Annotated in this window: 58 protein-coding genes and 2 pseudogenes; 25 read left to right on the top strand and 35 right to left on the bottom strand. The window is 68.0% G+C overall.

The features are described from left to right. From NS1_RS29590 to NS1_RS29605, 4 genes are all read right to left on the bottom strand, one after another. The coding region (locus tag NS1_RS29590; RefSeq protein ID WP_303753129.1) for an ATP-dependent DNA ligase at window positions 1-614 on the bottom strand (614 nt) is incomplete at its 3' end. Between the two features lie 316 nt (window positions 615-930). Further along, window positions 931-1713, bottom strand: a complete 783-nt coding sequence (locus tag NS1_RS29595; protein WP_062989754.1) for an SDR family NAD(P)-dependent oxidoreductase — start codon at window positions 1711-1713, stop codon at window positions 931-933. Then, window positions 1710-2366, bottom strand: a complete 657-nt coding sequence (locus tag NS1_RS29600; protein ID WP_084504632.1) for an SgcJ/EcaC family oxidoreductase — start codon at window positions 2364-2366, stop codon at window positions 1710-1712. Before NS1_RS29600 ends, NS1_RS29595 begins: the two co-directional genes overlap by 4 nt. Before the next feature lie 52 nt (window positions 2367-2418). Further along, the gene (locus tag NS1_RS29605) at window positions 2419-2877 is read right to left on the bottom strand and encodes an SgcJ/EcaC family oxidoreductase (RefSeq protein WP_062989856.1); all 459 of its coding nucleotides are present in this window, start codon (window positions 2875-2877) and stop codon (window positions 2419-2421) included. A gap of 91 nt (window positions 2878-2968) precedes the next feature. Here NS1_RS29605 and NS1_RS29610 point away from each other — a divergent pair, with 91 nt between their 5' ends. Beyond that, window positions 2969-3493, top strand: coding sequence for a MarR family winged helix-turn-helix transcriptional regulator (locus NS1_RS29610; protein ID WP_062989756.1), 525 nt, complete (start codon window positions 2969-2971; stop codon window positions 3491-3493). Between the two features lie 408 nt (window positions 3494-3901). Here NS1_RS29610 and NS1_RS29615 read toward each other — a convergent pair whose 3' ends face one another. After that, window positions 3902-6229, bottom strand: coding sequence for a tyrosine-type recombinase/integrase (locus NS1_RS29615; RefSeq protein WP_255284747.1), 2328 nt, complete (start codon window positions 6227-6229; stop codon window positions 3902-3904). A gap of 167 nt (window positions 6230-6396) precedes the next feature. Beyond that, window positions 6397-7560, bottom strand: coding sequence for a tyrosine-type recombinase/integrase (locus NS1_RS29620; protein WP_255284748.1), 1164 nt, complete (start codon window positions 7558-7560; stop codon window positions 6397-6399). 327 nt (window positions 7561-7887) lie between these two features. Here NS1_RS29620 and NS1_RS29625 point away from each other — a divergent pair, with 327 nt between their 5' ends. Together NS1_RS29625 and NS1_RS40385 are read left to right on the top strand one after the other, a co-directional pair. Next, window positions 7888-8340 (top strand): hypothetical protein, encoded by a 453-nt coding sequence (locus NS1_RS29625; RefSeq protein ID WP_255284749.1) that lies wholly within the window; start codon window positions 7888-7890, stop codon window positions 8338-8340. 154 nt (window positions 8341-8494) lie between these two features. Beyond that, on the top strand, window positions 8495-8917 hold the full coding sequence (locus tag NS1_RS40385; RefSeq protein ID WP_157125450.1) for a hypothetical protein: 423 nt from the start codon (window positions 8495-8497) through the stop codon (window positions 8915-8917). A 122-nt stretch (window positions 8918-9039) separates the two neighbouring features. Here the strand turns inward: NS1_RS40385 and NS1_RS29630 are convergent, their stop codons facing one another. The 6 genes from NS1_RS29630 to NS1_RS29655 all read right to left on the bottom strand — a co-directional run bounded on the left by NS1_RS29630 (window position 9040) and on the right by NS1_RS29655 (window position 11627). Further along, window positions 9040-9360 (bottom strand): DUF6372 family protein, encoded by a 321-nt coding sequence (locus tag NS1_RS29630; protein ID WP_062989762.1) that lies wholly within the window; start codon window positions 9358-9360, stop codon window positions 9040-9042. A 132-nt stretch (window positions 9361-9492) separates the two neighbouring features. After that, window positions 9493-9819: a hypothetical protein gene (locus tag NS1_RS29635; protein WP_062989764.1), complete on the bottom strand. Its 327-nt coding sequence runs from the start codon at window positions 9817-9819 to the stop codon at window positions 9493-9495. A gap of 17 nt (window positions 9820-9836) precedes the next feature. After that, complete coding sequence (locus NS1_RS29640) at window positions 9837-10085, bottom strand: hypothetical protein (RefSeq protein ID WP_062989766.1); 249 nt, start codon at window positions 10083-10085, stop codon at window positions 9837-9839. Continuing rightward, the gene (locus NS1_RS29645) at window positions 10082-10567 is read right to left on the bottom strand and encodes a hypothetical protein (RefSeq protein ID WP_062989768.1); all 486 of its coding nucleotides are present in this window, start codon (window positions 10565-10567) and stop codon (window positions 10082-10084) included. Before NS1_RS29645 ends, NS1_RS29640 begins: the two co-directional genes overlap by 4 nt. 9 nt (window positions 10568-10576) lie before the next feature. Then, on the bottom strand, window positions 10577-11047 hold the full coding sequence (locus NS1_RS29650) for a hypothetical protein (RefSeq protein ID WP_062989770.1): 471 nt from the start codon (window positions 11045-11047) through the stop codon (window positions 10577-10579). A 52-nt stretch (window positions 11048-11099) separates the two neighbouring features. After that, entirely contained in the window at window positions 11100-11627 is a 528-nt protein-coding gene (locus NS1_RS29655) for a hypothetical protein (RefSeq protein ID WP_062989772.1), read from the bottom strand. Between the two features lie 109 nt (window positions 11628-11736). Between NS1_RS29655 and NS1_RS29660 the strand changes: the two genes are divergently transcribed. Then, window positions 11737-12165, top strand: coding sequence for a GNAT family N-acetyltransferase (locus tag NS1_RS29660; protein ID WP_062989774.1), 429 nt, complete (start codon window positions 11737-11739; stop codon window positions 12163-12165). 36 nt (window positions 12166-12201) lie between these two features. Here NS1_RS29660 and NS1_RS29665 read toward each other — a convergent pair whose 3' ends face one another. Further along, window positions 12202-13500 (bottom strand): hypothetical protein, encoded by a 1299-nt coding sequence (locus tag NS1_RS29665; protein WP_062989776.1) that lies wholly within the window; start codon window positions 13498-13500, stop codon window positions 12202-12204. A gap of 230 nt (window positions 13501-13730) precedes the next feature. Beyond that, a complete protein-coding gene (locus NS1_RS29670) occupies window positions 13731-13982 on the bottom strand; it encodes a hypothetical protein (protein ID WP_062989778.1) in 252 nt (83 codons plus the stop codon). 455 nt (window positions 13983-14437) lie between these two features. Here NS1_RS29670 and NS1_RS29675 point away from each other — a divergent pair, with 455 nt between their 5' ends. Then, window positions 14438-14743, top strand: a complete 306-nt coding sequence (locus NS1_RS29675; protein WP_157125451.1) for a hypothetical protein — start codon at window positions 14438-14440, stop codon at window positions 14741-14743. A gap of 157 nt (window positions 14744-14900) precedes the next feature. On the opposite strand, the gene NS1_RS29680 is transcribed toward NS1_RS29675, so the two are convergent. The 3 genes from NS1_RS29680 to NS1_RS41020 are packed head-to-tail and all read right to left on the bottom strand — an operon-like array spanning window position 14901 to window position 17879. After that, window positions 14901-16118, bottom strand: a complete 1218-nt coding sequence (locus NS1_RS29680; protein ID WP_157125452.1) for a cation:proton antiporter — start codon at window positions 16116-16118, stop codon at window positions 14901-14903. A 50-nt stretch (window positions 16119-16168) separates the two neighbouring features. After that, complete coding sequence (locus NS1_RS41015) at window positions 16169-16570, bottom strand: VOC family protein (RefSeq protein WP_062989784.1); 402 nt, start codon at window positions 16568-16570, stop codon at window positions 16169-16171. A gap of 10 nt (window positions 16571-16580) precedes the next feature. After that, window positions 16581-17879, bottom strand: coding sequence for an ATP-grasp domain-containing protein (locus NS1_RS41020; protein WP_062989786.1), 1299 nt, complete (start codon window positions 17877-17879; stop codon window positions 16581-16583). A 47-nt stretch (window positions 17880-17926) separates the two neighbouring features. On the opposite strand from NS1_RS41020, the gene NS1_RS29695 reads away from it, so the two are divergent. Then, complete coding sequence (locus NS1_RS29695; protein WP_062989788.1) at window positions 17927-18625, top strand: DNA alkylation repair protein; 699 nt, start codon at window positions 17927-17929, stop codon at window positions 18623-18625. Window positions 18626-18651: 26 nt separating this feature from the next. On the opposite strand, the gene NS1_RS29700 is transcribed toward NS1_RS29695, so the two are convergent. The 8 genes from NS1_RS29700 to NS1_RS40395 all read right to left on the bottom strand — a co-directional run bounded on the left by NS1_RS29700 (window position 18652) and on the right by NS1_RS40395 (window position 25331). After that, entirely contained in the window at window positions 18652-19686 is a 1035-nt protein-coding gene (locus tag NS1_RS29700; RefSeq protein ID WP_062989790.1) for a pyridoxal phosphate-dependent aminotransferase, read from the bottom strand. Continuing rightward, window positions 19683-20732, bottom strand: coding sequence for a hydroxymethylglutaryl-CoA lyase-like TIM-barrel protein (locus NS1_RS29705; protein WP_062989792.1), 1050 nt, complete (start codon window positions 20730-20732; stop codon window positions 19683-19685). The genes NS1_RS29700 and NS1_RS29705 overlap by 4 nt, the downstream gene beginning before the upstream one ends. Then, window positions 20732-21874 (bottom strand): aminotransferase class I/II-fold pyridoxal phosphate-dependent enzyme, encoded by a 1143-nt coding sequence (locus NS1_RS29710; RefSeq protein ID WP_062989794.1) that lies wholly within the window; start codon window positions 21872-21874, stop codon window positions 20732-20734. The genes NS1_RS29705 and NS1_RS29710 overlap by 1 nt, the downstream gene beginning before the upstream one ends. Beyond that, window positions 21874-23406: a coproporphyrinogen-III oxidase family protein gene (locus NS1_RS29715; protein WP_084504636.1), complete on the bottom strand. Its 1533-nt coding sequence runs from the start codon at window positions 23404-23406 to the stop codon at window positions 21874-21876. The genes NS1_RS29710 and NS1_RS29715 overlap by 1 nt, the downstream gene beginning before the upstream one ends. Before the next feature lie 410 nt (window positions 23407-23816). After that, window positions 23817-23960 (bottom strand): hypothetical protein, encoded by a 144-nt coding sequence (locus NS1_RS40390; protein WP_157125453.1) that lies wholly within the window; start codon window positions 23958-23960, stop codon window positions 23817-23819. Window positions 23961-23965: 5 nt separating this feature from the next. Then, entirely contained in the window at window positions 23966-24151 is a 186-nt protein-coding gene (locus NS1_RS29720) for a hypothetical protein (RefSeq protein WP_157125454.1), read from the bottom strand. Between the two features lie 5 nt (window positions 24152-24156). Continuing rightward, window positions 24157-25059: a hypothetical protein gene (locus tag NS1_RS29725; protein WP_062989800.1), complete on the bottom strand. Its 903-nt coding sequence runs from the start codon at window positions 25057-25059 to the stop codon at window positions 24157-24159. Between the two features lie 95 nt (window positions 25060-25154). Next, window positions 25155-25331 (bottom strand): hypothetical protein, encoded by a 177-nt coding sequence (locus NS1_RS40395; RefSeq protein WP_157125455.1) that lies wholly within the window; start codon window positions 25329-25331, stop codon window positions 25155-25157. 226 nt (window positions 25332-25557) lie between these two features. Here NS1_RS40395 and NS1_RS29730 point away from each other — a divergent pair, with 226 nt between their 5' ends. Together NS1_RS29730 and NS1_RS41930 are read left to right on the top strand one after the other, a co-directional pair. Continuing rightward, on the top strand, window positions 25558-26772 hold the full coding sequence (locus NS1_RS29730) for a helix-turn-helix domain-containing protein (protein WP_062989802.1): 1215 nt from the start codon (window positions 25558-25560) through the stop codon (window positions 26770-26772). 320 nt (window positions 26773-27092) lie between these two features. After that, window positions 27093-27215, top strand: a complete 123-nt coding sequence (locus NS1_RS41930; RefSeq protein WP_255284751.1) for a hypothetical protein — start codon at window positions 27093-27095, stop codon at window positions 27213-27215. 175 nt (window positions 27216-27390) lie between these two features. On the opposite strand, the gene NS1_RS29735 is transcribed toward NS1_RS41930, so the two are convergent. Together NS1_RS29735 and imuA' are read right to left on the bottom strand one after the other, a co-directional pair. After that, window positions 27391-28524, bottom strand: a complete 1134-nt coding sequence (locus tag NS1_RS29735; protein WP_062989804.1) for an IS701 family transposase — start codon at window positions 28522-28524, stop codon at window positions 27391-27393. 76 nt (window positions 28525-28600) lie between these two features. Further along, a pseudogene (imuA', locus tag NS1_RS42725) lies at window positions 28601-29164 on the bottom strand (DnaE2-dependent mutagenesis accessory factor ImuA'); the annotation flags it as partial. A 104-nt stretch (window positions 29165-29268) separates the two neighbouring features. Here imuA' and NS1_RS29740 point away from each other — a divergent pair. Then, window positions 29269-30123, top strand: coding sequence for a hypothetical protein (locus NS1_RS29740; protein ID WP_157125456.1), 855 nt, complete (start codon window positions 29269-29271; stop codon window positions 30121-30123). 6 nt (window positions 30124-30129) lie between these two features. Here NS1_RS29740 and NS1_RS40400 read toward each other — a convergent pair whose 3' ends face one another. The 5 genes from NS1_RS40400 to NS1_RS29765 form a co-directional block, all read right to left on the bottom strand. Beyond that, on the bottom strand, window positions 30130-30621 hold the full coding sequence (locus NS1_RS40400; RefSeq protein ID WP_062989809.1) for a hypothetical protein: 492 nt from the start codon (window positions 30619-30621) through the stop codon (window positions 30130-30132). A gap of 378 nt (window positions 30622-30999) precedes the next feature. Beyond that, window positions 31000-31296, bottom strand: a complete 297-nt coding sequence (locus tag NS1_RS29750; protein ID WP_062989811.1) for a hypothetical protein — start codon at window positions 31294-31296, stop codon at window positions 31000-31002. A gap of 29 nt (window positions 31297-31325) precedes the next feature. Next, window positions 31326-31619: a hypothetical protein gene (locus tag NS1_RS29755; protein ID WP_062989813.1), complete on the bottom strand. Its 294-nt coding sequence runs from the start codon at window positions 31617-31619 to the stop codon at window positions 31326-31328. Next, window positions 31616-31936: a hypothetical protein gene (locus NS1_RS29760; protein ID WP_062989815.1), complete on the bottom strand. Its 321-nt coding sequence runs from the start codon at window positions 31934-31936 to the stop codon at window positions 31616-31618. The genes NS1_RS29755 and NS1_RS29760 overlap by 4 nt, the downstream gene beginning before the upstream one ends. A 227-nt stretch (window positions 31937-32163) precedes the next feature. Beyond that, window positions 32164-32571, bottom strand: a complete 408-nt coding sequence (locus tag NS1_RS29765; protein WP_062989817.1) for a hypothetical protein — start codon at window positions 32569-32571, stop codon at window positions 32164-32166. Window positions 32572-32779: 208 nt separating this feature from the next. Here NS1_RS29765 and NS1_RS29770 point away from each other — a divergent pair, with 208 nt between their 5' ends. The 16 genes and pseudogenes from NS1_RS29770 (at window position 32780) to NS1_RS29845 (ending at window position 42853) form a co-directional block, all read left to right on the top strand. Beyond that, a complete protein-coding gene (locus NS1_RS29770; RefSeq protein WP_062989819.1) occupies window positions 32780-33184 on the top strand; it encodes a sigma-70 family RNA polymerase sigma factor in 405 nt (134 codons plus the stop codon). A gap of 88 nt (window positions 33185-33272) precedes the next feature. Then, window positions 33273-34949 (top strand): DNA cytosine methyltransferase, encoded by a 1677-nt coding sequence (locus tag NS1_RS29775; RefSeq protein WP_062989821.1) that lies wholly within the window; start codon window positions 33273-33275, stop codon window positions 34947-34949. A gap of 78 nt (window positions 34950-35027) precedes the next feature. After that, window positions 35028-35498, top strand: a complete 471-nt coding sequence (locus tag NS1_RS29780; RefSeq protein ID WP_062989823.1) for a hypothetical protein — start codon at window positions 35028-35030, stop codon at window positions 35496-35498. Window positions 35499-35540: 42 nt separating this feature from the next. Continuing rightward, a complete protein-coding gene (locus NS1_RS29785) occupies window positions 35541-36107 on the top strand; it encodes a hypothetical protein (protein WP_062989825.1) in 567 nt (188 codons plus the stop codon). A 62-nt stretch (window positions 36108-36169) separates the two neighbouring features. After that, window positions 36170-36922: a hypothetical protein gene (locus NS1_RS29790; RefSeq protein WP_157125457.1), complete on the top strand. Its 753-nt coding sequence runs from the start codon at window positions 36170-36172 to the stop codon at window positions 36920-36922. Between the two features lie 60 nt (window positions 36923-36982). Next, window positions 36983-37630 carry a hypothetical protein gene (locus tag NS1_RS29795; RefSeq protein WP_062989829.1) on the top strand — a complete coding sequence of 216 codons (648 nt, stop codon included), beginning with the start codon at window positions 36983-36985 and terminating at the stop codon, window positions 37628-37630. A 112-nt stretch (window positions 37631-37742) separates the two neighbouring features. Continuing rightward, the gene (locus NS1_RS29800) at window positions 37743-38228 is read left to right on the top strand and encodes a hypothetical protein (protein WP_062989831.1); all 486 of its coding nucleotides are present in this window, start codon (window positions 37743-37745) and stop codon (window positions 38226-38228) included. A gap of 84 nt (window positions 38229-38312) precedes the next feature. Beyond that, the gene (locus NS1_RS29805; RefSeq protein WP_062989833.1) at window positions 38313-38747 is read left to right on the top strand and encodes a hypothetical protein; all 435 of its coding nucleotides are present in this window, start codon (window positions 38313-38315) and stop codon (window positions 38745-38747) included. A gap of 271 nt (window positions 38748-39018) precedes the next feature. Continuing rightward, window positions 39019-39243 (top strand): annotated as a pseudogene (gene nrdH, locus NS1_RS29810) (glutaredoxin-like protein NrdH); the annotation flags it as partial. A 140-nt stretch (window positions 39244-39383) separates the two neighbouring features. Continuing rightward, window positions 39384-39767 carry a hypothetical protein gene (locus NS1_RS29815; protein WP_062989835.1) on the top strand — a complete coding sequence of 128 codons (384 nt, stop codon included), beginning with the start codon at window positions 39384-39386 and terminating at the stop codon, window positions 39765-39767. A 162-nt stretch (window positions 39768-39929) separates the two neighbouring features. Beyond that, window positions 39930-40739, top strand: a complete 810-nt coding sequence (locus NS1_RS29820; RefSeq protein ID WP_062989837.1) for a hypothetical protein — start codon at window positions 39930-39932, stop codon at window positions 40737-40739. An 18-nt stretch (window positions 40740-40757) separates the two neighbouring features. Further along, the gene (locus NS1_RS29825) at window positions 40758-41009 is read left to right on the top strand and encodes a hypothetical protein (RefSeq protein WP_062989840.1); all 252 of its coding nucleotides are present in this window, start codon (window positions 40758-40760) and stop codon (window positions 41007-41009) included. 56 nt (window positions 41010-41065) lie between these two features. Continuing rightward, window positions 41066-41401: a hypothetical protein gene (locus NS1_RS29830; RefSeq protein WP_062989842.1), complete on the top strand. Its 336-nt coding sequence runs from the start codon at window positions 41066-41068 to the stop codon at window positions 41399-41401. A gap of 89 nt (window positions 41402-41490) precedes the next feature. Continuing rightward, window positions 41491-41850 carry a hypothetical protein gene (locus tag NS1_RS29835; protein ID WP_157125458.1) on the top strand — a complete coding sequence of 120 codons (360 nt, stop codon included), beginning with the start codon at window positions 41491-41493 and terminating at the stop codon, window positions 41848-41850. An 18-nt stretch (window positions 41851-41868) separates the two neighbouring features. Beyond that, a complete protein-coding gene (locus tag NS1_RS29840) occupies window positions 41869-42264 on the top strand; it encodes a hypothetical protein (protein ID WP_062989846.1) in 396 nt (131 codons plus the stop codon). Beyond that, window positions 42254-42853 carry a hypothetical protein gene (locus tag NS1_RS29845; protein WP_062989848.1) on the top strand — a complete coding sequence of 200 codons (600 nt, stop codon included), beginning with the start codon at window positions 42254-42256 and terminating at the stop codon, window positions 42851-42853. Before NS1_RS29840 ends, NS1_RS29845 begins: the two co-directional genes overlap by 11 nt. Window positions 42854-42891: 38 nt before the next feature. On the opposite strand, the gene NS1_RS29850 is transcribed toward NS1_RS29845, so the two are convergent. From NS1_RS29850 to NS1_RS29860, 3 genes are all read right to left on the bottom strand, one after another. Next, window positions 42892-43224, bottom strand: coding sequence for a hypothetical protein (locus tag NS1_RS29850; protein WP_157125459.1), 333 nt, complete (start codon window positions 43222-43224; stop codon window positions 42892-42894). Window positions 43225-43285: 61 nt separating this feature from the next. Further along, window positions 43286-43822, bottom strand: a complete 537-nt coding sequence (locus NS1_RS41225; RefSeq protein WP_174562695.1) for a hypothetical protein — start codon at window positions 43820-43822, stop codon at window positions 43286-43288. Window positions 43823-44003: 181 nt separating this feature from the next. Beyond that, entirely contained in the window at window positions 44004-44672 is a 669-nt protein-coding gene (locus NS1_RS29860; RefSeq protein WP_062989852.1) for a hypothetical protein, read from the bottom strand. Window positions 44673-44734 lie beyond the last annotated feature (62 nt).

Raw genomic sequence — 44734 nt, forward strand, 5'->3', positions numbered from 1 at the left:
TCGTACCCGGCCAGCACCAGCGAGCCGACCGTGCCGACGTTCGTGCCGGTGCCTTCGATCCAGGCGGCCACGATCGCCTCACCGCTTCGACGCAATGGCGATTTGATCCACGACCGGCTGCGCGTGCCCGGTCGGTACACCGAGTCGGTGCGCTTGGCTATGACCCCTTCGAGACCGGCCTGCTCCGCGGCGTCGAGCAGATGGGCGGGGTCGAAATCGGTCCAGTACGGCGGCACCCGGATCCGGCCGCGCTCGATCGCAAGCTGGCGGAGGAGCTCGCGGCGCGCCAGGTAGGGCTGATCCATCGTGGAGACCCCGTCCACGGCGAGGACATCGAACACGACGAACTCGACACGGATCGCATCGAGCAGCGCCGAGGTCGGGCGGGCGTGCATGCGCCGTTGCAGACGCCCGAACGACGGAGCGCCGGTAGCGGGGTCGGGGGCGACGATCTCGCCGTCGAGCAGCAGACCATCGCCGAGTGCCGCAGTGGCCTCAGCGAGCGCTGAGACGAGATCGGGGTAGGAGTCGGTGGCTTCGCGCAAGTTCCGGCTCCAGAACCGGCAACCGGTCTCGTCGCAGCGCGCGATGGCCCGCTGTCCGTCCCACTTCATCTCATACGCCCTTCTCTGAACTACTGAGCAAGCAGAAGGATCGGGCGTTCATCGCCAAGGTCGGTGCCACTGGCCACATCGGCGAATCATGACGTGGTTCATGGGTGAATCTCGACGGCGTGGCAGCGAACCGGCTGCCCTATCGGCGAAAACCTGACGTCACGATAGGGCTTGACATCCGTCGTGACCGTTTCGAACCGCGCACTATGCGGCATGTGCGTGTGTTGCGTCCTCCTGTGCTCAAGGCCATGTAGGCGGCGAGGATGTAGTTGGGGTGGCGGTCGAGGTTGATGCGGGCCCGGTCGTAACGCATCGTTCATAGGCATGTGCCTTGAACGGCGGGAGACTCTCGTCCGGTTCCGAGCAGGCGCAGGGCCGTCCGGCGCGGTAAGGCCCTGGCAGCGGTGGCGAACAGAGTGTTCACCCTGCCGGAGATGACGGTGGGCTGTCTACGCCGGTGTAGTGCCGACAAGGCTCTGACGGCGACTTGTCCGGGAGTCTGCACGAGGCTAGCGGGTACGTCGGCACCGTTGTGCGGCTGCGATTGTGTGGCAGTCATCCCAGGGCACAAGCCCATGACGTACACGCCGCGGGCTTTGTGTTCCTGCCACAAGGATTCCGAGAGCGAGGCGACAAAGGCCTTGGTGGCGCAGTAGACGCTCAGGTTCGCCATGGGGGCGAACGCGAGGGTGGACGAGACGTTGATCAGTGCGTCACCTGGACGCGCCCCGGTCAGGAAGGTGTGAGCGAGGGCGACCAACGCGTGGCAGTTGAGGTCCACCATGGCCGTCGCGCGCTCCATCGGGACCTCGATGAACGGCCCCGCGGTCGCGGTGCCCGCATTGTTGACCAGAACGTCGAACGAGGTCTGCTGCACGGCGCGCACCACGCGCCCCAGGCCGTCCTCTGTCTCCAGGTCCGCGACGAGCGCGGCATGGCCGTGGCCGAGACCGTCGATGACCGCGTGCAAGCGGTCTTCGTTGCGCGCGACGCCGGTGACTGCATACCCGGTTGCGGCGAGCGCGTGGGCCAGCGCGCGGCCGATCCCCTCGCTCGCGCCGGTCACCAGGGCCGTCCGACGGGCCGGCGGCACAGTCACTTCTCGGCCTCCGGCCGGGTGTCCGGAGAGAGGATGAACGAAATGCGCTCCATGACGGACTTTCGCTGGGTGTTCTGGAACGCCGCGACCCGCCACCGGCCGTCTGCCTCGCGTAAGAGCGTGTACGTCTGAACTTTGGACAGCTCGCCGGGTGCGTCTCCGGTGTAGTCGTCGCCGCGGCCGGTGATGACGGCGGTATCCGGCGACAGGAAGCGGATGCCGAGGTAGGAGTTGGCCAGTTTGCTGCCCTCGAGGAATCCCCCGAAGAGGGCCTTGTGGGAGTTGACGATGTCGGCGCGGCCCTCGTAGTAGGTGGCGTAGGTGGCGTCCTCGGTGAACTGCGAGCCGTAGGCGACGGCGTCGTTGCGATCCCAGGCGTCGATCAACGACTCCAGTACACCGCACACCGCGTCGCGGTCGCCGGGCGAAGCCTGGCCGGTCGGGGTGACATTCACACACTCGTCCTGACCGGCGTTGTGCACGTCGGAGGAGGCGTCGAGCCACAGATATCCGCCGCCGCCCGCGACCGCGATCGCAAGTAGGCCGACGCCGAGTATGCGAACCCATCGTCGGCGGGGGCTTGCGGGAGACTTCCCGGCAGCCTGGTCTTTCGTTCCGTCCTGGGGTGCGGGTTTCTGGTTGGTGGTGGTCATGGGTTGCGAGTCCTTCGGTGTGGAGAGGGTGTGCCGTTCTGGGACGGATGGGTCACTTCTGCGCGGCGGGGATGGTGCCGGGGGCGGTCTTGAAGGAGATGGCTTCCATCAGCGGCTTGCGCTGGGTGTTGTGGAACGCCGCCACCCGCCACTGCCCGTCCGCCTCGCGCACGAACGCGCAGGTCTGCACTTTCGACAGCTTCGAGGACTTGGGCGCGGTCGCTCCCTTATAGGTGTCGCCGCGGGCGGTGACGAAGGCAGTGTCGGGGCCGTAGAAGCGGATACCGGCGATCTCCGAGGCGAGGTTGGTGTTCTTCAAGAATTTCGCGAACAGCGTGCGATGGCACGCCACGATGTCGGCTCTGCCGCTGTAGCAGGTCCCGACGAACGTCACGTACGTGGCGTCTTGGGTGAACAGCGCCCCGTAGGCGTCGGCGTCGTTGCGGGCCCACGCGGTGTTCATCTGGGTCATTACCGCGGTGATGGCCGCCTTGTCGTCCTGGGTGGTCATGCCGTCCTCCTCGTCGTTAAGATGAAGCAGAATCTGCACTCCGACAATATCTGCATTATTGCAACTATCAGAATAGGGGGCGTCGACACCGATGGCAACCGAGACACCTCGAGATCAGCACCAGATCTTCCGTGAGTACCTCGACGCGGTGGGCCTGCACGGCATGGCCGGCGCAGAAGCCGCCGGACTCGCACCCATCGAGTGGTACGCGGTGAGCCTGATCACCTTGGCCGGGCAGATGAGCTCGGGCGACCTGGCCGCCCGCGTAGGCCTGACCACCGGTGCCACGACCCGGCTGATCGACCGCCTCGAGAAAGCGGGCTACCTGCGCCGTACCGCGGATCCAGCCGATCGTCGGCGGGTCATCGTCGAAGCCTCAGCCGAGACCTTCCCAGACATCGAGGACGTCGTCGGTCCCGCCCGCCGACTGATCGCCGAGGTTTTAGACCGCTACACGGCCGAGCAGCGCGAGGTCCTTTTCGACTACTTCGCACACGCAACCCCTGCATACCGGGCAGCCGCCGAAGAGATCCGCGCCCGCGCCGCACGAAGCCGCCGCCCCGGCCCCAAACCCAAGGAAGCCACCGCTCCTCCAACCCCTCACGCGAGCACGTGACCACTCCCCGGCCCGTTCCACATCACAATCCACGATCGAGAGCCGGGCAATGATCTGGATGGTCCGCCAGACCGTGCCTCAGTCTCGTCTTCAATAGCGCGGCGCCAATCCCTGCCGAAAGACGGGCCTCTGGCAGCTCGTGGTGCTTGATTACCAGATGTTCGCAATACCCGCTCATCGGCAGAATTAGTGCGTTCAGCAGACGGGCCGAAGTGTCAAGACACTCCAACCGGTGACATCAGTTTCACCGATACCAACGGATCTCGCCTGCGCTGTAGACGTCACAGTTGACCGATGATCGACGTCGGATTTCACCAGCACAGCCACTACCGCAGCGCGCCGCAACAGTAGGCGTACCGCGCCGGGCCACAGTCCGATCCCTCAACGCCGTGGCGGCGGGTTGGCAGTTCAATCAGGGCCGATGGGCATCTCGGCTGACCGGGCGGCGATGTCGGGGAAGCTCGGCAGGCTCAGATGCACGGTAGCGGCGCGCGCCACACGCGCGTCGATCTGGGAGAGCTTGTCCTCGGCGGCAGCCAAACTCACAGCCAACCCATCGGCCTCGCCGATCCAGCCCGCCTGCTGCGCTTCAGCGATACGAACGGTGAGATTGTCGCGGATCTCGGCGAGCCGGTGCCGCTGAGCGGGGTCGACACGCAGTACCGGACACCGGATACAACTGTGTTCGTGCTGGCAACTCGTGCCGTAAGCGCGGCCGCAATCACCCAGGGCGAGTTTGCGGCGTTCGAAATGACCGAGGAATTCGTCCCACTCGGCCTCGGTCGGAGTGCGGTACTCCTCACCGGGGCGCAGCGCGCGGCGCCGGGCGATGAAGCCACGATGGCCTTCGATCGCTTCCTGCGGATAGATCGCCTTGTAGCCCATGGTGGTGTTGATGTCCTTGTGCCCCAACAGCAGTTGCGCGATATGCGGAGGCATTCCGTTCATGATCGCTTCGGTAGTGAAGATACGGCGTAGGTCGTGCGGTTGGAAGTACAACGGCGCCCCGGCAGCATCTTTGACACCGGTCGCTTCCAGCAGTTCGCTCAGCGCTGTGCGGATCATCCCAGCCGACACGGCACGGTTCTGCGTTCCGTTGTCCCACTGGAACAACAGTGGCGCGGGCTCGCTCCAGACGCGCTCGGCCATGTCGTAGAACGGCACCAGCGGCACACGCCCATCCGTTCCGCGCACCCGGCACACGATCGCCGAAAGCACATCGGCCAGTTCCGGCCCGACGACCAAGACCCGTTCCTCGTCGGACTTCGATGGTGCGATCTGCAGCAACGGGATGATCTCGCCGGTGCTCGGCAGCGTGTACTGGGTGATGCTGTGGTGGCTGATCTCGAGCAACTCTTCAATCCGAACACCGGTATGGCGCAGCACTTCCACACTGGCCCACGCCCAGAACGCCCGATTCTCCAACTCGCGGAGCTTGATCCTGCGACCGGCCTCGTCGTAGACGATCGGGATATCGTTGACCCCTGCACGCGTCCACGGCTTGGACCGGACATACACCTGTCCGCCGACGCTGAACCCGTCGCCCGGTGCCGCCGCCAGGGCCGCCGCCACGAAGGTCTTCGCGGCAGCGGCACGCTCCTCGGCGATACGGACCAGGGTGGGCAACATCGGAAGCCGTTCGCGTGTGCGTTGATCCATACGCGCTTTTCGGCGACGTTCCAGCTTTTTGCTACTGGTTTCAGCCGGGGTGATCGGACACGGAGCCACCCAGTACGACCACCGCGCGGGATCCGCGGCCGCCCACGACGCCAGGTCGAGATAGAACGCGCGCACCGCGGTGAGCAGGTAGATGTACTGCACCCGAGGGACCTGAATTTCGGCGACCGAGCCATCGGGCTGTCGACGGCGCACGGACCTGGTCTGGAGACGCTGTTTCCACGCCGTCGCCATCTCGCGGTCGAGGCGGAACGAGTCGATGCCTGGATGATGCTTTTCCAGGTCCGCCCAGAAGTGCCCCACCAGCGTCCGCGCGAGATCTTCGATCGACGAATAGTCCAGTGCGGGTTGGCGTTCGGAGAGATAGTCGATGAACACCGCACGTACCGCCGGGTTGGCGACGCGGTGACGGTCGACCATGTCCTCCACACTGGCTTGACCCTTACGGCGAGTAACCCAATGCAGACTCGGCGGCGAATCGGCAGAAAAGCAACCGATACCACGCAGCATCAGGTAGAAGCCGTGGCGGCTCATGCCCGGTGAGCACACGATCCTTTCGGCGATGCGTAGCTCGACGCAATCGCCCACCGTGATCTTCGAGATACCACCGGCGTTGACCAGTATCAGCGCGGTGACGTGCCAACGCGCAGTGCGGCCCTGCATCGAATCCCACATCGCCGCGTCAGTGCCTGCCTGCAACCGTGCGAACCCTCGACGGTCACGACACGGGCCCGCCCACTCCCGCCAAAACGCCGTGCGACGCTGGGCCAACAAGAACTCCAAGTCCGGGCGCACCACGTCCGCACTGAACAATCCCGCCAACCCGCAGTCCAACACCATCACCGGTTCACAATCGACGCCCCGACCGAGCAGCCAACGCCGTACCGGGGTGCTCCACTCCGATCCCAAGCGCGCCGCCCCGCTCGCATCCCAACGCTGCTGCCACGTGGTCCCCGAAAACGTGGCCAGCCAGTCCAAAAGCCATCTCGCGCCCTCCACGCCGAGCGCTTGCGTCGATTCCTGGCCGGCCAGCAGAAAGCTCGGACCGCTCAGCGTCACCAGCACCTGTCCCGCACTGTGAGTGTTCCGCGGCGGTGGTGAACGACGGGCCGGGAAACGTACGAGCAGGCGCTCAGCGACCGGCCCGGTATGCCGAGGCGCCACGACCCTCTCGGGGTCGGCGCTGGCGGGCAGCTTCGACACTCCGCGACCACTAACCGCAGCCATCACGGCCGCCTGAACAGCACATCGAGCGCGGCCGGGTTGTAGCCGGGCGCCGGAGTCGCGGGCACTCCCGCCGCACGCATGTCGGCGCGGCGGGCGAAGTGGGCCAGGGCGTGCTCGATCACCTCATCCTCGCTCGGCGTGAGGTACAGCTGGGTCGTGGTCAAGGAGACGTGGCCGAGGATCGCCTGCACGTCGAACAACGGCAACTCCGGGTCGCTGGCCATCCGGTACGCCGCCGTGTGACGCAGATCGTGCAGAGTCCAATTCGACCCGAGCAACACCTGTGCCCGCATAAACATTGCTCGCGCCGCAGGGTACGACAGCCGCCGCCACGGTTGCCGCAACGTGAACCACAACGGAAACCCCCGCCCCCGCGGCGCACCGCGACGCCACAGCTCTTCTTGATAGATCCGCAACCACACGAACGCATCCGTCGAGGCCGGAACACGCTGCACCGCACCAGAACCCTTACGCGTCACCGCAATCACCTGCTGACCAACATCCGGGCCGTCTTGCCCGCACGACAACAGTTCCTCTGCACGCACACCCGTAGACACCCAGAACGCCAACAACGCACGATCACGGGACGACCGCAACCCCGCGAACACGCCGTTGAATTGCTCGTCCGGAATCCTCCGCGGAATCCGCTTAGGCACCACCGGGCGGTAGCGGCCCACGCGTTCGTTCCCGAACCCATCGGACGGATCGTGGTGCGCGTGCACGCGCCCAGCACGGCGCGCCCGATCCAGCGGAAATGGATTGACCAGCGGCCCGCACCCGATGCCCAACTGGAACTCGTAGAACGAACGCAACACGGTCTCCGCGTGAGCACGCGTGGCCGCCGAAAATTTCACGCCCTGACCAGGCTTACCAGTGACCGGATTCCGGACCGCCGACTCTGTTGTCTCCGTACCCTTCTCGCCCCGACCAGCCGCCCCCGCTCCGCCACCGCGATGCCGCCAATGTGGGCGAACCGGCTTGTCGGCGATCTTCATCCACCGCGCAAAATCGCGCCCATCCGCTGGCATCGCCCGGTCCCATTCCACCCCCAGCACAGTCAGGAAACGCCACCACCGCAACAGATCCAGCCCATAGGACCGGATCGTCGACACCGAGCGATCCGAGGCCTGCAACTCCGCGAAGAATCGTGTGGCAGAAGACACCACTTCACCATCCGCACCCACTAGGCGATACGGCTCCCATACCGAATTCGTCCGCTCCAACCGGCCGACCACAGGCAGCACCAGCACTTCGAGGTCCCTGGGCCTCTCGTCATCGCGCATGGCGGCAGAAGCTATCAGCGAATCACGCTGACCTGCAATAACTACGACGCTAGTTCAGTTAACACGCCAGATGGGGGACGCAGAAGGCAGGGTTCCCGGCGATGCCAGCATCGGCGCAGGTACGCGCACCACTCCCCGAGCGTACGTCTGGCAAACACCGCCAAGGGTTCGGCGCGGCGGAGAAAACCGTGCGGTACTATTTCGAACATGCGTTCGAGGCCGGAGGATGGCGATCCGATGGACGGACCAGCGCCGACATCCGACGGGCGTGTCCGGCGGGTCGATCCCGCCATGGCCCGGACCGAGGGCACCGAGCCGGAGCTGCGGTATCCGGACGCGACGGGGCATTTCGCCCGAACCGCGGTGCGAGCGCCGCGGCCGGTATGGGTGCGTCTGGATGCGGTGCTGATCCGGGATCCGGGCACGCCGTGCCATGTCAATGGGGCAGGGCTGGACATGCGCGGCGAGCGCCCGGGGTGGTTGAGTCATTGGGTGCCCAGCGTCGACGGCTGGTGGATGGGGCGAGTCACCTACTCGATCGCCTACGCCGACGGGCGCCGGGTGCCCCTGACTCTGACCGATCAGCTCATCCCGGCCTACGCGCTGCGACCCCGCCGCGACGTGGCCACAAACCGCGAGCATCCTCGCCGGGCGACGTAGGCCGCGGTCGGGTCGAGTTGGATGGCAACGAGTTCCGGCCGAGCCCAGGGCTTCCTCCCGACGCTTGTCCAGCCCTGCACTGGACCGAACGCATCGACGCGAACCATCCAACGGATCGCCGTCGGCCCGTGCGGCCACATGGCAGTCTTTGTCCATGGGGAAGCCAACACTGCTCGTCGATGTCATGGGGTTTCCGCACATCTGCAAAAAGTGCGGAACCGAGCAGCAGTGGGTGTGGGCGGTTGAAGCGCGCGCGCTCGGACGAAATGGCATGGTCGAAGCGATAGCGACAGATCAAGAGCTTCCGGTGCACATCGCGCGGAGCGTCCTGACGGCAGCCGGCCGACCCGACGTTGCGGCGCTGCTGGGGGATCGGTGTGAGCGTGGGAGCAGCTTCAATCCGAATATCTGTTCGCACTGCGGGCACCGGGAATCGTGGCATTCACTGGAAAGCGTTGTCGTTGCGGGCGCCCATGCCCCACGCGCACCGATCGCCAGTGCGCCCCATCCTGTCCCGGAATGGCGTCAGCTCATGGCATCGCTGCGCAACTACGAATGCTGGTACATCGGCCGGTGAAGACATCGGCTGGCCGAGCGACTCGGACTTCTGGTGGAGGGCGAGGATGGCTGTGGCGCTCTCACTGGAACAGGCCGGTCTTGTTGCGCGGCACCCTTAGTCCTGACGACGAGCTCGGCCCGTCACGGTCGGGCCGATGCCTGCTCGACGCGAGTGCGGGGGCACGCCGGGGCGACAGCTGCTCGCCGGGAGCTCGTGGTTGGGTCCATCGCCAGGTAGCAGCGGCGGCACACCGGCAGCAGCTGATCCTCGTCGGCTACTTCCAGACCGGTGCCGTCAGCAACCTCGAGTCGGATGAACAGCCCCTCGTGGGCGCGCTGATCACAGCCACCGCGGCCGCGATGGCTGTGATAGATACCGCACAGGCACCGGCATCCGCCCGCATGCTGGGTCCACAGCATCAGGGTCGGGATCCTCACCGTCAGCACGTGGTAGGCGCTCATATTGCTCCAGCGTAGCGACGAGGGGTGACCTCGTTCCGATTGTCGTTGTGGGCCTGCGCATTCACCCGCGACAGGCACGGCCTGCCGGTCAACGAGGCCCTGCGATTGCAGGGCCTGGTTGACCGGGCTTGTTCAGCTGGCGAGTTTGGCGCGCGCGTTCGCGAACCAGTCCGCGGTTCGAGCGAAGTCGGCTGCTTCGTCGGTAGAGCCGTCCTTGTGGCCGAATAGGTCGTAGGCCCAGCGGCGCAGCACGTCGCGCTGGGTCTCGCCCATCTCGGCCAGGACCGTGTGGTCGTCGAGTAGCAGGGCCACTCCGACCGTTTCGCCGGTGCTCCACACGTACTGGTAGTCGGCCCATCCCTTGCTCTTGATGGTGCGCGCCCGCGCGAGAAGATCGCGCCGCTTCTGGTCGCGCTTCTCTTCGCTCGGCGGATAGAACTGGTCCCAGTCGATCGCCATGATTCAGTGTCTCCCGTTCACCGGCGGTTGCGCAGGCTGGTGGCCCCGCCCCGCAGCTGGTGTTCCAGATCGCGGATCTCATCCGTGATGGACTCGAGCCGGGCCCGGACCGCCGTGCGGGCATCGGCGGCCTCGTCGGTCAGCGGCTTGCTGTCCGACCAGTCCGACCGCAGCCAGTCGCGGACATCGGACAGCGCGAGCGCGGCTTTGTCGGCGGCGTTTGCCGCGTTGGTGAAGATGGTCTCCTGTGTCGGCAGAGTGCTCATTCGGATCGTGCCTCTCCGGTTGTGGTGGTCTCACCGAGCAGGCCGGCGAGGAAGTCGTTGTTGCGGTGCAGCGCGGGGGATTCTGTGATGGCGTAGAACTCGTCGACTCCGGCGCAGATCGCGACGGCTTCCAGGACACGGCGGGCGTGGGCGTGGCCGAGTCCACTCAGCGTCGCGGACAGATCGACCGGCTCCCCGTGAGCCATGCTGGCGGCCAGGCGCACGAGCCGCTCCGCGCCGCCGTGCAGGTACAGGAGGTTCTGGAGCTTCCCCAGGCCGTGCCAGTCGCGGATCCACGCGGCGGGCACGGACCGTCCGTCGAGGTCGACGTCCTCGATCTCCAGGTAGGGAGCGAGATCGGCCCGGCCAGGCAGGTCGGTGAAGGTGAGGAGATGAATCGCGGCCTGCTGGAACGGCGAATCCGATGCTCGGGCACCGGTTTCCAGCAGGGCGGCGACTTCCTCGGCGGTGTGAGTGGTCACGGCGGTCTCCTAGTCTTCGTCCTGGTAGAGGGGGCTGATCTTGCTGTGGGCGGCGCGCAGTGCGGTTGTGGCCGCGTCGAGGTGCTGCGCGGCGGTGCGTAGCACCTCGCTGAGTTCGTAGGCGGTGGTGGAGGCGTGGGCGCGACTGATTTGGGCGGTGTCACCGCGGTGATCGGCGTGGCGCAGGGTGGGGTCGATGGCAAGGTCGTCTGCCCATGTCGCCAGGTTCGCCACGAGTTCCTGCTCCGACAGCGAGGCGGCAGCGAGGCCACCAATCAGGTCGTAGCCAGCACCCGCATAGGGCAGCGAATGCTCGTCGCGCGACGGGCCGACGCAGGTAGCGGTCGCCAGGCTGCGCATGATCTCGCGCACGGCGGCCGCGGCGGTGGCGAGGTCGTCGGGGTCGAGCAGAGCGTTGTAGTCGTCGTTGGGCCACATTTCGCGGACCGCGTCGACTCGGTCGATGGTCTTCTTGGGCATCGTGGTGTCCCCCTTGATAGTCAGGATGTCGGATATCGGTGGTCGAGTGTGGTCACTGCTTAGCGGGTTCCTCGACCCACAGCCAGGTTTCGGGGTCGCTGAAAGCGATCTCGGCGTCGGTGCGGGTGAGGCGGGTGGTGCCCGAGGCCAGCTCGAGTCCGGCGTCGTAGACCACCGGCACGACCTTGGCGGCTACGCGCGCGGCTGCGGCTGCGCGGCCGGGGGTGCCCGGTTCTCCGCCGTCGTCGAGGTTGTTGTCTTCGTGGTGCAGCGTGAGCCCGCGCCGTGGCTTGCTGACGGTGAGAAGCCAGACCTCTTCGGTGTCGTCGGAGGTGAGGACGGCGACCCCGGCATCGGCGAGGAGCTGGTTGAGCTTGTCCCTGCGGTCGATGAGGGCCAGCATCGACAGCACTGTCGGTCGGGAGAGCACGGTCACACGGCGCGCGACCTCGTTGCGGGAAATGTTGCACTCCAGTGCGTAGGTCATCGCGTCCACCAGCCCGCCATCGGCGGAAATCCACTGCTCCACCGCGTGGTCCAGCTGTTCCAGTGCCTTCTCGCGGTCGATATCGGTCGCCATACCGAGCACTGTACCGGTAAAAAGTTTGACCAGTAAAGAGTTTGACCGGTTAGCGCATGAAGATCCTTGGGCGTACCGGGCGGTCTGGAATACCTCGTAGGCTGACCCCGTGGATCGAATCGTCGTCGAGCAGGTCGCCGAGGCTCCCGTAGGGCTGCGGGAGTTGCTGGAGGAGCTTGACGCGCTGCATCAGCTGCGTGACAGCCGATTCTCCACGCCGGACCGGCTCACCGGCACCGATCCCCACCGCACGAGGTTCGTGGCAGTCCAAGACGGCGCGCTCGTCGGGTTCTTGTCGGGCCGACCGCGACTCGGCCACATCGCGAATATCGGTGTGCGGAATGAGGGCGTCGGCATCGGCACCGCCCTGCTCGACACATTCCTGACCCGGGCCCAAACCCTGGGCGCCACCGAGGCCACCGTGGTGATCGACAGCGAGCCGACGGGGCGGTGGCGGCGCCGGCGGTTCTTCGAGGCCCGCCAGTTCCAGCCGTCGCAGGGCAGCGCGCTGCACTACCACCGCCCGCTGGTGCCGTAGCGCCACCGACCGGCCGCCGCTACATGCCTGCGACCGTCATCGGACCTGGGCAAGCGCGCGCAGAACAGTGGCGCGGTGATGGAGCTGCTCGATGCGCTTGGCGTCGTCGTCGGTGTCGACGGCCTTGCCATAGACCCGCGATGCCATGTAATCGTCCTGGTCTGCCAGTTCCCGAAGCTGTGACCCGGTGAGGGACTCCGCCCGGATCGCGGCCTGCCGTTCGACAGCGGCGAACTCCGCTGGCGTCGACAGCGTCCGGGTGCCGTCGTGCTGGGTATGGAGTTTGGCCTCGTAGCGGGCGTTCTCGCCGCGCGCGGTGTCCCAGGCGGCGGCCAGTTCCTGCGCGCCGCGCCGCAGGGCCGCGGCCTGCAAGGCGGTGTGATCGTCGGCGAGCTCGTAGGCGTCGTAGTCGGCCCACAGCGCCTCAGCCTCTTTGCCGTAGATGTGCTCGGCGGGGTGGACCCAATAGCCGTCGGTCGCCGAGACGAATCCGTCGTCGGGTTCGACCGCGACGAGCTCACCGACACCGCGACCGGACCGGTCGACGACGGTCGCGGCCAGCTGCTCGCCGCGCCGTCGCGCCGAGGCTTCGTCGGGGCCGGCCAGGACGGTGGTGGAGCGCTGTGCGCGCCAGATCCGCAGCGGGGTGTCGGCAGGCACTACCTGCAGGGCGCCGTCCGGGCCGGTGATCGCGGACTCGAGCCGGGTCGCCGCCCGTTCGAGGGCGGCGACGTAGTTGAGGATGTGCGCGGTTTCGCGCGCACCGTAGAGCCGACTCGGTTGATCACGCAGTGCCCACGCCGCCGCTGGGTAGTCGGCGAGGAGACGTCCACGCTGCTCCGCGGTCAGGTCAGCGGTGGGGACTTCGGCGACGGTGCCGTGTTCGGCCAGCGGGGTCGGCTTGGCCAGACTCAGATCCCATGCCTGGCAGGCGATCCCGGGCGCGTAGTGGTAGAGCGCGCGCAGGTAGTAGTCGAGGCGGATACGGGCGTCGGCCGCGTCGATGGCGGCCGCCCAGATATCGACATAGACCGTCCAGAACCGCACGGGCCGGCCCGCGCGCCGCTGTTCCCACTTCTCGACCGCCTCAGCCGCCTGGCGTGCACGGCGCGCCTCGAAGCTCCAGTCGTCGGTCGCGATCGTCTGCACGCGGGCGCGGGCATCGTGGATCATCCGGCCCGCGACTTCGGGGGTTGCGCCGGTCAATCGCATCCGGTCCTGGATGGCGGGGTTACCCGCACCGCGGGGATCGGTGTAGTGCGCGGCGGTGTAGGAACCGCCCTCGTGCGCGGCGCGGGCCCGGTTGGCGCGCTTGCGTGCTCTGTTCGCTGTCATGGTCTGCTCCCACCTCACGGCGACGACCCCACACCTCGCCGCCTGGGGACCACAGGTCACAGACGGACGAACAAGGCTGTTGATCAGGCGCGAGTCCGAGACCCTTCGGTCCTCGTCGCCGGACCAGCGTGGGTGGTCAGGCTCGGAGTCAGGCCAGCGCGGCGGCCACATCCGACGATAGACGTAGGGGCCGACAACAACTCGCATCCGCCCGGCTCTCGTGCGGTGGGCTATTGGCCTTCCACGATGCTCGGCCGAGGCGCGGGCAGCGGTGCTGTGCCTACGTCGAGGCCGATCCACAGCGCGCAGACGAAGACGAGCGGCAGGATCGACGCCCCCACGACCAGCAGTTCGGTGCGGGTGAGCGGTACGTCGCGGAGGTGGTGGCGCACTATCGCGCGCAGGCAGAAATACAGGAAGAACCCCGCGGTCAGGATGAGCAGCAGCTGGAAGGTACCGGTCACGATCTCGGTGAAAGTCATGGCACGGACCGTATTCGGCGCCTTCTCCAGGTCTGCCCGATCTGGCGTGACCGCGCGGTGCGGCTCCCCTGGGATCGAGAAGCTGTCGGCGCCGTGACCGACGCGGCGAGCAATACTAGCTAATTATTGGCGAATCATCTTGTGACCGAACAGCAACCCGATTCAGGCGAGATGGTGCGGACATCCCGATACTGTCGGCTACAGCTAGCAAATCCCCCCTGCTGGCTGTAGCTCACAGTCCGATCTCCCCCCAATCGGCTCGGTGAGCCCAGATGCCGCTCCGCTCCACCCCCCCCAGAGCCGGGCGGCATCTTCATGTCGGCGAGCCCGGCGGCAATCCGCGCAACGGCAGCGCCTGTGACGGTAGGCCTGCTCAGTTCCGTGCGCGAGGTCGGGATCGCGGCCGGGCCGAATTCTCCGTCTGTGATGTCGGTGCCCGATCGTATGGTGGTCGAGTGACCGACATAGCTCCGCTCGCCGCTTCAACTCGCGCGGTGTTCGGCGCCCCAGGCGTGCACGCCGTCGTGCGGTCTGGACGGACGGTGCATGCGGTCCACCTCGGGCAATGGGTCGGGGACGAGGAAGTGCCCGAGCTGCTCTGTCACACGGGCGTCGCGGGGTGGTCGCCGACAGCGCTGGCGCCGACTCGGGCCGACGTCACCTGCGCTCGATGCCTGCGCCGACTCGGCCGGTCCACCACGGAGCCTCGGCAGCTTCAGCTGTTCGGTGACGAGGAGCGAGCCACACTCGACATCGAGTGAAACCTGATTCTCAATCGTTCGTCTCGCGCTTGTGGTCGGGCGCCCGACCGCCCTGATTAGATGATGGCCGGCATTGGCGCGGGACCGGGCCGCCCCCTTGGCACCGTGAGCCCAGATGCCGCCGCGCCTCACCCCCAGGCCCGGCGGCACTCTCCATCTATGGCTCGCTGAGCTCGGCGTGGTGGAGCGGCCGTTCGTGATTCGAAGCGCCCAGGTTGCTCCGTTGCAGGAGCGGCTCAGTCATAGCTGTTGTCACTAGGGCCATCACGACCAGCAGGCTGTACAAGCCCGTGCCGATCAGCCCGGTTGTCAGGCCGATGTGCAAGACGACTAGCTCGGTGAGGCCCCTGGTGTTCAGCAGAGCGGCGAGCGCAGCTGAGGTGCGCTTGTCGAGGCGGGTGAGTCGACCGGCGAGCATGACAGCGCCGATCTTTCCGCCGACGGCGGCGACCACGATGATCACGAGCTCGCCGATGCCTGCGATGTCGAGCATGCCGAGGTCGACCGACAGCCCCGCGACGGCGAAGAACGCGGGCAGCAGCAGCGAGCTCAGGACGGTGGCGCCGGTCTCGGCCGCGGCGCGTTGGGCGCGGGGGAAGCAGAGCCCGGCGACGAATCCGCCGAAGATGACGTGCAGGCCGATCCACTCGGTGAGGGCGCCCAGGAGCAGGGCGCTGCCGATCGCGAGCAGCAGCACTTGTTGCGGGGTGCTGGTGGCGGCGAGTTTGGCCAGCAGCGGGCGCGCGCCCCACCACACCAGCGCGGCGAGGGGGATGAGCAGGGCCCAGCGCCAGTAGCTGCCGCTGGGGGCGACGAGCATCAGGACTACGGCGAGTGCGATCCAGGCAAGCACGTCGATCACGGCCGCGCACGCCAAGCTCAGTTGCCCGATCTGGGTTCGGATGAGCTGGCGGTCGACCAGGATGCGGGCCAGGACGGGGAACGCGGTCACCGCCAAGCTGGCGCCGATGAACAACGCGAACGACACGGTGCTGCCTGTCCGGTGGCGTGAGAGCGCCAGGACCGCGACCAGGCAGCCGAGGGCGAACGGGACCGTGTAGGCCGCGGCCGAGATCGCCGGAACCACGGCCCGACGGCGGGTGAACGCGCTTCGGTCGACCTCGAGACCTGCGACGAACATGAAGCCCAGCACACCGAGATTGGCCAGCACACTGAGCACGGGCCGCGCGTCGGCCGGGAACAGCACCTGCGACAGGTGCGGCCCCAGGATGGTCGGTCCGGCGAGGACTCCGGCGGCGATCTCGCCGATGACCGCCGGTTGACCGAGCTTCTCGGCGAGCCAGCCGAAGACGCGGGCCGCGATCATGATGATCACGAGGTCGACCAGGACCATGACGAGGGTGCTACTGGGCACGATCGGCTCCGATCGGTTCGGCCGAGGCCGGGCGTGCCCAGATCGCCAGGTCAGTGCGGGGCGGTGGGGATGTGGGCGACTTCCCAGCGGATGCCATCAGGGTCCTCGACGAAGGTCGCGTAGTAGCCCTCGGCGTAGTCGGGGTACTCGCGCGGTTCGTGTACAACGGTCCAGCCGCCCTCGACGACCGCGGTGTGCACCGCGTCGACGGTGGCGCGGTCGTCGACGGAGAAGGCGCCGTGCTGCCAGCCGGGGCGGCCGTGGGTGTGTGGTGCGGTGTCCTCACCCTCGACGCTGTAGACCAGCAGCTCCGGGCCCGGTCCGCCCCAGGTGCACAGCCGGTCGGAGGTGAGGCCGCGTGTGTACCCCAGCAGCCCGAACACCGTGTCGTAGAACGGTGCGGATTTGTCCTGATCGGCGGTGGTGAGGGCGAGGTGGTTGAAGCTGAGCACAGGTGTCCTTTCATTGGGCGACAACAACTTCGGTGGTGTCGCGGGTTTGGGTGGTGAAATCGTGCGGGCCGACGAGCGACCGTAGCCGCGCCAGCGCGGTGGGCATGTCGGGCGCGCCGATCCCGACCGAGATACCGGCGTCGGGGCGCAGCAGCGCGTCGTCGGTCTCGGCGGTGTTGAGGTGCCAGCCGAGCACGTCATCGGATCCGTAGAGCTGATCGGCCAGCTCGCTGTGGCGCAGCAGGGTGATCTCGCCGCGACGGTCGGGGGCGACGTAGCAGCAGGCGATGCAGGTCGCGGTGTGCGAGCCGTGGGCTGCCCTGACCGCGGCCGGGTGCAGGGGGCGGCCGATGCTGGCGGCCAGGTGCACCATGCGCGGGTCGACGCCGGTGTGCGCGGTGGCGGCGTGGGCGACCAGACCCGAACCCGGTCGCACCCCGATGTCGAGTACGTGCCAGCGTCGTTGGTGCAGGCGCAGTTCGATGTGCAGGGCCGCATCGGCCAGGCCCAGGGTCGTGACGACCCCGGCCAGCACCGTCGGTAATTGCGGCAGTTCGGCGTCGATGCGGGGATCGGTCGGCGGGCTGATCATCAACCCGTCGACGAACGGCGCGACGGCGGTGGCGGTGCACTTTTCGTGGATGACGGCGTGGGTGACGCGGCTGTCGCACACGGTTACGTCAACGCTGATCTCCACGGCCGTGTCGTCGTCGCCGAGGTACTGCGCCACGATGATCGGGGTCGCGGTATCGATGTGGCCCACCCGCAGAATCTGCTGATAGAGGGCCAGGTTCTCCTCGACGGACAACTCGGCGCGGTAGCGGTAGACCCCACGCGATCCGGCGCCGGTGGCCGGCTTGAGGATCGGGCGCGGACCCAGGTGCTCGAGCCCGAAACGCAGCAGCCGCGCCGAGAGCGACCCGGTGTGGTGGGGCGCGACGGCGATCTTGCTCCGGCCGAGCACCTGATACAAACGGGCCTTGTCGGTGACCAGAAATCGCGCGGTGGCCAGTGCCCATCGTGGGTTCAGTGCCGCGAGCGCGGTGTTCCACCAGTCGTCGAATCCGACGGCGCCGATCATGTCCTCGCCGAACTCGCCTCGCAGACGGTGCAGCGCTTCTTCGCGCAGCGTCGGCTCCCCGGCCTCCAACGCCATCAACACGTCGGTGGGGATCTGCCGGTAGATCGTTCCGGCCTCGCGCGCGGCCACGAGGGTGAGCGTGCGCGGGTCGAACGATCCGAAGACGGCGTAGACCGGGCTCGCGGCGTTGGGTCGCGGCCCGGTCATGTCGAGGGCTGTGCCCGTCATTGTTCACTCCTGCCGAAGTTGTCGGTGCTGGGTCGTATGGTCAGCGGATGGACGCAGTGACTGCGGGGCGGATCTCGGCGCTGGTGACCGATGTCGAAGCGGGGTTGCGACAGCACGCCGATCCCGACTATGTCGACGGCACTGTCGCTGCTCGCCATCCCGGCAAACCGGTTCTCGGAGTGCGGATTCCGCTGCTGCGCGGCGCGGTGAAAGCCGGATTGAAGAACGCGGGGATCACGGGTAGATCCCCGGATCCGGTGACGGTGTTCGGCGCGGCCGAGGCGCTGTGGCACGGCGAGGTCCACGAGGCCGAACTGGCGGGGTCGATGATGTTGCGTCTGACCGAGACGCGGATGCCGGCGCCGATGATCCTGCGGTGGGCGCTGCTGCTGGACAACTGGCTCAGCGTCGACGAGCTCGGCGGTGTTGTCGGTTTGTCCCTGGTCGATGACCCCGCCCTGCTGCCCCAGCTGCACCCGCTGGCGATCTCGCCGTCGGTGTGGCAGCGCCGCCTCTACGTCGTCGCGCTGATCCGGCCGGTCAAGGCGGGTCTGTCGCCCGCCGATGTGCCCGAGCTGGCCGCCCTGCTCGAGGAGAAGGACCCGGCGATCCGCAAGGCCTGCGTCTGGCTGATCAACGAGGCGATCAAGTCCCGTTCCGTCGAGGCCGCCGGGCAGTTCCGCCAGCTGGTGCCCGGCGTCGACCCGAAGCCGCTCGTCCGCATCCTCGACGCGGCCCTGGTCTGACACCGGCTGAGACCTGGTCTGGCCGATCACAGCGCACGCACCCGTGTGGCCGCATCGTCGATCACCTGCTGCGGCTGAGCGATACAGAGCCGGACTTCGCGGGTGGACCCGTTGAACACCTGGCCCGGGATGCCGACAACTCCGCTGTCGGCGAGCCGTTGCCAGGCATCGGCGCCGTCGACGGTCTCGACGTAGAGGTGGGTGCCGTCGGCGGCCGCGACCGCGCGCAGCGTCGACGAGCTGGCCACGGCCGCGAGCAGCTGGGCCCGATAATCCCCGAACAGCTTGGTGCGCGTGGCCAGTTCGTGCCGACAGGCCGGGTCCTGCAGGACGCGCAGCGCGAGGTCTTGGGCCAGGCAGCTCGTCGACATCGACAGGTGGGTTTTCGCGCGCACGACCGCGTCGAGCAGCGTGGGGTCGGTGCCGATGAGGCATCCCACCCGAGCGCCGGGCAGTCGCAGTAATTTCGACAGGCTGAACACCGCGATGTCGTCGGCGCCGAATCCTGCGGTGTGATCGGCCAATCCGGTGCCGGTGGTGGTCATGTGCGACAGGTCCCAGATCACCCACCCCCCGGATCGCCCTGCGGCATCGGGGTGGGTGACCAGTCCGGTCGGGTTGTGCGGTGTGCAGATCACGATCGGCGTGGTGCCTCGCCGCAGCACCTCGCTGGTGGCGCGGTAGGGCTGTACACGCAGCCCGAGCACCCCCGCCAGTTGCTCGAAGCCAGGGAAGGCCGGGCGCGGAATCCGCACGGTGTCGCCGGGGTCGGTGACGGAGGTCAGCGCGAGCGACAATGCTTCGCTGCCGCCCGCGGTGACTACGACCTGGTCGGGGCGCACGCCGAACAGCTCGCCCAGCGCGGTGCGCAGGCGAGGTTCACCCTGGACCTCGCCGTAGGCAGCGACCCCGGCCGTGGGCAGGGCGATCGGGCGGGCGAACTCGGCCGACAGCGGCGCCGAGTTGTCTCCGCGCAGGTCCAATTGCCCTGTGGTGACAGCGAAGTCGTCGTAGCTGTAGGCGACCAGGCGGGCCGCTCGGTGGCTGATCGTCGTGCTCACCGGTTCACCACCAGGCCGTGGTGGTGCCAGTGTGCCCGCAGGTCCTGTGGGCGCAGCGTGGCCACCGCTGATGCCTGGGTGAGCAGCCACAACGCCGCGGTGTCGTCACTGATGTGCTCGGCGGCGGCGAACTCGCGGACGGCGGCTTCTTCGACCGGGGTCAGGTTCAACACCGCGCACACCGCCGGCACCAGCGATTCGGCGCGGCGGCCGGTCGTCGCGGCGAGCTGAGTCCGGCAATCGAGCAGCAGCGCGCCCGCGGCGGGGTCGGCATCGGCGAGCCGGTGGCGCAGGAGCAGCGGTTCGGCGGCGAGGTTGCCGCCGCCACGGCCCAACCCGAGCAGGGAACAGTCCAGGTAGGTCGCCCCGGCCTCCACGGCGGCCAGCGCGTTGGCGTAGGCCAGGTGCAGGAAGTCGTGGGCGTGGAACCCGATGTCGGTGTCGACAGCGGCGCGCAGCCGGTGCACGAGTTCGCCGACCTGGTCGGGCAGCAGCGCGCTGCAGGTGTCGGCGATGTAGACGACATCGGGGGCGATGTCCTCGACGATCGTCGTCGCGTGATCGACGAGCTCGGTGGCGCTGTAGCGGGAGGCCAGCGCGATGTTCACCGCGACGGCCAGGCCGTGGCGGCGTGCGTCGAGAGCACCGGCGCGGATCGCGTCGGCCCAACGCGGGTGGTAGACGAAGCGCAGCATCGTGAGTCCGGCCTCGACATACGGGGCGAGGTCGACCGGTTCGGTGAGCGCGCTCGGATGGACCATCGCGGCCAGGCCGAGCCCGTCGCGCCGCGCGGCCGCGACGTGCTGTGGGGTCAGGTAGGCGCCGACTCCGGCGCGAGCGACACTGTGCTCGAGGGGAACACCGCCCAGATAGCCGAGTTCGACGATGTCGATTCCGGTGGCGTGGCCGGTGGCCGCGACCATGCCGAAGTGGTTGTCGGGCCAGTGGAAGTCGACCTCGAATCCGCCGTCACGCAAGGTCACATCGAGCAGGGTCGCCAGCGGTTCGGTCGCGGTGACGGGGGGCGGCGCGAAGTGGTCGAACATCACCAGGTCCTCATCGTCTCGACGACCGCGGCCGCGGCGGCGACCGGATCCAGGTCAGCGCGGGCCGTGCACACCCGGAAGTGGTCCGCCGCACCGAATCCGGCGCCGGGGCTCACCCGCGCCGGTCGTACTCCCGCAGCCCTGCGGGCGGGGAGCGCGGCGGGGGTTTTGCACCACAGGTAGAGCCCGCCGTGGGAGACGACGTCGACACCGGCGTCGGTCAGGGCGGCCGCGGCCGCGGCCCGGTCGACGGCGACGGCCTGGCGCACCTGCGCGAGCCAGGCCGAGGCGACCGGATCGGTCAACAGGGCGGCGGCGAGCTGCTGGTTGACCACACTGGTGCACGAGGCATACGCGCCGCGGAACGCGGTGAGCGCGTCGAGCACCTGGCGGTCGGCGTGCACAAACCCCACGCGCAGTCCGGCCACAGCCAGCGACTTCGACACCGAGTCGACGACAAAGTGGCGGTGCGGATCGAACGCGAGTGCCCGCGCTGCGGTCACCGGCGTAGCGCCGAAGACCCGATACACCTCGTCGGAGACCACGCTCACCCCGAACACCGTCGCGACGGCGATGATCTCGTCCATCGCCGCTTGCCCGAGTTCGGCACCGGTCGGGTTGTGCGGGTAGTTCAGGATCAGCACCCGCGGCCGGGGATCGGATTCAGTGATCAGTGCCCGCAGTCGACCCGGGTCCGCAGCGAGGGCGGACGGGTCGTAGCCCAGCACGGTCGCGCTGGACGCTTCGACCCAGAACCGGTAGGGCTCCCATCCCGGCACGGGCGCCAGCACCGGCCCGCCGCCCTGCTGGTGCAGGGCGAACCGCACCGCCAGCAAGGCGGCTTCCTTGCCACCGGCGGTGACCAGCACTGTGGCCGGGTCAGCGGCGCGGTCGGGGTGCAGGTGGCGCAGGTAGGCCGCGCGCAACTCGGCTTCCCCGCGCGGATCGGAGTACCAGATCCGGTCCATCGCGGTGAGCCGGGCACCGAGGACGTCGCGGACCGCGCCCGGCATCGGATACCACGCTTCACCGACTCCGAAGTCCAGGCTCGACTCCACCGGGGAGACCGTCGACCGGGCGTACCCGGCTCCCGGTGCGGTGAGCGCGTCCAGGAGCCGGGTGAAGAACGGGTCGCCGGTCATCAGCGTGCCGTGACCAGGGGCAAACGCTTGTGACGGGTCCGACTCGACGCGCCGGGCAGCGCGTTGGTCGCACCCATCGCGGCGACTCGATCGGCGCCGGCCTTCCACTCGGTCTCGTCGATGACACCGACCTGCTGGGAGAGCCGGTCGACGATGCGGTGGTAGAGCCGCTGCTGCGGGTCGGCGAAGAAGTGCGCCATGAGCTCGCTGTAGACCAGCTTGCCCGGCTCAGTCAGCCGCAGGATGTCACCGGCGAGTTCGGCGTGCCCGGCGTCGACGATGCGTTCGATGCGCTCGGCATAGACCTTGTCCAGGTCCAACACCGCCAGGTCGCGCATATCGAAGGTGAGCCGCTTCGGGAAGAACACCAGGCCCTTCTCGTAGGCGTGGTAGACCGACGACCGGGTGATCGGCAACAGCCCGGCGCCCGCGGTCTTGGCGTAGTGCCGCTCATCGGCATCGTTCATCCAGGCCAAACCCCGGATGAAGCTGTAGGCGCCCGGTCCCACGCCGACTGCCTCGTCGCGGTAGCCGCCGTAGAGCGTCGAGAACATGTATCTCGTAGCCGGGGCGGTGCTGTCACCGAAGCAGTACATGTTCTGCTCCCCCATCGACTCGAGCAGCGCGGCGCGGGCCTCGTGGAACATCCGCGAGCGGTCGTCGAGCATCGCCGGCCGGGGCAGCTCGCCGGAGCGGATCCTCTCCTGCCACCCGGGCAAGGTCATCACGTAGTCGACCGGGTACATCGACACTGACGCCACCCCCGACTCCGCAGCCAGCCGCGCATCCCGGCGCGCGTGCGCGGTGTCCTGACCGGGAAACCCGGTCATCATGTCCAAGTTCGTGTTCGCGAACCGCTGCCCGGCCCACCCGATCGCGTTGTAGACCTGGTCCGGGCTGGCGGTGATGTGCACCATGTCCCGAATCGCCGGATCGAAAGACTGCACCCCGAACGACACCCTGGTCACGCCCAGTTCGGCCAGGGCGTCGAACTTCTCCGGCGAAACGCTCTTGACCTCGAACTCGAACGAGATCTCCACATCCGCAGCCAAGGTGAAGTGCGCGCGGATCGCGCCCATGAGCGCGGCGATCTGCTCGACGTTCAGCACCGACGGCGTCCCGCCGCCGATGTAGACGCTGTCGATCTCCCACCCCTGCATCCGCGGGGTCGCGCCCAGCGTCTCCAGCTCGACGTGCAGCGCGGCCAGGAACGCCGCGATCCGATCGGGCGTGCCGACCCACTTCACAAATGGACAAAACGTGCAGAGGGTGTCACAGAACGGAATGTGCACGTACAAGGCCTTGAGCCCGCGCGTGTGATCACCTTCGATCGCGACATCGGGTGTCGACAGGTGCGCTGCGACGAGAGCCCGGTGATCCGCCGAAGTGCTGAGGTCGAAAAACGGGTAACTGAATGACTCGAACGGGAGCATCGGAACCTCGATCAGTATTTGGAAGAATGTCAGGAGTGTCCACCAGATGCCCCTGTCGGCGCCCGGAAACAATGCACGGACGCCGACAGGACATCGCATATCGGCCGGAAATTTCCGGCCCCTAGATCAGGCTCCGCCCGCGACCCACTTGGTCATCGAGATCACCTCCCTCCGAATCGATCCAGTCGAGCTCGGACCCCATTGATGGTGGCACACATCCCCCACGATTGTCAGCTGAACTATCGCCAAATCTGTTGCAGCCCTTGACAATTCAAAAGCGACCGCATGCACGACTGAAGCCGGTCCGGCGAGGTCGCCGAACCGGTTCACCGGTGCAGATGTGCCATGCGCGGGAAGACGTTTCGGCGCATCGACAACACAGGTCAAAGAATCAGAACCACCGGACCTTTCGCGCATGGAAATGTATTCCAGGCCTCACCATCGGTGAATCCAGGAAGAGTTTCGGAATATTCGTTTCGGGTGGAATTCGTGAATTACACGCGCTCTGTCTACGCCGCGTCGATCACGGTTCGAAGACCTTCGAGCACGGCTGTGAGCAGTACCGCATCCGCCGAGAATTCCCAGCCATCGTGTGGCGGTGGAACTTCCTGCGCTTCTCTCTGTGGTAGTTGTGGTTCGTCGAAATCGCTCATGACCGTCACGCTTCGTAGAGTCTGTGGCAGGGCAGCAGGTGCATCGTGGTTGTCACCGCCCTGTCGATGGTGACCAGGGCGGCGCTGTGCCATCGACTCAGGTCGGCGGCGAACGCCTCCGCGACAGCACGCTCGGCTCGGTAGTCGAATACGACGTGGCGAGGGAACTCGACCGCGAGATGAACCTGCACGCCGCTCACCGCCCGATCGCCGCAGCAGCGGGTTCGGGCTGGTGAGCGCCGGGCAGCGGAAGTTCGCAGCGCGTGCTCGTCCCGCCGGTGCCCCAACTCGCTCGCACCACCTGCCCGGACCCACACGCGGCGATCACCGTGCGGTCGGGCGGCGTGGTGGCATAGTCCCTGGTGTCGAAGCAGGTGACCACGAGTGTGTTCGCCGCGAGGTCGTGGTGGATGCGAATGGTGAGCATGTGGCTCTGGCCGACGGCGTGGTCGGCCTCGGTGACCGTACTCACCAGCTCTCGCACGACCCGATCCATCGAGGCGGTCATGTCGGTGAGGCCGAACCGAGTCAGGCGCAGGCGGCTGTTGGTCCGGGCGATCTCCTCGGCCAGCGGAACAGGTGGCACTTGGAACTCGCCGATAACCGCGATATCGCCCCCGGGCGCGAGGTGGCCGGGGTTGCTGGCATCGAGAATCCCGACCGCGGGCCGCACATCGGCGATCCGCTGCAATAGAACCTGCCGGGGCACGACCAGGCCATCCAGGTGCCCTACGTGTGGAATGACGAGGTATCCGCCGCCGGCGCCTTGCAACTGCTCGACCGCCGCCCACAGCACACGAAAGCTCGCGGGCCCGCCGAGTAGAGGACGTAGGTCGACGCGGTCACGGGCGGCGAGCTCGGTCACCGTGCGGGTGAGCACGGTGTCGTATCGGCGATCCATCGCCTCCATCAACGACCACAGCGGGTTGCCCTGCGGCGTCGGCTCGCGATGAATGTCCTTGTCCTCGAGTACGGCTCCCGCCGCGATCGCGGCCTGCTGCAACCGATGTTCCACCACCAGAACCTCGTCGGGATGCACCAGCGCGGACCGCAGGTAGCCGATCATCATCGTCATCGCCGACTCGATTCTCTTGGCCATGCTGCCCGTGGCGGTGGATCCGGCACGGCCTGGCAGGCGGTCAGATCGTTGATGGTCATCTGCTTGTTGTCCCTTCCTCGCCCCGCCGCGGCTGCTCAGTCGTGCGTGGCGGCGACGAAAGCGCTGGCGGCCAGGTGGGGTCGACACGTCGGACCGTGTCCGTCGTGGAGTTTCAGCACCGCGAACGCTTCGTTGTACGAGGCAAACGACCCCGGATCCGACTCGCAGTCGCGGTGGGCTTCCTCGCACAGCGCCATGTCGAGTTGTCGCACTCGCTGCCTCCTCGGGCCCCGGCCGCTGAGGCGGCCCCCTGGTGTACGAAGGGCGGTGCCACCGGAATGTCAACGAGAGGCTATTGATTCACCTCGGCAGCGTGCCCAGTTCGAATCGTCGCGCAGACCTGCGGAAACGAGGGGGTACACCATGTACCCCTTCTCAAGAAATTTCGCGGTACCCTCCGGATAGACCCGAAATCCCCATCCGACGGCGGGAAATCCCATGGACAGTTCCAACCCCCAGCCCGGCGAGCGAATCGGCGAGAACATCCGCCGACTGCGTGGGAAAGCACTCACCCGGCAGCAGCTAGCCGACAAGTCCGGCGTCAGCGTGGACCTGCTGAAACTGCTCGAGCAGGGAACCCGCAACTCGACCTCCCTGCCCACCCTGCGCAAGCTCGCCGCCGCCCTGGACTGCGATGTCAGCGACATCGTGGGCAAGCGCACCGGCCTGCCCAACAGCACCGGCGAGACCGCCGGCGTGATCGCGATCCGCCGCGCCCTGACCAACGTTGACGAACTCACCGGCACCTCCGAGGAACACCTCCCCATCTCCATCAACGACGCCCACCGCGCCGTCACCTACGCATGGGGCTCCTACTGGGCCGGAAGGTACGAGAAGCTGGCGGCGATACTCCCCGCCGGCATTGCCGATCTGCGCGCTACCCAGAAGGCGGCTCAAGGCGCCGATCGCGCGCTGGCGTCGGAGCTGTACGCCCGCATGCTGTGGGCCACCGCGTGCACGCTCGTGCACCTGGGCCACACCGACACGGCCTGGACTGCTATCACCGACGCTCACAAGGCCGCGAAGCTCGGCAACGATCCGCTCCTCGAGGCAACACTGCGAGGATCCGTCGGCTGGCAGCTACTCGTACAGGGCCGCCACGACGAATCCCGCGCCGTAGTCCTCAACGCCGCCAAGGATATTCAACCAGTCGGCGACGTGCCCGACGCCCATCTGTCCGTGTACGGATCGCTACTCCTGCAAGGTGCAACCGCTTCCGGGCGAGACCAAAAGGTCTCTCTCGCAATCGACCTCGCCGACGAAGCCCGTGCGGTCGCTGGTCGCCTACCTGGCGACACCAAGGACTACGAGTGCAACTTCGGGCCCTCACAGGTTGCCATGCAGTTGACCGACATTCACGTTTCGTCGGAGATGTACCCCGAAGCACTTGTCGCGGCCAGGGAGATGCCGCTCGGCGGTACTGGCCTGACGCAGGTCTCTCAGGCCAGACACCTGCTCGACCGCGCCGCAGCCCTCACTCGGCTTGGCCGCTACGACGATGCGTACAAGATGGTTTCGACCGCCGAGAAGGTAGGTGGTGACCAGTGGGCGAGGCACCAGGCCTTGTTTCGGTCGGTCGTTGCTGAGTTACTCGACAACGACAGGGCGAGCGGGCTCCGCGAGCTTGCGGGTCGCATCGGCGTGCGCGGCTAGGAGGTGACATGGCTGCCGTCGCAGTCGGTCGGGCAGCTCTGTGATCCGGGGCGTACCCTCCGCCAGCGGCGGTCGCCAACCAGCAGACAACGCAGGGAGGCAGGTCGAGCAGGCGTTCGCCGAGGCGATGGTTGCCGATCGGATGATGACCGCGACGGCCAGCTTCCATTCCACCCTCCACGCAGCCTGCACAGCACACGGGCTGAGTACAGTCGGCGCACCGCTGATCCATCACTCCGACGACACCAGCCCGTGGAGTCAATACACATGACTCTTCGTCATCCAGTGCTGGCCAAGGTGATCGATCCAGAATCAGGGCGGTGCCATCGAGTTTGTCCGCCCTGGCCATGCAGGATGACTCTGCCGTGGCGGATCCGGCGGCCGCCGACAAGAACATCGATGTCGAGGTCGAGCTGTCGGACCCGGCCGCGGCCGCGCCCTAATACTGCAACGACACTCAGGTGAGTGGGTGGCCTCGTCGCCGGTAGTGGGATAGCCGGGCTTGGTGTTGTCGTCGGCGGCGCCATCGTGACCAGGCCCAGACGTGGCCGGGGTCGTGGTGGCGGGGCAGGACCAGGGCGACGAGCAGGCGTCGGATCTCCGGTAGCGTGAGAGCGATCATGTCTTCACCGGTGTCGGTGTATCCCCCCTTGTGGCAATCGCTTTCGACGCCGACAGCCAGGCGAGGGCGAGCATGGACAGGGTGATGTGGGCGTACCAGGCCCGGTAGCTGCGGACCTGGTAGTGATCGAGCCCGGCTTCGCCTTTGGCCTGCTGGAATGCTTCTTCGATATGCCAGCGCGACCCGGCGGTGAACGCCAGATCCACCAAGCGGGAGCGGGCCGGCCCGTAACACAGGTAGTAGGCGATGCGGGTCGGGTCGCTGACCGAACGCCGCGCCAGCAGCCAGTGCCCGCGTCCACGAATCCAGGGCCCGTCGATCTGGCGGCGCGCCCAGTCGTATTCGCGGGGTCCGTGCGCACCGGCACCGACCGACAGCCGCTGCCAGGCGCCGGCCGCGAACTCGGCGACGAGTTCGTCGACCCGGGCCACACGGTCGGCGCGGGTGGCCACCCGCTGATCACAGCGAGTGGCCAGCACATAGGACACGTCGCGGGATTCGAGCCACTCACGCAGATAGCCGGCCTGACCGTAGGCCTCATCCGCGGTGAACCACGCGAACGGCACCCCGACCTCCAGGGCTCGGGCCAGCATCGCGATCACCTGCCGTGGTTTCGTGGCGAACCCGACCTCCTCGGCGATGCCCGCAGCCCGGCAACGCTCACGGTCGCTGGTCCAGGATTCGGGCAGATACAGTTCCCGGTCGATCAGCGCGTGCCCGCGCGGCGAGGCATACGCCAGGAACACCCCGATCTGACAGTTCTCCGTCCGCCCCGCCGTGCCCGAGTACTGCCGCTGCACCCCCGCTGACCGCACGCCCTTCTTCAGGAATCCGGTCTCATCGGCGGCCAGCACCGCATCGGGGTCACCGAGCCGTTCCACGACATAGGCGCGCACGTCGTCACGGACACCGTCGACGTCCCAGTCCGCTCGGCGCAGCAGCCGCTGCATCCCCTGCGGACCCGACTCACCGGCATGCTCGGCCAGAGTCCACCCGTTCTTCCGTTCCAACCCGGCCACCAGCCCCGATACGTACTCCCGGGCCCGAGCCCGTGGCTCGGACCGGGTGAACCGGGCACCAACCCGTGTCATCAACGAATCCAACTCGGCCACAGCACGATCCAACACCACACCACAGAACTACCAGCACCGACTCACACGAGTGTCGTTGCAGTACTAAACCGTAGTCGGGGCGACGGCGGACCTGCAGGTCGAGGTGGGCGTGCCTGGCCCAGTCTGTGCGCGTCGCTACTAGGATTGATCCCTTGGCGCGCAGCCGGCCCCGCAGCTTTTCGAGTGCGGTCGGCGCGATGCGGGCTCGGGGAAGGTCGAGCACGATGAGGTCGATGCCGTCGGCGAGGACACCGACGATCTCGGCGGCGCGATCGGTGGGCGTTCTGACGAGGAAGAGTCGTTGGAGATCGGCACCCATCTCAGAGGCGGCCAGCAGACCGATCTGCGGGCCGGTGGGATCGGTGAGGATCGCCGCGTGCTGGCCGGCCGCCGTCGCGGCCGCGAGGAACCCGCACAGCACCGCGCCCCGCGGGCATGTCACCATCGTCCCCCGGGCCAAGCCGTGATCGGGCAGCAGTTCGCCGAGCGGCCCCGGCACGGGAAGAACGTCGTGGCCGGGTACCGAGGTGCGCTCAGGAGCGCCAGCGCGTGCCGAGATCGCGCTCATCTGTTCCCTCAGGTGCGCGAGCCGGTCCGCCATCGGGAGCGCGGCGAGGTTGTCCCTCGCCGCCTCAGCCCTGAGCGGATTCGAACACATGAGCGAAAGTCTCCCACATGCTTGGCGCTGGAATCGCCGCGACCTGCATCTATTGCGTCAACATTCTTGTTGACCATCTCAGCGTCAACGAATATGTTGACGATATGGACGAGCGAGCGTGGAACGTCGGCGAGGCGGTCGACGCCGTGCTGAGCGGCACTGAAGGCGTGGATGCCGATCAGGTCACCGCGGTGCTGCGCCTACTCGAGGAGCACCGCGAGCGAGTCGACCGAGTTGAGGTCGCGTTCCTCGACGCCGTGCTGGCTCGGGGATGGACGTGGGAGCAGCTCGGTGCCGCCATGGGCAAGCGATCCAAGCAGGCGGCACAACAACACGCCAAACGGTTGCGTGCCCGGCTGTCCGCTCCCTCCGGCGCCGTGCCGACGGCCGCCGATTTCACGGTGAGCGACGTAGTCGAGATGTCACTGAGCCGGGTCGCTTCGCCGAGTTCGTCTGTGCCCGTGGTGGAAACACCGCTGGCGGCACCGCAGTACGAGGACTTGCCAGTTCAGGCCCCGCCGCGCGAAGTCGAAAAGCCGGCCGAGGCGGTGGTGGCGGTGACGTGGCGGGATCGGGGCCGCAGCCGGAGCGCGCCGTACACCGGGCCGACCCGGTTCGACCGCACCGTTCCCGCAACCTCCTGCCCGACATGTGGTTTCGACCCGGCCGGGCAATCGCTACGCGGGCGCCTGCGCGAGGATCTGAAGGTGACGTGGCTGGAAGGCGACGATCGTGGCCTGGTCGAACGCGCACACTGCGAGCGGTGCCAGCCCCGCTCACCGCGTCACCGCATCGCCGATTTGTCCTGCGTGGCGTGCGGGGAAGGGCCACTACTGGTCGATGCTCTCGCCGCCGCCTACGCCGACGAGAACCGCATCGAGCTGCCGATCGGTGAGTGGCTCACCGCGAACGGATGGCGAGAGGCCCCGCAGGGCTGGACATGTGGTGATCACGATTGATCGACCTCAGCAGTCGTCGTGGTCGTCGTCGTCGATGTCGTGGTCTTCGCCGATCGTGCCGCGCGCGCGTCGGCCGTCCTCGGGGTCGAGGCTTCGGCCGCGGCCGAGCCGTTCGTTGAGCACGTCGAGCACATCGCCGGTGCGGTAGAACCGGCGGGCGCCCCGGTCGTAGTGCTGGGCGGCGGCGTCGACGCGCGCGCGGTACTGGGTGAAGTTCTTGCTGTTGCGCCCGGCGAGCGCCGCGATGGTGCCCAGGGTGCGGAACTCGTCCAGGTCAGTGCCGTCGGGAACGGTGACGGTCTCGGGACGGCGCGCGGCCTCCCACTTGGCAAGCCAGGTGTCGAGCTCGGCGGAGTCGTACTCGCGGGCGGGTGTGCCTCTGCCGACAGGAGCCCGCTGGCCCTTCGGGGCCGGGAAGGTGGGCTGGGGAAGGAGCTGGTTGCGCACCGCGCGGACATTGCGGCCGTGCCGCTTGGCCCATTCGTCCAACGTCTCCATCCACGCATTGTGGCTCAGGCACGGACGCGGCCGCTCCCGGCGCCGCTGGGGAACGCGGGCGAGGTAGGGGTGGGCGGGCATCGGTTCTCCCGGGTGTTCGAGGTCGCGGAACGCCGCGCGCCGGCGTGTTAGCCTGCGGTGTTCCCTCCTGTCGAGGGTGGGACGCGGCGGCCGGTGAGTCCGGCCACGATCGGTCATCGGTTGTGGCACACCGGCCGCCGTTCATGCATCTACCCACCGCCGCAGATCGGCCGGGATTCGTTCCTGCGGAACCGACAACCGGCACGCCTGCTCGGTGATTTCGATGCGGCTTCGCACTCGCCGCGTGGCGCAAAGGCCGGGCCACGACGCGGCCCGGCCCGCACGCTGGGTGCTGGTCTACTGGTCGGCGTTGCCCAGGAATTCCGCGTCGGCGATCGCCTGCTCGCCCTCGATGTGCCATTCGCCGAGGACGCGGAATCGCTGTTCGAGCAGGTATTCCGCGACTTCGGCGAGCGACGGGTTCTCCGTCGGCGTGGTCAGTTCCGTGGGCTCGTCGAACTGACCTTCCCCCGTGGCGAAGATCCGGAGCGAGTCGCTGCCGAGGTCGAAGTGGACGCTGGCACGGTCACCCGCCTTGGCGTGGGGCACTTCGTCCTGATCGGTCCACGGCGTCACTTCGTTGTTGTCGTTCATGAGAGTCAGCTCCTGGTTCGAATGGGTTGTCACGCGGTGGGTTGGGCGAGGCAGCGTAGGTAGGCGTCGAGCGGGTCCAGGCCGAGGATTCGGGCCTGGTAGGTGACCAGCGCCCACACCATCGCCGCGTTGCGGCTGGGGTCGAACAGCAGGTTCTCGCCCCACCGCGCTGCCATCTGCGCCAGGCGAAGCCCCGCGGCGGCCTGGTCGAGGGTCAGGGGTGATTCGAACAGCCACGACAGCAGCCACTGGCTGGGGCCGAACGCCACGGCGTAGTGGCGGGTGTCTTGGGCACGCAGGTAGCGGCCGGTCAGCTCGATCACCGCGCCTCCTGCTGTGCCGAGGTGCGCAGGCCGTCCTGGATCGACCAGCAGTCCGGGCCGCATCCGATCTCGCTCAGCTCGCTGCGGAACGCGGTGTGCTCGTTGTGGAGTCGGTGGGCGCACCAGCCGATCCATCCGGCGAAGGTGGCCATGGTGAGCGCGGCGGTGAACGGGTGGTTGGCGGGGATGATGCCGGTCAGCAGGAAGCCCGCGACGGCGCTGGCCACGGCGCAGCCCGCGTAGTCCATCTTGGCGAACAGGCCGCGCTCCCAGGCTGCGTAGTGCAGCTGTTCGTGCTCATTAGCGGTGTAGTACATGGGATTTCCCCTTTCGGGGGTCGAGGGTGGAAAGAACGGAATGGCGCGGGTCGTCCGAAACCCGGTGCCGATGTTCTATGACCTAGATTACCGCTTTTGCGTCGGATGTACAGCGCGAATCGCGGAAGCCGCCGAAATCAATGCCGATATGTAGACATTCGCATCTAACGGCTTTGTCGCCGTTGGCGCGGAGTGGCCCTGGTGGTTTGACTGTCGAGCCGGGCCGCTCAGTCGTCGGCGACGTCGCCGAGCTCGCTCAGCGCGGTGCGCACCCACCGGTACGGCGCGAGCACGGCGACGACGTGTTCCTCGCCCGTCGGCTCGGCACTTTTCGCCGAGGTCGACAGCCCTTCGTACTTGGTGATCAGGATGTGTTTGCCGCTACGGGCCGCGGCGCGGTATCCGGCCAGCTGGCGCAGGATCTTCGCCGAGGTCTGGCGCTCGATGTCGTCTTCGGAGACCGCCGGCGCTTCGGGCTTGGACCGGCCATAGCGCCAGGAGGCGGCCGAGAGCAGGACGGCTTCGGGCGAGCCGCCCCGGACGGTGATGGCGAAGGCTTCCTCGTCGGCGGCGGCGGCAGCGACAGCGTCGCCCCATCCCCCGTTGCGCAGCTTCGTGGCCTCGATTCCCTTCATGCCGACAACTGTAGCAACTGTGCCAACTATCCCCTAGTTGATCCGGCGCGCGCACCTCCTCGCAGGTCGTGAGGCAATTTTACAGAAGGTCTCTCAAAGTATTGACGGAGGTTGACACAGTTGATACAGTTAACACAGTTCAGAAAACGGGGAAGGACCCGAATTCCGGACGATTCGACACCAATCCCAAGCACCGAAAGGTCTTCTCATGACTCAGCATTCGATCTCCTCGCACACCACCGACGCCACCGACTGGACCGACCTGCCCAGCAACATCGCGACGTGGATCGATCGGGTGATGCTGGCCCAGCGCGTCGTGCGCGAGACCGGTGAGGCCGACCCGGTCACCGAGTACGTGGTGCGGGCGCTGCTGGTGTCCAAGGCCGGATGGGTGATGGATCTGGCCCGCCGCAGCCCGCTGCACAGCGTCCGGGCCGCGCTGACCGATCAGGCCCAGCTCTACCGCGACGCCGCCTACGGGCTGGCCACCCGACCGGTCGCCTCCGACGGCAGCGAGCCGGTGCTGAACAAGGCCAACAACCTGCGCTCGGCCGCCATCCGGATCGACGCCATCGTGCGAGCCCTCGATCTCGAACTCGGCTCCCGCTTCTGATCTGACCTGAAAACGCCTGGGGGACCGGGCAGTCGGTAGCTGCCCGGTCCCCCAGTCCCCCACCCCTACTGAGGAATCGGAGAAACCCGTGCTCAAGCTCATGGACTGGTTCTGCGGAGCTGGCGGCAGCAGCCAAGGCTGCCACGTCGTTCCCGGCGTCGAGGTCGCCTGGGCGGCCAACCACTGGGAAAAGGCCATCGCCTCGCACGCCGCGAACTTCCCCGCCACCGACCACTGGATCGGCGACATCCGCGACGAGCCGGTCGCCGGATGGCCGATGGCCGACATCTTCTGGGCCAGCCCCGAGTGCCCGCAGTGGTCTTCGGCCAACGGCAAGAAGCAGACCTACCAGCACGACCTGCAAGGCGAGCTGTTCGACATCGACCCGCGCGGCAAGGCCGCCCGCGACGAGGCCAAGCGGTCGCGGGCACTGATGGAGGAAGTCCCGATCTACCTCGAGGGCGTCATGGCCCGAGGCGGGCGCGTGATGGCCGGAGTGGTCGAGAACGTCGTCGAGGTCCGCAAGTGGGCCGCGTGGGACTACTGGATCTCCCGCATCCGCGCCCTGGGCTACAAGGTGCGCCTGATCGCCCTGAACTCGATGCACGCCCAGCCCGGCCGTACCCCGGTCTCGCCGCAGTCCCGCGACCGGCTGTATCTGGCCTACTGGCACGAATCCCTTGTCCGCGAACCAGATTGGGACAAGTGGCTACGCCCGATGGCCTACTGCACGACCTGCGAGGAATGGGTGCAGGCGGTGCAGTCCTGGAAGCGCCCCGGCGTCGACATGGGCCGCTACCGCACCCAGTACGTCTACCGGTGCCCGCATCACAGCTGCCGCAACGCGATCGTCGAGCCGCCCGCCGCCCCGGCCGCGTCCGCGATCGACTGGTCGCTGCCAGGTACCCGGATCGGGGACCGCGAGACCCCGCTGGCGGAGAAGACCATGCAGCGCATCCGGATCGGGATGAGCCGCTACGCCACCGCGATGCCGATGATGGTGCCCGCCGGTGGCACCTGGCGCGACGCCGCCGTCCCGGTCACCGACCCGATGGCCGCGCGCACCACCCGCGACAACGACGGCGTGCTGATCCCCCAGCCGTTCCTGGCGCTGCTGCGGTCGGGCCGCCCGCGCACCATCGGCCTGCACGAGCAGCTGGCCACGATCGTCGCCGACGGCAGCGGCCACGGCCTGGTCGTGCCCCCGCTGATCGTGCCGATGGAGGGTCGGGAGGGCAAGGAAGCCCAGTTGGCCTCGGTGCCGATGCGGACCCAGACCACCCGCGCCGAAACCGCCGTGGCGTTCCTGCCGTTCATCGCCGAAATGCGCGGCGGCAGCTCCGATGCCCGCGTGGTCAGCGAGGCTCTGGCCACGGTCACCGCCTCGGGCAACCACCACGGCCTGGTCACCCCGTCGGAGTCGGTGCTGGTGCCCTACTACGGCACCGGCCGCCCCCGCTCGGTCACCGAGCCGATGGGCACGATCTCGACCCGCGACCGGTTCGCCCTGGTCGAGGAGATCACCCAGGAACAGATCGACAACACGCGGTTCCGGATGCTCGAGCCCCACGAGATCGGCGCGGCCATGGCCTTCGCCGGAAGCTACCGCGTGCTCGGCAACAAGCGGGAGCGAGTTCGCCAGTACGGCAACGCCGTCACCCCGCCCTGCTCGGAAGTGATCGTCTCCGCGCTGATCGAAGCGGTCACCGGCGAGGACATCGAGCGCTGGCCCACCAGCGACCAGGTCACCCTCGCCGCCGCCTGATTCCCCACCGGGTGGGGTCCGGCACCCCGGACCCCACCCTCCAACCCCGAACCCATCTGCCACAGAACAGGACTGACCATGAACATCACCACCGGCACCGACGAGCACAACCACCCCACCGTGACCGCCCGCAGCGCCGTGGCCGAGGGCCGCGTCCACCTGCTCCCCGACGGCTCCATCGTGCTCGACGGCGCGTTCCGCAGCCCGATGCCCAGCGCCCAGATCGGGCTGCTGGTCGCCGCGCTCGACGCCATGCGCGCTATCGCGCCGTCGGTGCGCGAACTCCCGGCCGATGCGACCTTCACCGCGCGCATCGTCACCGACGACAGCGTCGAGCCCGAGGACGCCCCGCGCCAGCTCGCCGACGTCGTGATCACCGCCGACGGCTACGACCCCACCCCCGTCGCGTCGTTCGCGCTGTCCACCAACCCGTTCGACCTCTGCGTCGGTGACCACGTCGAGGCACTGGCCAAGCAGGGCTGGCGGCCCGACGGCGAGGGCGAGCTCGACGAGGACGAGTACCTGATCCTGCCCGTCGCCCGCATCTGACCGCCACGGCCCCACACGCATTCGATCGAGAGGACGACCACGATGACCACCACGCCCGCCAGCACCTACCGCGACGCGATCGACACGATCGTCGCCCAGGTGAAAGCCGAGATCGGCGTCGACATCGCGCTTCGCGTCGTGCCCGAGACCATCGGCTGCTACGCCGAGCTCCACGACTACGTCGACGCCAACAACTACGCCGACACGATCGTCGCCCGCCTTGAGCTGACCCGCCCCTGGAGCGAGTTCATCAACGACGTCACCGACCAGGTCGACGTGTGGCTGCGCGCCGGACGCCCGGCCGACGTCACCGCCTGCCAGACCGGATCGAGCTGGCACGAGTCGACCCCGATCCACTGCGGCGAGCACGCCGAGACCCTGCCGCCGGCCACGGTCGCCGCCCGCGCTGCTGCCGCCGCCGATTTCGCGGACCTGCCCACCGTCTACGCCGACCACGCCAACCCCAACGGCAACTACCGCGTCGAGGTCCGCGCCGGGTTCTACGGCACCCAGGAACAGGCCGAGATCTACGCCCAGCAGCTCGCCAACCGCTGCAGCGGGGAGGTCACGGCGATCTTCGACATCGACAACGACTACGAGGAGCTGTGAGCCCCGAGCCGCGCTGGCGCGCAATCGCCCACCTATTCACCTCCACCGGAAGGGCCACCACCATGACCACCGATCTCTACAGCATCTGGCACATCCAGCACCTCGATGGCGGCACCAGCGATGTCCGCGCCGTGTCCGTGGAGGCCGCCGCCGCGGCCTCGCGCGCCCGCTACCCCGAGTCCCCGATCGTCAGCATCCGGCCGCGCACCGTCGCCGACGTACTCGCAGGCCACGACGACCAATGGCGCGACCCCCGGTTCCTCGGCCCGACCTTTTCGATCGAGGGCGACTGGCTGGTACTCGAATTCACCACCGCGATCACGCCCGAAGGCGTCATCAACCCGGAGCACGTCGCGAACTTCCGCTACCTGCGCAGCCTCTGGGCCGGGCGGCCGGGAGTGAGGTTCGACGGCGGCCGGGTCTCGATGCTGATCGACGGCGCGGTCCCGGAGACCGGCGTCGACATCCTCGACAACTACATCGCCTTCGGCGGCCCGATCGACTCACCCACCTACGAGGCGGTGCTGACCGAGCTGGGCTTCACCAGCTCACGCCAGGTCCGCATCGCCTACTACAGCCACCGGCTCGGGCGCTGGCGCGTCACCGTCTGTCCCGCCACGCAGCTCGATCACCATGCTGCCCTGCGGTGCTTGCTGCCCGATCTCGGCGAGGAGCAGGACGTGATCGTCGTCGACGCGGTCCCCGGTTTCCCGGCGGGCTGCTCGACGTGGGCGCAGTGGTGCGGCGAAGCGCTCGATATCGCCCGGGCCGAGCACCAGGGCTGCCAGCACCAGCTCTTTCGCCCCGCCTACTGACGACCGCCGCGCCGGGCGCACCAGCGCCCGGCGCCCACCCCCAACCGAAAGGGAACCATCATGTTCGACGAAGCCCGCTACGAGCGCGTCCTCACCCGCATCGCCGCCGACCCCGACATCGAGATCGGCGAACTCTGCGCCAAAGTCACGCCTCAGCGCTGGTTCACCGACCACGGCGGCTGGACCGCGTGGGACGGCGACCCCTACCCGCATCTGGATGCGTGGGCCGCCGATGACCCACTGGCCGAGGCGATCTCGAATAGCAAACTGATCGCGGAGGCCGAGCGGCTGCTGCGCGCGATCACCGACCCGGCCCGCGTGCAGGACTGGGAGAGCTGGGATCCGGGCGGCTCCCCCGAGGTCGCAGCCAACGCCATGCGCGCCCTGATCCGCCATCTGCGCAACCGGCCCGCCGACTACACCGAGATCGCCGACTGGATCTACAACGACATCGACCACAACACCGAGATCAGCGAGCGCGAGGCGAAGACGATCGCCGCGGGCTGGGTCAGCGACCTGTACTGCCCGGATCTCCATGCCTGGATCGGCGGCCGCGACGTGGCCGCCGGCGCGCTCGTCGCCGAGGCCCGCGAGCTGTGGAGCGACCTCGCCACCTGCGTGATCGACTGGCCCCACGAAGGCGAGCCGGAGCCGAGCATCGCCGCCGTCGCCGCCCTCACCGCTTTCCTCAAGGCCCGAACACTGTGATCGCCCTCGCCGTCGCCCTTCCCGGTGCAACACACCGCCGCCACGAATTGCTGAAGGTTGGCACAGTTGCTACAGTTAACACAGTTCATTCAATCGGCTCCCAGGGGAGAACATGAACAGTCGAATCCACCACACCCACTACCGCGAACAACTCGCCTCCGCCGACGCCGCGATCGGCCAGAACTGGCCCTACGGCATCCATCTCGTCAGCGGCTGGCCCGAAGGCGAAGACCCCGAGTCCTTCCCGCCGCGCTGGCGGGCGGTCTCGCCGCTGGGCATCGATGTCTACGGCTTCGAGCTGACCCACAGCAGCGAGACGCCGCCGACGGTCGACATCTACACCCGCACCCAGTACGAAATCGCGTGCCGCGCAGCCGGAATCGTCGCACCCGCTGACGTCGCGCTGGCGGAGATGGTCGAGCCCGGCGCGGCATTCGACTGGAACGATCCGGCCACCGCCGGGCGGACCGTCGCGGCCAGGCTGGCGCGACGGCGCCTGCGCGGCATGGCCTACGAGATCCGCGCCGGAATCCGGCCCGAACCCGTCGGCATCGTCCGCGCGCTGATCCGCCGACTCCTCGACGGCAAGCGGCCCTGACCCGACTCGGCCAACTCCGGTGCCGGGCAGTCGGTAGCTGCCCGGCACTGGAATCTCGATCCATTAGCGAATCAGGAGAAGCCAGTGCTCGCGATAATCGACCGCGCCCTCATCCGCATCGCCACCCATGAATTCGCCGCCGAATACTACGACGAATTCAGCACCAACGAATTCGGTATCGACGACACCATTCGCCGCATCTGCGAACATCTGCCCGGACTGGTCGGTGAACACGGCCACCGCGCGATCTGCGCCGAGATCGACTACGTCCTGAGCCTGCACCCGGAGATGCTGACCGCGACGATCGCCGAACGCGCCGCCCGCCACACCATCCGGACCACCGAAGCCCGACGCCACATCCAAGCCGCCGAGAATGCCTGCACTGCCAGGCAGTTCGGCCGAGCACGCCGCTTGCTCGCCGACGCCGAGACGATCGACCCCGCGATGAACCACCAGATCCACCACCACCGAGCCCGTCTGGCGGCCGCCGAGGAAGCGGCACGGCTGATCGCCAGCTGAAGCCCGCGATTCCGGCACCCGGACGAGCCCGCACCGGGCAAATGAAATTGCATTAATTCCGGGTGCCGGAATTGCGCAAAATTATGCTGTGAACTGCGGGAAAGTAATTGCGGGAGAGCCGAATTCCGGCTAAGATCAAAAGTGATCGTAAGGGGATCGGGCCGGGACTATCTACCGGCATCCGAAAGCAATCGCAGTGTCCAGTAATTCCCGCCACATGAGCGGCAATTACTGCACACCACGTCAAAAGAATTCGTGAAAGGCCATCGCCATGACCGTCACCGTCTACACCAAGCCCCGGTGCGTGCAGTGCACCGCCACCTACAAGGCCCTGGACAAGGCCGGAATCGCCTACACCGTGGTCGATCTCAGCGCCGATGCCGAGGCGGCCGAGTACGTGCGGACCCTGGGCTACCAGCAGGCCCCTGTCGTCGTCGCCGGTGACGACCACTGGAGCGGGTTCCGCCCCGACCGCATCACGGCTCTCGCCGCCGCCACCGTCGATCCGCTCGGGTCGGGGACCCGCGACTTCTTCGCCGTCGCCAGCGGCCTGCCCGACTATCCCACCGCGGGCATCTGATCCACACGCACCGGCCAGCCGACCCGCATCCACCGCGACTGAAGGAACACACCACCATGACCACCTCCGATCCGATCGTCCTGGTCGTCGAGCACCGTGACGCCGCCGACCTCGACGCCGACGCGAACGAGCTGTTCGGCAAGAACCTCGACGACAACCAGCTGACCTACCTCGAGGCGATGGCTCTGGTGTCGGCATTCCTGCACACCAGGCTGAGGAACGCCGCCTCGACGAGATCCGTCACCCGCGACGGGACTGTGGTCGCCAGCTCCGACGACGACGGGCTCATGGCGGCCCGAGGCGTCGCCGAGGGGCTCATCCGCGACATGGAAACCAGGGCCGACGAGGACACGGCACTGCACATCACGATCGCACCCACCGTGTGGCAGCGGCTCACCGGCCGTCGCGGCCGGACTCTGCGCTGGCACCCCGCGTCCTGAACGCGACCGGTTCCGGGCAGTCGGTAGCTGCCCGGCGCCACCAGCGTTCCCGCGACCGCCGCACCAGACCACCCGAATAGATCCACCGGCGCCCCGACTCCGGGCCCCCCTCCCCCGTCGAGCCGGGGCCCGGTGGATCACCCTCCACAGACAGGACAACCGATGACTTTCCCCGACAACACCTACCAGCTCGCAGCTGACCACCCGCTTGCGCAGCTGACCACCGACGCCGCCGCGCTCGCCGACGAGACCTCGCTGCGCCGGGACCACAACCACTACGCGGTCGGCGTATCCGCCGGGCCGGGCTGCTGGTGGCGAGTCGCCATCGCCGAGCACGGCAGCGAACACCGCGTCGCCGCAACCCTGCTCGACCCGCGCTGGTGGTCGCGCATCGAGGCCGTGCGTGTGTGGGTGCTGGCACCCAGCGGCGACATCGTGCTCGCGATGACCGGCAGCCCGGACCGACTCCGGCGCGAACTCATCGCACGCGATGTCCACCCGATGCTGCGCCCGGCGGTCACGGCGTGGCGCATGCGTACGACCCCACGCCCGCGCCGCGACGCCCTCTCCACGCACCCGGCCCTTGACGACAGCACCGAGGTCGCCCAGGACATGATGGCCAACCTGTTCGCCTCTGACCACCTCGTGGCCTTCAGCCGCGTCGGCGAGGACGACGTGCAGAACCTGGTCGCCGACAACGACGGCCAGGCCCGTGACTGGGCGCTGATCGAACTGGCCCACTACGCCGACAACGAGGAGATCCGGATCTGGCATCTCGTCGGCGGAGTGATCCTGCGCCAGGCAGCCGGCCCGGCCGCCGAGGTCCGCCGCGCGGTGGCGAGCTGGAACACCCCGGCATGGGTTGCCCCGATCGTTGCGCCGTGGCGCATCCGCCGCGCGGCCGCCGATCCCCGCAGCGTCGAGTGGCCGCGCTATCGCGGCGAACTCGCCGACGCACCCCACGACAACTGACCGGGAAGGAACCGAGCCATGGCCGCGCCCCGATCCCTGCGCTACAACCGCTACTACCCCTGGCCCGGCACCGGCCACCGCGAAGACCTGCTCCGCATCACCGGTGTCTGTGACCACTGCGAGTCCGAGATGTACCAGCGCGAGCTGGACGAGCAATTCGCAGCGCTGCCGGTCGCCGAACGGATCGCCTCTCGCTGGAGCACCGCGCGCAAACGACTCGCCCGCGTCGCCGAGAACGCCAACTTCGAAACGTTCGGCCCTCCGTTCTGAGACCCGCCCGGCCGGGCCCCGATCGGGCCCGGCCACCCGACATCCCAGGAGAACTCATGACCACACCGCGCAAGCCACTGACCTTCCAGGTCGGCGCGCACTACCGGCTCGCCCAGCTCAAGCCGGGAGTGTCGGTCGTCCGCCAGGTCAGCCACGGCACGAACACCCTGTCGAGCGGATCGCCGTGCTGCCTGCGCACGTCGACCCTGGACTACGAAACCATCACCCTCAACCAGGAGCAGTACCGCAGGCGCGTCGAGGGCCACGCACCGAACAAGCCGCCGTGCTTCGAGCGCACGTGCGCGGGGTGCGGGTGGAAGTTCTGGATCCACGTCGACATGAACACCCCGGCGTCGCAGCTGCGCACCGTCACGTGGGAAGCGCGGCCCTGAGCGTCCTCCCACCAACCCATTCCTGAACCGACATCCCGGTGTGCCGACGACGCCACACCGGGCCCACCATCACCTTCGGAAGGATCATCGTGACCAACTCGCTCACCACCCTCACCAACGCCCTCGCCGCCTACCACGCCAGCACCGGCCCGGTCACCCGCGCCAGCGCCGAGCTGGCCGACGCGGTGGCCGAATTTCTCGCCGCCGCACGGGTACCGGCCACCGTCCACCTGGTCGGCGTGCCCGGCCAGCTTGCCGACGCCTACGACATGGACGACCAGGGCAGCGAACAGCGCGTGATGCTCGCGTTCGCCGACCCCAGCGACGCCGAGCAGTGGACCAACCACCACAACACCACCGTGCCGTGGACCCCGAGCACCAAGGTCAGCGCGCTCGGTGAAGTTGCCTACGTGCCCTCCGGCGCGATGGCACCTGTCCCACAGAGCTGACCGCCAAGGAGGACCGCGATGAACCCCGTAGCCGCCGCCCTGGTCGCGACCGAACTCCGCGAGGCACTCACCGCCCACACCCGCGCCGTGAGCGGTCCGTCGTCGACCGCCGAAGCCGACGCCCTCGATCGCCTCGAGCGCGCCGCCGACGCCGCCGCAGCACTGCTCGACCTCACCAGCCCACCCCGCCCAGCCGGCCTCGGCCGGAAGCTACCGGCCGGACAGTCGGTCCTCTGGCTCGACATCTCCACCGGCGAGTGCGGCATCCGACACGGACGGGTGATCGGCGAAACCCAACCCCAGCACTACGACATCGCGGTCGAAGCGCCCTGGGGAACCAACACCGAGCACGCCATCTCCGCCCAGTACCTCATCCCCCTCACCCCGAACACGGAGCACCGACATGACCGATAGCCGCACCCGCATCCACGCCGCCGCCTGGTTCCTCACCGGCGCCGCCACCACGGTCACCGCCGCAGCGGCCGTGACCGCCTGGGACATGTTCGCCGTCACCGCCAAGCTTCGCGCCGCGCTGGCACGAGCCTCGATGTCGCCGACCGAGCGCGCGGCCGCCGACCGGATCCTGGCCGACCTCAAGGCCGAGCATGCACGCCTGCTCGCCGACCGCGACGACCACGTCGAGAAGAACCGGCTCGCGATCGCCAGCCAGTACCGGCCCGACCTGATGCTCACCCCGGTCCTCGATGTCATCGACCTGAGCGTGCAGGCCCTGACCGACGAGCTCGCCCACGCGCTGAATCAGCTCGACGAGGCATACGACCGCTGGATCAACCGAGGCGAGTCCGACGGCGAGGCCGAAGCGACCATGTGGCGCGGTCACCTCGCGGCCCTTGGTGACGAGGTCTTCCAACGCCGCTTCATCCAGCACGGCTACGCCAGCCTCAGCAAGGCCGACCAACTGCGCCTCGACATCGCCGAACAGAAGCGCCACATGCGCACCCGCGCCCAAGGGATCCACGCCCAGGCCGACCCGACGACCTGAGAACCCCCGAACCGACCACGAGGGCCCGTACCTGGCAGCTACACCAGCTGCTGGGTGCGGGCCCTCATCGGCAGCAGCAACCGAAGCCCGGGCAGGTTCCACGACCGCGCGGCAAGGTCGGTGCGGAACCGCCCGTACTTGGCCAAGTAGATGCGGTGCCCCACCAGCCACAGGCCGGCGCCGACCAAGAACCACATCAGGCTCGGCAGCAGCAGCGCCGGACGAACGATCGCGGTCGACAGACCGAGCAGGCTGTCGATCGCGATCAGCGCGCCGAGCAGACGGGCCACGATCGACCCACACGCCCACGCGAGCAGAACCGCCAATGCCAGGAGCGCGAGTACCGCGACCCCCTGCGTCGCCATCGTCACCGCGCCACCTCCCTTGCTAGTCGGCGTGGCCGCAGCCACGCGCTCAACGTTCGGTTGTACCTCATGCCTCCGACACGTCCTGGCCGCCGAGCACATCGAACAGTGCGGGCTGATCAGCACGTGCGGTGCGCGACTCCGCCGGATCGAAGCTGACCCCGACCCAGTGCGGCTCGCCGTCGATGCCGCGGCCGTCGACGGTGTCGACGGAGTTGCCGGGTGCCACGTCGAACAGCATCGGGTCCTGTCCGAGCTGGCGTCCGTCGTGATGATGCGGGTGCGCGCCGATCCGCATCGCCGCCGCGACAGCATCGGCGTCCCACCCGTGCCGCACCGCGCGACGCAACGCCCTGGATCGCTCCACCCGCTGCGCCCGCGACAGACCGTCGTGATGCCACACCGGCCTGCCGCCGTAGGACCTGCCCCGGCTCGCGGCGGTCGCCAGGTTCGTCCGCTGGGTGCCGATGACCAGGTGCGCGGGAGCGCCTGGCAGGGACAGGCCGCGCACACAGGCAGGGTTGTCGCAGATGTCGTGCATGGCCACCATGTCGGCGGGCACCGGCCGCTGGTACAGGGCGCAGGCGTAGCGCCCGGTGCCCACGATCCTCTCCTGCCCGTCGCGCTGGATTGAGAACCGCCCATACCCGTCGTCACCGATGCTCCCGATCCAGATCCAGCAGTCGGCTGGTCCGGGCCCGCGCACGATCTTGGCCTCGAACCGGGCAACCTCAGCCTCATCGCCGACCTCAAGACGACGCGGCGCGTTACGGGGTGGCACCGGACTAGGACACAGACGATGCGCCGACCGGGTCCGCGGCGACGGGCGCGGTGACGGCGGCAGGTGCGGGATCTCCGTCTACCGCCGACGTCGGGGATGTGTCGGCCTCAGTCGGGTGTTCGGATGCGGCCGCAGGCTCCCCTGCAGGGAGTGCAGGTGAGTCGGCAGATGCCTCCGCGCTGTCGTCCTGGACGGCAGTGACCGCATCACTCTCGGTGACCGCCGACGCCGCCACAGGGCTGTTGTCGCTCTGCTTGGCCACACGGAGAAGCTTGCGGACCTCGCCGAGCTCCAGTCCGGTCTTGGCCACGATGTCGGGCTCAGTCAGGCCGAGGTCTTCTTTGAGTGCCAGGATCGCTGTGTGCTGCGGTGCGCTGAGCTTTGCGACCGCGCTGGCGTAGGTGGCGTTCGCACGAGCGACCGCCTTGCGGCGCTGCTCGTCCGCTTCGGCAATGCGCTGATCTCGCTTGGCTTCCGCTGCTGCGGTCTGCTCGTCGGCGGATTCCAGCGCCACGAACAGCTCGGTCAGCAGTTCCTCGATCCGGTTGGCGCGCGCACGCTCCGCCTCCGCCGCAGCTGCCGCCCTCTGCCGGGCACGCGCCCGCGCGGTGACCGGGCCGGCCTTGGCTGGCGACTTCTTGCCGGTGTCGGTTCCGGCCTTGTCCTCAGGCATCGTGCTCTCCTCACCTAGCGCTGATGATCTACCACGGTATCCGAGGTAGGTCGCTGTGGACA

Source organism: Nocardia salmonicida NBRC 13393, from assembly GCF_001613085.1.
Classification (GTDB): domain Bacteria; phylum Actinomycetota; class Actinomycetes; order Mycobacteriales; family Mycobacteriaceae; genus Nocardia; species Nocardia salmonicida.

Coding starts and splice junctions, on each gene's coding strand:
- NS1_RS29630 (WP_062989762.1), bottom strand. CDS start 9,360: ATGAGCGCCTACCACGTGCTGACGGTGAGGATCCCGACCCTGATGCTG.
- NS1_RS29670 (WP_062989778.1), bottom strand. CDS start 13,982: ATGACTTTCACCGAGATCGTGACCGGTACCTTCCAGCTGCTGCTCATC.
- NS1_RS29830 (WP_062989842.1), top strand. CDS start 41,066: ATGACCACACCGCGCAAGCCACTGACCTTCCAGGTCGGCGCGCACTAC.
- NS1_RS29665 (WP_062989776.1), bottom strand. CDS start 13,500: ATGACAGCGAACAGAGCACGCAAGCGCGCCAACCGGGCCCGCGCCGCG.
- NS1_RS40400 (WP_062989809.1), bottom strand. CDS start 30,621: ATGGAGACGTTGGACGAATGGGCCAAGCGGCACGGCCGCAATGTCCGC.
- NS1_RS29800 (WP_062989831.1), top strand. CDS start 37,743: ATGAACAGTCGAATCCACCACACCCACTACCGCGAACAACTCGCCTCC.
- NS1_RS29795 (WP_062989829.1), top strand. CDS start 36,983: ATGTTCGACGAAGCCCGCTACGAGCGCGTCCTCACCCGCATCGCCGCC.
- NS1_RS29750 (WP_062989811.1), bottom strand. CDS start 31,296: ATGAACGACAACAACGAAGTGACGCCGTGGACCGATCAGGACGAAGTG.
- NS1_RS41020 (WP_062989786.1), bottom strand. CDS start 17,879: ATGACGGGCACAGCCCTCGACATGACCGGGCCGCGACCCAACGCCGCG.
- NS1_RS29860 (WP_062989852.1), bottom strand. CDS start 44,672: ATGCCTGAGGACAAGGCCGGAACCGACACCGGCAAGAAGTCGCCAGCC.
- NS1_RS29625 (WP_255284749.1), top strand. CDS start 7,888: ATGCGTTCGAGGCCGGAGGATGGCGATCCGATGGACGGACCAGCGCCG.
- NS1_RS29695 (WP_062989788.1), top strand. CDS start 17,927: ATGGACGCAGTGACTGCGGGGCGGATCTCGGCGCTGGTGACCGATGTC.
- NS1_RS29715 (WP_084504636.1), bottom strand. CDS start 23,406: ATGCGATGTCCTGTCGGCGTCCGTGCATTGTTTCCGGGCGCCGACAGG.
- NS1_RS29610 (WP_062989756.1), top strand. CDS start 2,969: ATGGCAACCGAGACACCTCGAGATCAGCACCAGATCTTCCGTGAGTAC.
- NS1_RS29640 (WP_062989766.1), bottom strand. CDS start 10,085: ATGAGCACTCTGCCGACACAGGAGACCATCTTCACCAACGCGGCAAAC.
- NS1_RS29730 (WP_062989802.1), top strand. CDS start 25,558: ATGGACAGTTCCAACCCCCAGCCCGGCGAGCGAATCGGCGAGAACATC.
- NS1_RS29770 (WP_062989819.1), top strand. CDS start 32,780: ATGACTCAGCATTCGATCTCCTCGCACACCACCGACGCCACCGACTGG.
- NS1_RS29815 (WP_062989835.1), top strand. CDS start 39,384: ATGACCACCTCCGATCCGATCGTCCTGGTCGTCGAGCACCGTGACGCC.
- NS1_RS29740 (WP_157125456.1), top strand. CDS start 29,269: ATGGACGAGCGAGCGTGGAACGTCGGCGAGGCGGTCGACGCCGTGCTG.
- NS1_RS29725 (WP_062989800.1), bottom strand. CDS start 25,059: ATGGCCAAGAGAATCGAGTCGGCGATGACGATGATGATCGGCTACCTG.
- NS1_RS29825 (WP_062989840.1), top strand. CDS start 40,758: ATGGCCGCGCCCCGATCCCTGCGCTACAACCGCTACTACCCCTGGCCC.
- NS1_RS29655 (WP_062989772.1), bottom strand. CDS start 11,627: ATGGCGACCGATATCGACCGCGAGAAGGCACTGGAACAGCTGGACCAC.
- NS1_RS29705 (WP_062989792.1), bottom strand. CDS start 20,732: ATGTTCGACCACTTCGCGCCGCCCCCCGTCACCGCGACCGAACCGCTG.
- NS1_RS29710 (WP_062989794.1), bottom strand. CDS start 21,874: ATGACCGGCGACCCGTTCTTCACCCGGCTCCTGGACGCGCTCACCGCA.
- NS1_RS40385 (WP_157125450.1), top strand. CDS start 8,495: ATGGGGAAGCCAACACTGCTCGTCGATGTCATGGGGTTTCCGCACATC.
- NS1_RS29840 (WP_062989846.1), top strand. CDS start 41,869: ATGAACCCCGTAGCCGCCGCCCTGGTCGCGACCGAACTCCGCGAGGCA.
- NS1_RS29650 (WP_062989770.1), bottom strand. CDS start 11,047: ATGCCCAAGAAGACCATCGACCGAGTCGACGCGGTCCGCGAAATGTGG.
- NS1_RS29635 (WP_062989764.1), bottom strand. CDS start 9,819: ATGGCGATCGACTGGGACCAGTTCTATCCGCCGAGCGAAGAGAAGCGC.
- NS1_RS29605 (WP_062989856.1), bottom strand. CDS start 2,877: ATGACCACCCAGGACGACAAGGCGGCCATCACCGCGGTAATGACCCAG.
- NS1_RS29760 (WP_062989815.1), bottom strand. CDS start 31,936: ATGTACTACACCGCTAATGAGCACGAACAGCTGCACTACGCAGCCTGG.
- NS1_RS29785 (WP_062989825.1), top strand. CDS start 35,541: ATGACCACCACGCCCGCCAGCACCTACCGCGACGCGATCGACACGATC.
- NS1_RS40390 (WP_157125453.1), bottom strand. CDS start 23,960: ATGAGCGATTTCGACGAACCACAACTACCACAGAGAGAAGCGCAGGAA.
- NS1_RS29790 (WP_157125457.1), top strand. CDS start 36,170: ATGACCACCGATCTCTACAGCATCTGGCACATCCAGCACCTCGATGGC.
- NS1_RS29780 (WP_062989823.1), top strand. CDS start 35,028: ATGAACATCACCACCGGCACCGACGAGCACAACCACCCCACCGTGACC.
- NS1_RS29820 (WP_062989837.1), top strand. CDS start 39,930: ATGACTTTCCCCGACAACACCTACCAGCTCGCAGCTGACCACCCGCTT.
- NS1_RS29600 (WP_084504632.1), bottom strand. CDS start 2,366: ATGACCACCACCAACCAGAAACCCGCACCCCAGGACGGAACGAAAGAC.
- NS1_RS29765 (WP_062989817.1), bottom strand. CDS start 32,571: ATGAAGGGAATCGAGGCCACGAAGCTGCGCAACGGGGGATGGGGCGAC.
- NS1_RS29845 (WP_062989848.1), top strand. CDS start 42,254: ATGACCGATAGCCGCACCCGCATCCACGCCGCCGCCTGGTTCCTCACC.